47 protein-coding genes (2 of these 47 only partly in view) are annotated in these 57,132 nt (G+C 73.4%); 21 read left to right on the top strand and 26 right to left on the bottom strand.

Annotated elements, in window-relative coordinates; translation table 11 throughout:
• The 5 genes from FRCN3DRAFT_RS58345 to FRCN3DRAFT_RS0236140 all read right to left on the bottom strand — a co-directional run.
• Positions 1-808 carry the 5' portion of a LuxR C-terminal-related transcriptional regulator gene (locus tag FRCN3DRAFT_RS58345; RefSeq protein WP_007514295.1) on the bottom strand. It extends 641 nt beyond the left edge of the window, so only the first 808 of its 1,449 coding nucleotides appear in the window; its start codon is at positions 806-808; its stop codon lies off the left edge, out of view.
• A gap of 18 nt (positions 809-826) precedes the next feature.
• Positions 827-1,453 (bottom strand): GTP-binding protein, encoded by a 627-nt coding sequence (locus FRCN3DRAFT_RS0236125; protein WP_007514296.1) that lies wholly within the window; start codon positions 1,451-1,453, stop codon positions 827-829.
• On the bottom strand, positions 1,434-1,805 hold the full coding sequence (locus tag FRCN3DRAFT_RS0236130; protein WP_007514297.1) for a DUF742 domain-containing protein: 372 nt from the start codon (positions 1,803-1,805) through the stop codon (positions 1,434-1,436). The genes FRCN3DRAFT_RS0236125 and FRCN3DRAFT_RS0236130 overlap by 20 nt, the downstream gene beginning before the upstream one ends.
• A 130-nt stretch (positions 1,806-1,935) precedes the next feature.
• Positions 1,936-2,355 carry a roadblock/LC7 domain-containing protein gene (locus tag FRCN3DRAFT_RS0236135; RefSeq protein WP_007514299.1) on the bottom strand — a complete coding sequence of 140 codons (420 nt, stop codon included), beginning with the start codon at positions 2,353-2,355 and terminating at the stop codon, positions 1,936-1,938.
• Complete coding sequence (locus FRCN3DRAFT_RS0236140; protein ID WP_007514300.1) at positions 2,355-5,339, bottom strand: sensor histidine kinase; 2,985 nt, start codon at positions 5,337-5,339, stop codon at positions 2,355-2,357. The genes FRCN3DRAFT_RS0236135 and FRCN3DRAFT_RS0236140 overlap by 1 nt, the downstream gene beginning before the upstream one ends.
• A gap of 999 nt (positions 5,340-6,338) precedes the next feature.
• Between FRCN3DRAFT_RS0236140 and FRCN3DRAFT_RS50210 the strand changes: the two genes are divergently transcribed.
• From FRCN3DRAFT_RS50210 to FRCN3DRAFT_RS0236170, 5 genes are all read left to right on the top strand, one after another.
• A complete protein-coding gene (locus FRCN3DRAFT_RS50210; RefSeq protein WP_131803480.1) occupies positions 6,339-7,190 on the top strand; it encodes a TetR/AcrR family transcriptional regulator in 852 nt (283 codons plus the stop codon).
• Between the two features lie 383 nt (positions 7,191-7,573).
• Positions 7,574-9,253 (top strand): FadD3 family acyl-CoA ligase, encoded by a 1,680-nt coding sequence (locus tag FRCN3DRAFT_RS0236155; protein WP_007514307.1) that lies wholly within the window; start codon positions 7,574-7,576, stop codon positions 9,251-9,253.
• Positions 9,254-9,415: 162 nt separating this feature from the next.
• Positions 9,416-11,239 carry a methyltransferase domain-containing protein gene (locus FRCN3DRAFT_RS50215; protein WP_007514308.1) on the top strand — a complete coding sequence of 608 codons (1,824 nt, stop codon included), beginning with the start codon at positions 9,416-9,418 and terminating at the stop codon, positions 11,237-11,239.
• An 83-nt stretch (positions 11,240-11,322) separates the two neighbouring features.
• Complete coding sequence (locus FRCN3DRAFT_RS55605) at positions 11,323-12,282, top strand: MarR family transcriptional regulator (protein WP_063630332.1); 960 nt, start codon at positions 11,323-11,325, stop codon at positions 12,280-12,282.
• Between the two features lie 221 nt (positions 12,283-12,503).
• On the top strand, positions 12,504-13,223 hold the full coding sequence (locus tag FRCN3DRAFT_RS0236170; RefSeq protein WP_007514310.1) for an MBL fold metallo-hydrolase: 720 nt from the start codon (positions 12,504-12,506) through the stop codon (positions 13,221-13,223).
• Positions 13,224-13,232: 9 nt separating this feature from the next.
• Here the strand turns inward: FRCN3DRAFT_RS0236170 and FRCN3DRAFT_RS47945 are convergent, their stop codons facing one another.
• Positions 13,233-15,110, bottom strand: a complete 1,878-nt coding sequence (locus FRCN3DRAFT_RS47945; protein WP_051467411.1) for a helix-turn-helix domain-containing protein — start codon at positions 15,108-15,110, stop codon at positions 13,233-13,235.
• Positions 15,111-15,286: 176 nt separating this feature from the next.
• Here FRCN3DRAFT_RS47945 and FRCN3DRAFT_RS0236180 point away from each other — a divergent pair, with 176 nt between their 5' ends.
• Positions 15,287-16,096, top strand: coding sequence for an SDR family NAD(P)-dependent oxidoreductase (locus FRCN3DRAFT_RS0236180; RefSeq protein WP_007516119.1), 810 nt, complete (start codon positions 15,287-15,289; stop codon positions 16,094-16,096).
• An 18-nt stretch (positions 16,097-16,114) separates the two neighbouring features.
• Here the strand turns inward: FRCN3DRAFT_RS0236180 and FRCN3DRAFT_RS0236185 are convergent, their stop codons facing one another.
• Both FRCN3DRAFT_RS0236185 and FRCN3DRAFT_RS0236190 read right to left on the bottom strand, forming a co-directional pair.
• A complete protein-coding gene (locus FRCN3DRAFT_RS0236185; protein ID WP_027141251.1) occupies positions 16,115-17,050 on the bottom strand; it encodes a hypothetical protein in 936 nt (311 codons plus the stop codon).
• A gap of 227 nt (positions 17,051-17,277) precedes the next feature.
• Positions 17,278-18,324: an isopenicillin N synthase family dioxygenase gene (locus FRCN3DRAFT_RS0236190; RefSeq protein WP_007516121.1), complete on the bottom strand. Its 1,047-nt coding sequence runs from the start codon at positions 18,322-18,324 to the stop codon at positions 17,278-17,280.
• 208 nt (positions 18,325-18,532) lie between these two features.
• Between FRCN3DRAFT_RS0236190 and FRCN3DRAFT_RS0236195 the strand changes: the two genes are divergently transcribed.
• Complete coding sequence (locus tag FRCN3DRAFT_RS0236195; protein ID WP_007516122.1) at positions 18,533-18,949, top strand: VOC family protein; 417 nt, start codon at positions 18,533-18,535, stop codon at positions 18,947-18,949.
• 10 nt (positions 18,950-18,959) lie between these two features.
• Here FRCN3DRAFT_RS0236195 and FRCN3DRAFT_RS0236200 read toward each other — a convergent pair whose 3' ends face one another.
• Both FRCN3DRAFT_RS0236200 and FRCN3DRAFT_RS47950 read right to left on the bottom strand, forming a co-directional pair.
• On the bottom strand, positions 18,960-21,455 hold the full coding sequence (locus FRCN3DRAFT_RS0236200; protein ID WP_007516123.1) for a CoA transferase: 2,496 nt from the start codon (positions 21,453-21,455) through the stop codon (positions 18,960-18,962).
• Positions 21,456-21,668: 213 nt separating this feature from the next.
• Entirely contained in the window at positions 21,669-22,166 is a 498-nt protein-coding gene (locus FRCN3DRAFT_RS47950; RefSeq protein WP_035931118.1) for a protein-tyrosine phosphatase family protein, read from the bottom strand.
• Between the two features lie 431 nt (positions 22,167-22,597).
• Between FRCN3DRAFT_RS47950 and FRCN3DRAFT_RS0236210 the strand changes: the two genes are divergently transcribed.
• From FRCN3DRAFT_RS0236210 to FRCN3DRAFT_RS0236220, 3 genes are all read left to right on the top strand, one after another.
• On the top strand, positions 22,598-23,938 hold the full coding sequence (locus FRCN3DRAFT_RS0236210) for a sensor histidine kinase (protein ID WP_007516126.1): 1,341 nt from the start codon (positions 22,598-22,600) through the stop codon (positions 23,936-23,938).
• Between the two features lie 59 nt (positions 23,939-23,997).
• Positions 23,998-24,855 (top strand): DUF4097 family beta strand repeat-containing protein, encoded by an 858-nt coding sequence (locus FRCN3DRAFT_RS0236215; RefSeq protein ID WP_232794357.1) that lies wholly within the window; start codon positions 23,998-24,000, stop codon positions 24,853-24,855.
• A gap of 298 nt (positions 24,856-25,153) precedes the next feature.
• Entirely contained in the window at positions 25,154-25,801 is a 648-nt protein-coding gene (locus tag FRCN3DRAFT_RS0236220) for a hypothetical protein (RefSeq protein WP_007516128.1), read from the top strand.
• Here the strand turns inward: FRCN3DRAFT_RS0236220 and FRCN3DRAFT_RS0236225 are convergent.
• Positions 25,798-26,577, bottom strand: coding sequence for a sporulation protein (locus FRCN3DRAFT_RS0236225; RefSeq protein WP_007516129.1), 780 nt, complete (start codon positions 26,575-26,577; stop codon positions 25,798-25,800). The two genes, FRCN3DRAFT_RS0236220 and FRCN3DRAFT_RS0236225, sit on opposite strands and share 4 nt — an antisense overlap.
• A gap of 158 nt (positions 26,578-26,735) precedes the next feature.
• Positions 26,736-28,358 (bottom strand): hypothetical protein, encoded by a 1,623-nt coding sequence (locus FRCN3DRAFT_RS0236230; RefSeq protein WP_007516130.1) that lies wholly within the window; start codon positions 28,356-28,358, stop codon positions 26,736-26,738.
• A gap of 231 nt (positions 28,359-28,589) precedes the next feature.
• Here FRCN3DRAFT_RS0236230 and FRCN3DRAFT_RS0236235 point away from each other — a divergent pair, with 231 nt between their 5' ends.
• Complete coding sequence (locus tag FRCN3DRAFT_RS0236235; protein WP_007516131.1) at positions 28,590-29,144, top strand: Ntn hydrolase family protein; 555 nt, start codon at positions 28,590-28,592, stop codon at positions 29,142-29,144.
• Positions 29,145-29,172: 28 nt separating this feature from the next.
• Here the strand turns inward: FRCN3DRAFT_RS0236235 and FRCN3DRAFT_RS0236240 are convergent, their stop codons facing one another.
• The gene (locus FRCN3DRAFT_RS0236240; protein ID WP_027141252.1) at positions 29,173-30,180 is read right to left on the bottom strand and encodes an aldo/keto reductase; all 1,008 of its coding nucleotides are present in this window, start codon (positions 30,178-30,180) and stop codon (positions 29,173-29,175) included.
• Positions 30,181-30,366: 186 nt separating this feature from the next.
• On the opposite strand from FRCN3DRAFT_RS0236240, the gene FRCN3DRAFT_RS0236245 reads away from it, so the two are divergent.
• From FRCN3DRAFT_RS0236245 to FRCN3DRAFT_RS0236255, 3 genes are all read left to right on the top strand, one after another.
• Positions 30,367-31,182 (top strand): crotonase/enoyl-CoA hydratase family protein, encoded by an 816-nt coding sequence (locus FRCN3DRAFT_RS0236245; protein WP_007516134.1) that lies wholly within the window; start codon positions 30,367-30,369, stop codon positions 31,180-31,182.
• Positions 31,183-31,287: 105 nt separating this feature from the next.
• Positions 31,288-31,800, top strand: coding sequence for a hypothetical protein (locus FRCN3DRAFT_RS0236250; RefSeq protein ID WP_007516135.1), 513 nt, complete (start codon positions 31,288-31,290; stop codon positions 31,798-31,800).
• Between the two features lie 179 nt (positions 31,801-31,979).
• Positions 31,980-33,164 (top strand): amidohydrolase family protein, encoded by a 1,185-nt coding sequence (locus tag FRCN3DRAFT_RS0236255; RefSeq protein ID WP_007516136.1) that lies wholly within the window; start codon positions 31,980-31,982, stop codon positions 33,162-33,164.
• A gap of 55 nt (positions 33,165-33,219) precedes the next feature.
• Here the strand turns inward: FRCN3DRAFT_RS0236255 and FRCN3DRAFT_RS0236260 are convergent, their stop codons facing one another.
• The 6 genes from FRCN3DRAFT_RS0236260 to FRCN3DRAFT_RS0236285 form a co-directional block, all read right to left on the bottom strand.
• A complete protein-coding gene (locus FRCN3DRAFT_RS0236260) occupies positions 33,220-34,536 on the bottom strand; it encodes a vWA domain-containing protein (RefSeq protein ID WP_007516137.1) in 1,317 nt (438 codons plus the stop codon).
• Entirely contained in the window at positions 34,533-35,846 is a 1,314-nt protein-coding gene (locus FRCN3DRAFT_RS0236265; protein ID WP_007516138.1) for an AAA family ATPase, read from the bottom strand. Before FRCN3DRAFT_RS0236265 ends, FRCN3DRAFT_RS0236260 begins: the two co-directional genes overlap by 4 nt.
• A 79-nt stretch (positions 35,847-35,925) precedes the next feature.
• Positions 35,926-37,284, bottom strand: a complete 1,359-nt coding sequence (locus tag FRCN3DRAFT_RS0236270) for a hypothetical protein (protein ID WP_007516139.1) — start codon at positions 37,282-37,284, stop codon at positions 35,926-35,928.
• Positions 37,285-37,406: 122 nt separating this feature from the next.
• Positions 37,407-37,832, bottom strand: a complete 426-nt coding sequence (locus tag FRCN3DRAFT_RS0236275; RefSeq protein WP_007516140.1) for a GNAT family N-acetyltransferase — start codon at positions 37,830-37,832, stop codon at positions 37,407-37,409.
• Between the two features lie 113 nt (positions 37,833-37,945).
• The gene (locus FRCN3DRAFT_RS0236280; protein WP_007516141.1) at positions 37,946-39,727 is read right to left on the bottom strand and encodes an N-acetylglutaminylglutamine amidotransferase; all 1,782 of its coding nucleotides are present in this window, start codon (positions 39,725-39,727) and stop codon (positions 37,946-37,948) included.
• A gap of 52 nt (positions 39,728-39,779) precedes the next feature.
• Complete coding sequence (locus FRCN3DRAFT_RS0236285; protein WP_007516142.1) at positions 39,780-42,587, bottom strand: carboxylate--amine ligase/circularly permuted type 2 ATP-grasp protein; 2,808 nt, start codon at positions 42,585-42,587, stop codon at positions 39,780-39,782.
• A 433-nt stretch (positions 42,588-43,020) separates the two neighbouring features.
• On the opposite strand from FRCN3DRAFT_RS0236285, the gene FRCN3DRAFT_RS47955 reads away from it, so the two are divergent.
• Positions 43,021-44,415, top strand: coding sequence for a cation diffusion facilitator family transporter (locus FRCN3DRAFT_RS47955; protein WP_007516143.1), 1,395 nt, complete (start codon positions 43,021-43,023; stop codon positions 44,413-44,415).
• Here the strand turns inward: FRCN3DRAFT_RS47955 and FRCN3DRAFT_RS0236295 are convergent.
• Positions 44,395-45,336: a hydrogen peroxide-inducible genes activator gene (locus FRCN3DRAFT_RS0236295; protein WP_007516144.1), complete on the bottom strand. Its 942-nt coding sequence runs from the start codon at positions 45,334-45,336 to the stop codon at positions 44,395-44,397. The two genes, FRCN3DRAFT_RS47955 and FRCN3DRAFT_RS0236295, sit on opposite strands and share 21 nt — an antisense overlap.
• Positions 45,337-45,449: 113 nt before the next feature.
• On the opposite strand from FRCN3DRAFT_RS0236295, the gene FRCN3DRAFT_RS0236300 reads away from it, so the two are divergent.
• The 6 genes from FRCN3DRAFT_RS0236300 (at position 45,450) to FRCN3DRAFT_RS47965 (ending at position 51,279) form a co-directional block, all read left to right on the top strand.
• Positions 45,450-46,028 (top strand): peroxiredoxin, encoded by a 579-nt coding sequence (locus FRCN3DRAFT_RS0236300; protein WP_007516145.1) that lies wholly within the window; start codon positions 45,450-45,452, stop codon positions 46,026-46,028.
• A complete protein-coding gene (gene ahpD / locus FRCN3DRAFT_RS0236305; protein ID WP_007516146.1) occupies positions 46,028-46,567 on the top strand; it encodes an alkylhydroperoxidase, AhpD family in 540 nt (179 codons plus the stop codon). The genes FRCN3DRAFT_RS0236300 and ahpD overlap by 1 nt, the downstream gene beginning before the upstream one ends.
• A gap of 292 nt (positions 46,568-46,859) precedes the next feature.
• Entirely contained in the window at positions 46,860-48,224 is a 1,365-nt protein-coding gene (locus tag FRCN3DRAFT_RS47960) for a PaaI family thioesterase (RefSeq protein WP_007516147.1), read from the top strand.
• A 251-nt stretch (positions 48,225-48,475) separates the two neighbouring features.
• A complete protein-coding gene (locus FRCN3DRAFT_RS0236315; RefSeq protein WP_007516148.1) occupies positions 48,476-49,477 on the top strand; it encodes a FadR/GntR family transcriptional regulator in 1,002 nt (333 codons plus the stop codon).
• 341 nt (positions 49,478-49,818) lie between these two features.
• Entirely contained in the window at positions 49,819-50,460 is a 642-nt protein-coding gene (locus FRCN3DRAFT_RS0236320; protein WP_007516149.1) for a hypothetical protein, read from the top strand.
• Positions 50,461-50,745: 285 nt separating this feature from the next.
• A complete protein-coding gene (locus FRCN3DRAFT_RS47965; RefSeq protein ID WP_007516150.1) occupies positions 50,746-51,279 on the top strand; it encodes a hypothetical protein in 534 nt (177 codons plus the stop codon).
• A gap of 81 nt (positions 51,280-51,360) precedes the next feature.
• Here the strand turns inward: FRCN3DRAFT_RS47965 and FRCN3DRAFT_RS0236330 are convergent, their stop codons facing one another.
• The 6 genes from FRCN3DRAFT_RS0236330 to urtB form a co-directional block, all read right to left on the bottom strand.
• Positions 51,361-52,617, bottom strand: coding sequence for an alpha/beta hydrolase family protein (locus FRCN3DRAFT_RS0236330; RefSeq protein ID WP_232794358.1), 1,257 nt, complete (start codon positions 52,615-52,617; stop codon positions 51,361-51,363).
• 471 nt (positions 52,618-53,088) lie between these two features.
• A complete protein-coding gene (locus FRCN3DRAFT_RS0236335) occupies positions 53,089-53,670 on the bottom strand; it encodes a histidine phosphatase family protein (protein WP_007516152.1) in 582 nt (193 codons plus the stop codon).
• A 123-nt stretch (positions 53,671-53,793) separates the two neighbouring features.
• Positions 53,794-54,501 carry an urea ABC transporter ATP-binding subunit UrtE gene (urtE, locus tag FRCN3DRAFT_RS0236340; RefSeq protein WP_007516153.1) on the bottom strand — a complete coding sequence of 236 codons (708 nt, stop codon included), beginning with the start codon at positions 54,499-54,501 and terminating at the stop codon, positions 53,794-53,796.
• Positions 54,498-55,343 carry an urea ABC transporter ATP-binding protein UrtD gene (gene urtD / locus FRCN3DRAFT_RS0236345; protein ID WP_007516154.1) on the bottom strand — a complete coding sequence of 282 codons (846 nt, stop codon included), beginning with the start codon at positions 55,341-55,343 and terminating at the stop codon, positions 54,498-54,500. The genes urtE and urtD overlap by 4 nt, the downstream gene beginning before the upstream one ends.
• Positions 55,343-56,590 carry an urea ABC transporter permease subunit UrtC gene (gene urtC, locus FRCN3DRAFT_RS0236350; protein ID WP_007516155.1) on the bottom strand — a complete coding sequence of 416 codons (1,248 nt, stop codon included), beginning with the start codon at positions 56,588-56,590 and terminating at the stop codon, positions 55,343-55,345. Before urtC ends, urtD begins: the two co-directional genes overlap by 1 nt.
• Positions 56,587-57,132, bottom strand: the 3' portion of a protein-coding gene (gene urtB, locus FRCN3DRAFT_RS0236355; protein ID WP_007516156.1) for an urea ABC transporter permease subunit UrtB. It continues 333 nt past the right edge of the window; 546 of the gene's 879 nt are visible here — the last part of the coding sequence; its start codon lies beyond the right edge, outside the window; the stop codon is at positions 56,587-56,589. The genes urtC and urtB overlap by 4 nt, the downstream gene beginning before the upstream one ends.

The raw sequence follows: 57,132 nt of genomic DNA on the forward strand, positions 1-57,132 counted from the left end.
CGACCCGGTCGTCGACGATCGTCAGGTCGACCGCCGGGTCGTCGGCGAGCCGGATCTCGGCGCCGGCGGCCACCACCTCGGCGAGATGCTCGACGGCGGTCGACCAGGCCAGCCCGGCCCGCGGCCGGGCGATGACGGCACGTATCCGCACGCCTCGGCGTAGGGCGGCGAGCTCCAGCGGCAGCAGGTCGGCGGCGAGCTCGGCGAGTGTCGCCCTGGTCCGCACCGAGACCACCTCGCGCTGCGCGGCGCCGACCATCCCGACGAGCTCCGTGCGCACCGCGGCGGAGCTCGCGACCCGGTCGAGCCCACCTCCGCCCGGCGTCTCCTGGCGGCTCGCGCGGAACTCCGAGACGAGCGCCGACACCTGTGCCTGCGCTCGGACGAGATGCTCGTGCCTGCGGATCAGCTGCTCGTGCTGGGACTGGATGAGCTGTGCCAGCGGGCCCTCGGGGTGGGCCGCCACCAGGCGGCCCGGCCGGTTCGGCAGCGCGACCAGCAGCGACAGCGCGACAAGCCGGTCACGCGACCGGGTGACCACCGCCACCGGCTGGCGCAGCGCGGCCGCGGCGCCCTCGACGCTGAGGCTCTCATCGCGCAGCCACAGGCGGTAGAGCGCCGCTGTGATGTCATCGAGCCCGAGAAGATCCAACAATGCCCCCTCCCCCCGCCACTCCGCGCCGCCCCCGGCGTATCCCTGCGCGCCGCGCCCCTCGCGCTCCCGGCGCCGGCCGGCAGCGACCGGGTGGACGGCCTGGCCGCGCGGGCCGGGCGACGGGTCGGCAGCCCCGCCGTCCGGCTGTGGCACCGGGCCGTCCACGGCCGGTCAGGTTCCGGCGAGGTCGCGCTCGCGGTTCTCCGCCGAGACCACGTCCAGCGCGTGCCGGACGAGGGACACCAGGGTCTGGCGGACCGACTCGCGCCGCCGGGCGTCGCACAGCACGACCGGCCGGTTCGGCTCGATGTCCAGCGCCTTGCGGACGTCCGCGATCTCGTACCGCTTGGCGCCGTCGAAATGGTTCAGCGCGACCAGGAACGGGATGTCCCGTTCCTCGAAGTAGTCGATCGCCGGGAACGAGTCGGCCAGCCGACGGGTGTCGACCAGCACCACCGCGCCGATCGCGCCCAGCACCAGCTCGTCCCACATGAACCAGAACCGGTCCTGGCCCGGGGTGCCGAACAGATACAGGATCACGCTGTCCAGCAGGCTGATCCGGCCGAAGTCCATGGCCACGGTCGTCGTCGTCTTGCCGCCGATGGCCGACGTGTCGTCGATGCCGATGCTGGCGGCGGTCATCGCGGCCTCCGTCGTCAGCGGGGTTATCTCGCTGACGGAGCCCACGAAGGTCGTCTTGCCCACGCCGAACCCGCCCGCGATGATGATCTTAACTGGACTCGGGGCGGGTGCGGCGTCGGTTCTGGGCGGCCTCGCACTAGAGGGCCTGTAGTCCACTGAGCACCTTCTCGATCAGGGCCTGGTCAGGTCGGTTCGTGGGACGGGCCGGCCGGTGCACCGTGACGAGGCCCGCGTCGAGCATGTCGCCCACGAGAACCCTGATCACTCCGACCGGAATGTTCAACCGGGCAGAGATCTCCACGATGGACTGCAGCCGCAGGCAGAGCGCCGCGATGGCGCGCTGCTCCTGGTCGAGCGACGCGGCCGCCGCCCGTCCATGCGACGTGGTGGTGACCAGCGCAACCAGTTCGAGCGAGCCCTTGCTCGGTCTGGTGCGTCCCCCGGTGACCGCATAGGGACGCACGACCGGACCGGCCTCGTCGTCGAACCACTCCTCTTCTCGCGACACTCCGACTCTCCTCGGGATGTCCGTGCTGATCTTCAGGATGTCCGTGCTAACTGATACTTTTCCGCCGTCACCCGGGCGCCGTGGTGGCTATCTCAGTTCCCAGGTGAGAGGGAAGAGGTTCACTCGCGATTCAGATGGGTAGCGCCGCCTGCATCTCGGCGCGCAGCTCCGGAGTGAGGAACTCGCCCACCCGGGCAACCAGGAGGGCCATTTCGTAGGCGATCAGGCCAATGTCCGCCCCGGGGCTGGACAGGATCGCCAGACACGCACCGTCACCGACGGCCGTGACGAACAGGAAACCCTGCTCCATCTCCACGATGGTCTGCCGGACGCTCCCCCCACCGAAGAACCGCCCCGCGCCCCGGGCCAGGCTGTTGAAGCCCGACGCGACAGCGGCAAGCTGGTCCGCCGTCGCCCGGTCCATTCCCGCCGACGTGGCGAGCAGCAGACCGTCCGAGGAAAGCGCGATCGCGTAGGTGACCTCAGGCACCTTCTTCACGAGGTTGTTGAGCAGCCAGCTCATGTTCTCGGACGGCCCAAGCGGGCTCATCAGGTCACCTTCCTCTGATCGTCACCGTCACTGGAACCCTGCGCGTCCGCCAGTCCTCGGCCGAAGTTGGACTGGAAGGACGACATCATCGACCGGATTTCCTCCGGCGAGCGTGGCCCGGCCACCAGCGGCGGCGGGCTGGACTGCGCCGGACTGTCCCGACGCAGCTCGGGCGCCAGGTTCGCTCGGCGCGTCCGGCGCGGCAGCCCGACCTCGGTGGTCGGCTGCGGCGCGGCCTGGCCGGCCCGAGGCCCGCGGGTCCGGCCAGCTCCGCCCATCCCACCAGCGGGGGTGGCCGGGCCGAGCGAGTCCGCCGGAGCAGGCGGCGCCGGGAACAGCGGGCCACCGGGCTGGAGGTGGCGCGGCGAGGTCCGGTTCGGCAGGGCACCGAAGCGCGGGTCCGGCGCGCCGTCGGCGGGGTGCTGCGTCGGGGTCATGGGCGCCGAGTAGGCGGTGGGGAACGCCGGGCGCACGGTCGGGCCCGTCTCGGGCGCGGTCGGCGCGCCCAGCAGCGGCTCGCCCAGCAGCGGCTCGCCGAGCAGCGGGTCGTCCGGCGGCGGCACGACGGTGGTGACGGTGCGCCGCGGCCGGTCGGCGATGAACCAGCTGGACCGCACGGTGGCGAACACGGGCAGGTCGTCGAGCAGCGGCTCGTCGTCGCCCCGGGCAACCGGCCCGCCGAACATCGCCCGCGGGCCGGACTCGTCGCCCGGCAGCTCCGGCGGCACCGGTGGCATGGGGGTGGTCAGCGGCGGCGGGGCGGGAAGCTCCCCCGGGTCGAGCGTGCCCGCGGGCGCCGGCAGCGCGAGCGCCCCGGACGACACGCCCGCCGGCATGGCCAGCTCCGTGGTCATCGATCCCGGCTCGTCGGCCGCCAGCCCACGGTCGCCCGCCCGGCCGCCCGAGGTGGGACCGGCGTCCGCCGGCGGCAGGGCGAACATCCCGGCGCCGCGCCCGTTGGCGGTGCCGAGCTCCAGCGGCTCGTTGTCGCCCGCGAGCTCGCGGCCGCCCGCGCCGACGGCCGCGAGCTCGCGGCCGTCGACCAGGCCGCCGCCGGCGCCGACGGGAGTGAGGTCGTCCGGGACGGCGTCGTTCGGCCGCAGCAGCGTCCCCGGGATCAGGACGATCGCCATCGTGCCGCCGTAGGGCGAGGTGCGCAGCCGGACCTTGATGCTGTGCCGCTCGGCCAGCCGGCCGACGACGAACAGGCCCAGGCGCTCGGAGGTCGTCAGGTCGAACGGCGGCGGGTTCTCCAGCCGGTCGTTGAGGGACTTGAACTCGACTGGGCTCATGCCCAGGCCACGGTCCTCGATCTCGATGGCGAAGCCGTTGGAGACCTCGTGGCCGGTGACCTGTACCGGGGTGTGCGGCGGCGAGAACGAGGTGGCGTTCTCGATCAGCTCGGCGAGCATGTGGATGACGTCACCGACCGCGTGGCCGCTGATCGCGCCGCTGCCGACCGGCAGGACCTTGACCCGGGTGTAGTCCTCGACCTCGGCGACGGCACCGCGGATGACGTCCTTGATCGGGACCGGCCGGCGCCAGCCACGGGCGGGCTTGGAGCCGGAGAGGACGATGAGGTCCTCGGCGTGGCGGCGCATACGGGTCGCCAGGTGGTCGAGGCGGAACAGCTCCTCGAGCTCGTCCGGGTCGGTCTCCTTGCGCTCCAGCGCGTCGATGATCTTCAGCTGGCGGTGGATCAGCGCCTGGCTGCGGCGGGCGAGGTTGAGGAACGTGTCCCCGATGCTCTTGCGCATCGCGGCCTGCTCGACCGCGGTGCGCACGGCGACCTCGTGCACGGTGCCGAACGCCTCGGCCATCTGCCCGATCTCGTCGCGGGTGGTCGCCGGGACGGGGAACACCTCGTCCGCGAGGTCGACGGGCTCGCCGCGGTGCAGCCGTTCGACGACGTCGGGCAGGCTGTGGTCGGCGACCTCGAGCGCGCCCTCCCGCAGGCGGCGCAGCTGGCGGATCATCGGGCTCGCGACGAGCAGCGCGATGAGCACCGACAGCGCGAGGACGAGCGCGACAGCCAGCGAGTTGATCGCGGCCTGGCGGGTCGCCTGCGTCGAGATCCGGTCGGCGGTGGCGCCGAGGTCCGTGGCGATCCGGCGCTCGACGTCCTCCATCTTGGAGATCTTCTGCGCCGAGACGGTCAGCCAGGTCTCACGCTCGGTCGTCTGCCGCTGGCCGGTCATCAGCGCCTTGAGTACCGAGTCCCGCATGGTCGCGACGTTCCTGGCAAGCGGGGTGACCGTCGTCTCGTAGGCCTGGCGCTCGTCGGGCGTCGCCGTGACCATGAGCTGCGACAGCCAGCCGTCCTCGGTGCCGGCCTGGCCCTGGATCTGCAGGATCAGGTCCGGGTCGGACTGCTGCAGGAAGAAGATCCGGGCGATGTTGCCGCGCACCTGGGCGGCGGCCTCCTTCGCCCGCGAGATCGCCGTCAGCGTGGCTGCGCCCGAGATCAGGTCGGCGTTGCGGCTACCGGACGCGACCCGCGCGTCCAGCTCCAGCAGGTCGGTGATCAGGCCGTCGTAGTAGACGATGTCCTGCTGGAGATTGGCCTGCCTGCGATCCACCGTCTGGCGGTAGGCCGGCAGTTTGGAAAGCCGGTCGTCGATGCTCGCCAGCGTGCCACCCAGGCTGTTGCGCGCGCTCCCCGGCAGCTGCCGCGCGGCGGTGTTGTAGTCGCCGGCTGCTCGGTCGACGAGCGGACGGACATCGGTGAGAATCTGCTTGACGACGGCTGGCGGCGCCCCGTAGCCCGTACCGATGACGGTGTGCGAGCCATTTCGCTCGGTCTGCAGGGCGGCGATCAGGGCGTTCGCCTTGACGGCGAAGCCGGCGAGCGCCTTGGTTCGGTTCGCGGACGCGACGCTCTCGACGTTGCCGCGCACCTGTATAGCGCTGAGCACGGCCAAGGCCACCAAGGGGACGATGAGAATTACCACCAGCTTCGAGCGGATGGGCCAGTTCTGGAGCATCCGGTCCTCTCGTCCGACGCCCGACCTGCAGGGCGCCTTGGGTGCGGGCCACGTGTGGGGCGACTATGGGGGTGAACGGCGGGCCGCGCCGTCCGCGTAACTGTCGACTGGCCTCACCGGACGACGCGAGCGCACAGGTCGACCACGGTTTCGCGGTGGCCTCCCGGCCGCGTCGCATTGCCTGGAAGGTACGGGCAACTGTACTGACCCCCTGCATCCGCGAGATGACGGGGCATCGGCGAACGGCAACCGCGCGCACTGGAACGATCCAAATCGCATCGCTAGAACAACGGGGCACGGACACCGTTTTGCCAGTGGTGACCTGTCGTCACACACGGTAGTCCCCTTCGCCGGTCAACCATCTCACCCCCGACTCCGGCAGGACCGCCCAGGCGGCCACGAGAACGAACAAACCCGCAGGTCGAACAACGGAGTGGAATGGCGCGCCGTGGGTTCACGCCCCGCTCGGCCACCGTCTTCCCGATCGTCGCCGATCCGTACACGGGCTAATGAGCTTGGCCGCCCGCGCCTCCGTGACGGCGCTGGCCGTGATGGTGGTCACCTTCCCGACCCGGGGCTTCCGCCTCGCGCCGGAGGCGGATAAGGCGGACCGGTCGTGACGTGCACCTCCGCCATAGACCGCGTTGGCAGGACCTGAACACACCTCGCCGCGACCCCGGCGGTGCGGCGGACGCCGCTGCCCGGCTCACCGCCGCGAAACGGCCGTGAGCCGTCTCGTCCGATGTTGCGGACCACCCGTCGGTTCGTTGTGGACCAACAGCGAGAACGAAATCATTCCGGTAACGGCCACCCGGTCGCCGCTGGCGCCGAAGGGCTGGCTGGACGTCGGGCGGATCCTGGGCCGACGGCCGACGGCGGGCAGGGAGGCCCGGTGCCGTGGTCAGGTGCCTCGGTCAGGTGCCTCGATCCGGTGGCGGGCGCGCGGGCGCGCTCGGCCTGGCCGAGGCCGCCGGTCGCGTCGGGTGCGACACTGGGGACATGGCCGCCACGTCGCCGGGGAGGACGTCCCGTCCCACCTCGGCCATCCCCACCGAGGGCAGCCCGGCCGCCACCCGCGTCGCCGGTGCCCGTGCCCGCGGCGCGGACGCGGGCACCGGCCCGGCCCGGGACGAACCCAGCGCGGCCGGGAACGGCGCGCGCGAGGCCGAAAACAGCGCGGACAAGGCCGAAAACGGCGCGGGCGGACCCGCCGCCCTCAGCCCGCGCGAGCTACGTCGTCAGGAACGGCTGCGCGTCGGCAGGGAGCAGATTCTGGACGCGGCCGAAGAGCTGTTCGGCCGGCAGGGCTACCGCGGCACCAGCCTGCAGCAGGTCGCGAAACGGTGCGAGTTCTCCATCGGCGCTCTGTACCTGTTCATCGACAGCAAGGAGGAGCTGCTGCGCGCGGTACTCACCCGGCGCACGGCCGAGCTGATGGAGCTGATGGCCGGCTTCCTGACGGCCGAGGGCACCGGTGCAGAGCTACTGGCGCGGCTCGCCCGCACCCAGGTCGATTTCCACCGTCGTTACCCGGAGTTCGGTCGACTCTCGATCCAGATCATGTCCGCGCCCGGCGTGCCCGGAACACCCGGTTTTCGCGAGGGTTTCGCCCGCGGCTATGACGCGGCAATCGAGCTGGAGGCCGAGCTGTTCGTCAGGGGCCAGCGTGACGGCACCTTGCGACCCGGCGACCCCGGCTGCCTCGCCCGGCTGTTCTCGGCCATGGTCACCGCGTATCACGCAATGGACCCCGAGGTCTCCACGGATGGCGTAGCGCTTCCCGACGACATCTTCCTGTCCACCATCGCCGCCGCCTTCGCGCCGCCGCCGGACGGCCCGTCGACGCGTTAACCGGTCCGACGTTTTCTGTCCTCGCCGCCGGGATGCGGGACCCGGTCCACGCACGTGGCCGGCGATCTCCGCCCGGTGCCTCGACAGTCCTCGGATGACCATAGACCTAATATGTATAAGATAGACAAATCCGGGCACGGAGCGTTGCCGCGTTACCACGGTGAGCGCCAGCCGACGCCTCCCGGCCGCCCGCCAAACGATTGGCCTGCGGTCGCGGAGCGCATATCGTCATGTGCCGCGCGCGGGAGTCCAGGCACGGGGGCCCACGCCAGCCTCCTCTGGTCATCACCGTGGCAGCCAGCAACGGCCCGCGAGCGGGCGCCCCGGCAGAGCGGCCCCGCGCCCGCCAGCGAGCCATCGAGCCACCAGGAGTGGAGCGTCGGATGACCACCGCTGAGAGCGTCGACGACTTAGGCCAGAACCCAAGCGACAAGGACGAGACCCGCGCGGGCGGCGCCGCGGGGGCGCCCGGCGCCGGGGACGGTCCGCCGGCCACGATCCCGGCCGTGTTGGAGCGGGCCGCCCGGCTGTGGCCGGGTGACGAGGCGGTCGTCGACGGCGACGTCCGGCTGACGTTCTCCGAGCTCGCGGCCGCCGCCGACGAGGTGGCCCGGGCGCTGGTCGGCAGCGGTGTCGCGGCCGGCGACAGGGTCTCGATCTGGGCGCCGAACGGCTACCGCTGGATGGTCACCGCGCTCGGGATCTACCGGGCCGGCGCCGTCCTCGTCCCGGTGAACAGCCGGTTCAAGGGAGGCGAGGCGGCGGGGCTCCTGCGCGCGACCCGGGCGAGGATCCTGTTCACCGTCACCGACTTCCTCGAGACGGACTACGCGGCCGCGATCCTCGCCGAGCCGGACCTGCCGGACCTCGCCGAGGTCGTCGTGCTCGATGGACCGGCGAGCCCCCGCACCACCCGCTGGGACGACTTCGCCGCCCGCGCCGCCGCCGTTCCCGCCGAGGCCACCGCCGCCCGCGCGGCCGCGCTCACCGGCGACAGCCTCAGCGACATCATCTTCACCTCTGGCACCACCGGGAAGCCGAAGGGCGCGATGCTCGCCCACGGGCCGTCGACCCGGCTCTATACGGCCTGGGCGGACGTCATCGGTCTCGGCCACGGTGACCGCTACCTGCTCGTCTACCCGTTCTTCCACACCGCCGGCCTCAAGGCGGGCCTGCTCGCGACCATCCTGGTCGGCACGACGCTCGTCCCGTACCCGGTCTTCGACGTGCCCGCCGTGATGCGGCTGGTCGGCGAGGAGAGGATCACCATGCTGCCCGGCCCGCCGGCCGTGTACGAGACGATCCTCAACAGCGACCTGACCGGTTACGACCTGTCGAGCTGGCGGCTCGCCGTCACCGGTGCCGCCCCGGTGTCGGTCGAGCTGGTCCGCCGGCTGCGCGCCGACCTGGGCCTGCGCACCGTCGTCACCGGCTATGGCCTGACCGAGACCACGGGAACTGTCGCCATGTGCAGGCACACCGATGACCCGGAACTGGTCGCGCGCACCTCCGGCCGTGCGCTCGAGGGCGTGGAGATCCGCGTCGTCGACGACGCCGGCAAGGAGGTGCCGCGGGGCGAGCCCGGCGAGATCCTGGCCCGCGGGTTCAACATCATGAAGGGTTACCTCGACAACCCCGGGACGACCGCCGAGACCATCGACGCCGACGGCTGGCTGCGGACCGGTGACATCGGGGTGATGGACGACGGTGGCAACATCGCCATCACCGACCGGAAGAAGGACATGTTCATCGTCGGCGGCTTCAACGCCTACCCGGCGGAGATCGAGGGCATGTTGGCGGAGCACCCGGCGATCGCCCAGGTCGCCGTCGTCGGCGTCCCCGACGAGCGGCTCGGCGAGGTCGGCATGGCCTACGTCGTCTCACGGGCCGGCGAGCCGGTGCCGGAGCCCGCGGAGATCATCTCCTGGGCCCGGCGGAAGATGGCCAACTACAAGGCGCCGCGCTACGTCGAGATCGTCGACGCGCTCCCGCTCAACGCCACCGGGAAGGTCGTCCGCTACGAGCTGCGCGCCCGCGCCGCCACCACCGTCCGCCGCTCCTGAGCGCTCCTTCTGAGCACCCGGCCCACCCGTCCGGAACACCCGTCCCGAACTCCCGTCCGGAATTCCCGTCCCGAACACCCGTCGTGAGCCGGCCGCCCTCCAGGTGGCGGGCCGCCGGCTCCCGCGCGCACGATGGGATGCGAGGGTCCGGGGGGTGACCACATGGCGGACCAGGCTCACCACGACGGCAACGCCGGCGGCGCGCGACCCAGCGACACCCGGTCCGACGACAGGCGGTCCAACGACTGGCTGTCCGACGACCGGAGGGCCGACGACACGCGCCGCCCTGGTCTGACCGAGCCCGGCCAGGCCCCGGTGTCCTCGGTCTGTCCGCCGGCCGCCGAGCACCGACCGGACCCCCTGACCGACCCGCTCCCCGAACTCCCCACACCTGGCGACGATGGCGACCCCGGAGCCTGGCCGTGTCCGGACGAGTCCCCGCCCGGACACGGCCAGAGCGCCGGTGACCGGGCCGCGCACCATACCGGCGCCGCGGGGCAGACCGGCGAGGGCTGGCGGCTCGCCGGTACTGGCACCGCGGCCACCCGGCTCGCCTGGCCCGCGGCCGGTCCGGGGCCATACGGCTCCGGCCTGTCCAGCCCATACGGTCGCGACCCCTACGCCCAGTTCGGCGCCCGGCACTGGGACGAGCCTTCCCGCGGGGACAGCGGCATCGCCGACCAGGACGCCGATGACCACGACGCCCACGACGCCGACGCCCACGACGCCGCGGCCGGCGTGCACGCGGAGCATCCGCACCTGGCCGAATGGGCGGAACGGGCCGACCGCGCGGCCGAACGCGCCTGGTCCTGGTTCGGCAGGCTCGCCGACCAGGCCGCGGCCAGGCTGCCCGCCCACTCGCCGGAGACGACCGGCCCGCGGGAGATGCCGGCGCCGGCACCCGGGATACCGGCGGGCAGCCCGCAGGAGTCCCCGGCCACCGCGCGGTCCGGCGCCACCCCTTTGCCCGGCGCCACCCCACCCGGCGCACCCTCTGGCCGCCCCGCGAGCCAACACGTCGGTCCGGACCAGCCCGGCGACCAGGCCGGCGAGATCACCGTCGACCGTTTCGCGCCGCCTGCGCCATCGGTGCTCCCGCCCAGCGAGGTCCCGCCCAGCGAGGCGACCGTCGGCGCCCGGACCGTGCGACCGACGGTCGGCTACGCGCTGCACGGTGGCGAGGCGGACGCGCATCGGCTGGCCACGCAGTCCCGGGCGCTGGAGCCGGGCACGGAGGCGTTCCTGACCGGGCTGGGCCTGGGGCCGGGCTGGCGCTGCCTGGACGTGGGGTGCGGGCATGGCCAGGTCAGCGTGCTGCTGGCGGGCCGGGTCCGGCCCGGCGGGCGGATCGTGGGCGTCGACGGTGACCCGGCGTCGCTGCGGGTCGCCCGCCACAACGCGGCCCAGGTGGGTGCACGGGTCGCGTTCCTGAACGCGGACGCCGGCGGGCTGCCGGCCGCGCGCGGCCGATTCGACCTGGCCTACTGCCGGCTGCTGCTGGGGCACCTCGCGGACCCGATGGAGACGCTGCGCGCCATGGCCACGGCTGTCCGTCCCGGTGGTGTGGTCGCCGTCGAGGACGTCTACTTCACCGTCCCGACGACGCCGCCGCCCGACGACGCGCCGCCGGAGGTCCTGACCGAGCTCATCGAGCTTCTGACCATGACGATCCGCGCCCAGGGCGGCGACCCACAGATCGGCCCGCGGCTGCCCGCCCTCTTCAGCGCCGTCGGCCTGACCGACATCTCGGCCGGCCTCAGCGCCGCTCCGTTGCCGTTGGACTCGCCACTCCTGCTGGCCGAGGCTCTGGACGCGACCCGGGACGCGACCCTCGACGCGGGCCTCGCCTCCGCCGCCCATCTGGACGACCTGCGCGCCGCGCTGCTAGCCCTCCCCCGGCCGGTCCTCACCGCCACGGCCGGGACCGCCCGCCTCTACCAGGTCTCCGGCCGCCGCCCGCCCCGCACCTCGGCCCGGGCCGCCTGACACCTGTCCTCACGGCTACTCCTTCGAACGCTCCTCAGATAGTTGCCATGGACATTATTGCCATGTACTTTTTTTGTGTGAGCATGATCGAGCGGGCGACGACCGGCTTCCTGCTGTGGCGGGTGACGATGAAGTTCCGCGCCGGGGTGGACCGGGTGCTCGCCGACCTCGGCCTGACCCACGCGCAGTACTCGCTGCTCGCGTCACTCCGTGGCATGACCGGGGACTCGGGCGCGCGGCCCAGCCAGCGGGAGCTGGCGGATCACACCGGTCTCGAGCCGATCTTCGTGTCCAAGCTCGCCCGGGCGCTGGAGCAGGCCGGCCTGCTCACCCGCGCCACCAGCGACCGCGACTCCCGGGCCGTCGAGCTCGCGCTGACCCCCCAGGGCGTCGAGACCGCCACCGCCGCGGTCGAGCGGGTCCAGGGGCTGCACCGAGAGCTGCTGGCGCCCATCGGCGGCCCGGGAGGCGCCACCGATCACCAGCTCGCGGACACCCTGCGGACGCTCCTGGGCGCGCCGCCGCCCGCCGCCCGCACCGATCCCGAACGAGAACCATCACGACAGGTAGGGAGCAGGAACATGACCACACCAGCGGGGCCGCCGCCCCTGACCGGCCAGGACCTCGGCGAGGCCGAGGGCGCGGTGCACGGCCTTCTGGAAACGATCGTCGCCGGCACCGAGGTCAGCGCCGAGGAGTACGTCGTGCTGCGTGTCGTCACACTGCGCCCGCCGATGACGTTCCCCGAGCTGCGGGCGTTCCTGACGAGCCAGCGCCAGCTGCGCCGCGACGAGGACCAGGTCGACGCGCTGCTGCGCCGCCTCGATGGCGCGGGCCTGCTCACCGGACTCGACGGCGCCGGCCCGGTGAGCGTGACCGCGCGCGGGGCGAACCTGCACGCGGCCGTGTTCGCCTCGGTGCAACGGGTCGGCGGGCAGGTCTTCGGCGGTTTCGACCCCGCCGAGCTGGCGGTCACCAAGCGTGTCCTCGCCGAGGTCACCCGGCGGGCGCTGCGGCTGCGGACCGAGCTCGCGGCGGCCTGAGGCCCGCGGGGCGCGGGGCGCGGGACGCCGCCACCAGACCGGCCCGGGCCTCACACGCCGGCGTCAGAAACCTAGGGGGCCGGATAGGGGATCCACCCGACGCCTGACGGGCGCGGTCGGCGAGACAGTCACGGTGGCACACGGCGGACGTTCCGGGAGGGGGGGCGCCGCGAGCCAGCCGCGGGCACGAGACCCGCTGCCGCCGACAAGGAGGTCGCGCCATGGAAACCACGATCGACGAGATCGCACCGGACACGTTCCGGCTTTCGACCTGGGTCCCCGACGTCACGCCCGCCGGGTTCACGTTCAACCAGTTCCTGATCCGCGACGAGCAGCCGTTCCTGTTCCACACCGGGATGCGCGGGCTGTTCCCCCTGGTACACGCCGCGGTGACGAAGCTGGTGAAGCCGACAGACCTGCGCTGGGTCGGCTTCGGGCACGTCGAGGCCGACGAGTGCGGCGCGATGAACCACTGGCTCGCCGCCGCGCCGGACGCTCAGGTCGCGCACGGGGAGCTGGCCGTCATGGTGTCCGTCGACGACCTGGCCGACCGGCCGGCGCGGGCGTTCGCCGCCGACGAGGTGCTCGACACCGGCGGCCACCGGCTGCGGTTCCTGCCCACCCCGCACGTCCCGCACAACTGGGAGGCGGCGCTCTGGTACGACGAGACAACCCGGACGCTGCTCGCCGGCGACCTGTTCACCCATGTCGGCGACGGTCCGGCGCTGCTCGAGGACAGCGTGGTCGGCCCGGCGATGGAAGCCGAGGCCATCTTCCACTCCACCGCCGGCGGGCCAGGGCTGGTCCCGACGCTGCACCGGCTGGCCGATCTCGAGCCGACCACCCTCGCGCTGATGCACGGCTCCTCGTTCCGTGGCGACGGCGGCGCCGAGCTGCGCGCCCTCGCCACCGCCTACGCCGACGCCCTCGCCGCGGCCTGACGGAGGAGGTCAGGTCGAGGCGCCAGGAGGCGGGCCGTGGCGGGCCGCTTCCGCGAAGGCGGCGGCCTCGGCGCGGCCGCGCACACCCAGCTTGCCGAGGATCCGGCCCACGTGGTGCTCGGCGGTCTTGGGTGTGATGTAGAGCCGGGCGCCGATGTCGGCGTTGCTCAGACCCTGGCGGACGAGTTCCAGCACCTCACGCTCGCGCGCCGTCAGCGCCGCGAGCGCCGTCAGCAGCGAGTCCGGACGCCGCGCCGGGCCGCCGGCGGCCCGGCGGCCGGCCTGCCCAGCGGGACCGAGCGAGCGCAGCAGGGCGAGCGCCCGGTCCCTGCCGGGCGCGGCGCCTAGCCGTTCGAGGACGGCGAGCGCGAGCCCCGCGTCCACCGCCGCGTCGTCCGCCCGCCCGGCGGCGGCGTACGCGAGCGCGCACTCCAGGCCGGCGGTCGCCGCCAGCAGTGGCCGCTCGCCGCCGGCCAGCCGGGCCCGGGCGTCCTCGAACGCGGCGACGGCGCCGCCGTGGTCGCCTCGGCCGGCGAGCACCCGGCCGCGAGCGAGCGCCGCCCGAGCGGCGAGCACGCCGCCGTCCGCGGCGTGGGCCAGCTCGGCGAGCCGGCGCGCCGCGTCGTCCGCCGCGGCCAGGTCGCCGCGGGCCAGCTCGGCGCTCACCAGCAGGTCCAGCAACTCGCCGCCACGTACCCGGTCGCCGACGAACTCGCGCAGCCCGCGCCGCACGACGGCGGCGGCGACGTCGGCCTCGCCTCGGGCGAGGTGCACGGCGGCGCTCGGAGCCCGGGTCGTCGGCCGGTCGAGGTAGGGGACGATGAGCTCAGCGGCCTCGTCGACACGGCCCTGGGCGACCCGCATCGTCGCGAGCGCGGCGGCGGTGTCCGCGCGGTGGCCGTAGCCGGCCCACGCGCCGGCCGGCCCGAGGACCGCCAGCATCGCCTCCTCGGCCTCGGCCCAGCGGCCCGCGCCGCAGAGCAGCGAGCCGTAGGCCGCCTGGCAGTGGGCGTGCAGCACCCGCGGCCGGCCGCCGAAGCGGTCGAGCAGCGCGGTCCGGACCAGCTCGATCCACTCCTCGGCGCGAGCGAGGTCGCCGGCACGGTCGCAGGAGGACAGCAGCGAGCAGAAGCTGCGGCCGATCACGCCCGCGTCGCGCACCTCGCCGGCCGTGATCGCGACGAGCGCCTCGTCGAGGCGCGCGAAGCCATCCCGCGCCCGGCCGCGGCTGACGAGGGCCAGGCCGCTGTCAGCGAGCGCCCTCGTGTGCAGGTCGGGGTCGGCGAACTCGGCGGCGATCGCGAGGGCGCGCTCGGTGCCGCGCAGCAGGTCGTCGATGTCGGGCCGGTCGCAGGCTATCCGCGCGAGCTCCAGGTAGCCCCACTCCACGCACGGCCCGACCTGTTCGAGCACCCGCCGAGCGCGCGCTGCCCAGCCGTTGCCGACGGCCGGCTGGCCGAGCAGCCCGGCATACAGGTCGACGAGCTCGGTCGCGACCCGAGCCGCCGCGCGCGGCTCGCCGGCGTCGCGCAGCCCGCGGAAGGCGAGCTCCCACGCCCCGCGCGCCTCGTCGAGCCGGCCGTCGAGGTAGGCGAGCTGGCCCAGCAAGAGGTGCCCGGCCGGGTCGCCGACAAGCCTGGCGCGCCGGCGCGCCAGTTCCTCCGCCTCGGCGAAGGCGCCCCGCTCCAACGCGGCATACGCGTCACTTACGGCTGGCACGTCAGCCGATGCCGCCACCGCCCGGGCAACCGGTTGGACCTCGCCGGTCCGCGAGGCCGGGTCGACCGCGGTGGCTTCCTCGATCGTTACGCCCCGGGTGGCCCGGCTGGCGCCCTGGCCCATCACGGCCGGGTTGGCGCTTTGGCCCGTCGGCGAAGCCTTGACCACAATCCGATCATAGGACCGCCCGCCACGTCCGGCCGAGCCTCGCGACCCCCCGCCGGTTGGCGGCGGCCCGGCGATCCGGAGCACGGGCCGCAATGAGTGCGGGCGGCCGCGATCCGTGCTGGTATGAGGACGCTCGCGGCGGGGGTCAAGGGGCGTTCACAGAGACGAGGTTCGGCGTGGACACGGGTCTTCTGGGGCGGACGGCTGTCGTCACGGGCGGGAACTCCAACATCGGCCGGGGCATCGTGCTGGCGCTGGCTGCCGAAGGCGCGAACGTCGTGATCGCCGCGAGAGACGCGGCCGCGGGCGAGCGGGTGCGCGAGCAGGCCCTGGCCGCGGGCGCGAAGAACGCCGTGTTCCACTCCGTCGACGTCGTCGACCGCGCGCAGGTCGGCCGGATGGTGGTCGCGGTCGAGGAACGGTTCGGCGCGGTCGACCTGCTGGTGAACAACGTCGGCGGCAATGTCGCCTTCGCCTACTTCGTGGAGTCCGACCCGGACACCTGGCGCCGCGACATCGACCTGAACTTCACCAGCACCCTCAACTGCGCGCACGCCGTGCTGCCCGGCATGATCAACCGAGCCTCCGGGCGCATCATCAACATCGGGTCGACGGCGGGGCTGATCGGCGACCCGACGCTGGCCGTGTACTCGGCGATGAAGGGCGCGGTACACACGTTCACCAAGATCCTCGCCAAGGAGGTCGGGCCGCACGGGATCACCGTCAACGCCGTCGCCCCCTACGGCACGCTTCCCGACGACTGGGCGAACGACGTGAGCGCGGGCAGCCGCTGGCATGCCGACGGGGTCATCGCGAAACGGGCGAACGGCGGCGACTCGCCCAGCATCGGGCGCCGTACGGTCCTCGAACGGCAGACCGCGACACCCCGGGAGATCGCCGCCGCGGTCGTCTACCTGGCCTCCGACGCGGCCGCCTTCGTCACCGGCCAGATCCTCGCCGTCGAGGGCGGCACCCTCCTGGCCTGACAGGCGCAGGTCCGTACGTCAGGCGCATTCCTGTCGTCGAGCGCGTCCGGGCTGTTCGCGGATGACGTCGTCGATGGTGGTGGCGGTGATCGCGCGGCGGAACCACGTGTCAAGCTGGTCCAGGTCCGTACAGGAGTGGACCCGCCCGCGGACATCGTCGGGGACATTTATCCCGCGCTCCTCGAGCACGGTCAGGAGCATTCGCCCCGCGCCGAGAGCCTCACCCTCGGCCCTGCCTTCTGATTTGCCCTCGGCGTGAGCGCGAGCGGCGGTCTCGCCGAGCAGCTTGCTGCGGTACGGGCGACCAAGGGCGCTGTTCACATACATCTCCCACCGATCCCAGAGCGTCGCTGGCAGCCCAGCCAGAACGATCTCATGATACAAGGGCCTCTTCTTCGGGCCGAGCGCCCGCAGCGCCTCCGCGAGAGCGGGAAAGGCCGCCTCGATGTCGGCGTCCCCGCCGTGGCAGAGAACGGAGAACAGAGCCAGCGCCGGCTCGGCTCGCGCTCGCTCGATCTCGACCACCAACGGCACATCGCCCGGCGTGAACAGAAGCGGGCGCAGGTGCAGGCTTACACCGTCCGACTCGAACAGGTCCCGGTAACGGCGGGCCACCGTCGGGCCGGGGCAGTAGACCAGCAGCGCGGCATTGATCTCCAGCTCTGCCTCCAGGTGCGCCACGTAGGTCTTCCAGGTCCAGCGCTTGCCCGGGTCCCAGTCACGCTGGACCTCCAGCACCACCGACAGCAGTGACCTGTCGGTGGCATCGCACAGCAGCGTCATCCCGTCGGCGCGATAGGTGCTGGGAACCAGCTTCCGGACCTCGGTCGGCTGCGATCGGGCGTGGTGATAGTCCACCACCTTGACGTCGAAGAGCTTCTCCAGCAGCCAGACGAGGACCTCCGGATTCCGCTCGGCCAGCTCCAGCGGCGACTCATGTTCCCCACTCGGCATGCCGCCAACCATAAAGAGTATCGACAGGAAACGGCAAACACGGGATATGCCGCCTAAATCAATTCCGCCTTCTGCGGCGACTTACGCTCACCTATTCTTTCCCTGGCGAGAAAACAGCGCGACGAGCCTCCAACGAGCTTTCCCCGCGGAGGATTCAGGTTGGTGGTTCTCTGCGACGTCGCGTCGTCAAGGAAGCGGAAAGCCGCTGCTTGCGACCGGAAACCGGGTCACGGGGTTACCGCGTCGGTTCGGTCGCCCAGCGTCGAGGTGGCTGTGGTCGGGCGGTGCAGCCGCGGCGCGACGAGCTTCGCGGTCAGGTGCTCGCCCGCGACGACCGGCGGGTAACGCGGCGGGTCGTCCGGCCCGGTACACGTGGGCAGGCACTCGACGACGGCGTCGTGGTTGCCGTCGTGGAAGAACGCGATCGAACGGCGCCGGGTCGCGCGGCCGGCCACCGGCGCGGGCAGCACCACCCGGTGCACAGTCGAGCGCCAGCGGTCGTTGGTCCACTGGGCGAGCAGGTCGCCCAGGTTCACCAGCAGCCCGCCCGGCCCCGGGACGACCGAGTGCCAGACGCCGTCGGGGCCGACGATCTCCAGGCCGGGCACCCGGTCGCCGTAGAGGACGGTGAGGATTCCGTAGTCGGTGTGCGCGCCCATCCGGGCCGGCTCCCCGGGTTCGCCGGCGTCCGGGCGGGCGGCGGTCACGTAGCTCAGCGCGCGCAGGGTCTCGGTCGAGTGGTCGGTGAACGGGGCGAAGTAGCCCTCGGGAAGCCCGAGCGCGACGGCGAAGATCTCGGCGAGCCGGCGGGCGAGCCGGGCGACGGCGCCGAAGTAGGCGGTCAGTGCCGGGCGCAGCGCCGGAACCTCGTCCGGCCACAGGTTCGCGGCGAAGACGCCGTCGCGCTCGCGCTCGTAGACCGGGTCGCCGGCGGGCCAGCCCTCCGGGCCGGTGTTGAACGCCTCGAACGTGTCCGGACCGGCGTCGACGCCGAGGCTGTAGGCCAGCGACTCGGCGCGCGGCGGGCTGTAACCCCGGTTCGTCATGACGTCGGCGGGGACATAGCGCAGTTTCAGGCTCGCGGGCAGCGCCCAGAAGGTGTCGAGCGCGGCCAGCGCCGCCTCGATCGTCGCCGGCTCGATGCCGTGCCCGACGATCTCGAGGAAGCCGACCCGCCGACAGCCGTCGTCGACCTCGGCGGCGATCTCCCGGCGGCGGTCGGCGCCGCCGGCACGCCATCCGGACAGGTCGACCAGCGGGACCAGACCGGCCATCCGCACACCTCCGTCGTCCGGTCACCATCGCCTGCCGACGAAGGCGAATATAGGCAGGAAGACGCGGTCAGGCCTGGAGAAGTGGCCACCGTCGCGGTGGGTGACAGCCGTCCGAAGGCATGGCACGGGCAGGGCGCGGACCGGACACGGACGGGGCGACGAACCTAGGCTGGGGCCGCGGGGACAGGGCGTTCAGGGAGGCAGCCGCGTGACCAGCAGCGCCAGTACGGCCACCGCCGTCGACGAACCGTTCACGGGCCTCGTCGGTCTCCATCACCTGCAGCTGGCGATCCCCGCCGGCGCGGAGGATGCCTGCCGGGCGTTCTGGGCCGGGCTCCTCGGCCTCTCCGAGGTGCCGAAGCCACCGCCGCTGGCCGCCCGCGGTGGTGCCTGGTTCCGCGGCACGGGCTTCGAGCTGCACGTCGGCGTCGACCCGGCCTTCACCCCCGCGACCAAGGGCCACCCGGCGATCCTCGTCGGCGACCTCGACGCGCTCGCCGAGCGGCTGGCCGCCGCGGGCGTCGCGGTGACCTGGTCGCACGACTTCCCCGGTCACCGCCACTTCTACAGCCCCGACCCGGTCGGCAACCGGATCGAGTTCATCTCCCCCGACCCGGCGTCCTAGCCGCGGCCGGTCAGCCGCCGCCCGCGCGGGACGACGGCGGGGCCGGTGGACCGTAGGGGGAGCCCTCGGGGACGTCACGCAGGTCGATGTCCGCGACCGTCCTCGCCGCGAACAGGGCCTCGACCTCGGCGGGCGGGCAGCCGAGCTCGGCGAGGATCTCGCGGGTGTCGTGGCCGACGAGCACGGAACGCGACGGCGGGCGGCCCGCGTCGCGGCTCCAGGTGCCATAGCCGCGGACGACGTGGAACCGGCCGAACCGGGGGTCGTCGATGAGATGGGTGAAGCCGTTCGCGCCGAGGTGCTCGTCGGTCACGTGGTCATCCCCCATGACGGCGCGGACGGCGGGAACGCCACGCGCCGCGAGCTCGGCCGCGGCCGTCCGGACCGTCCGCGCCGCGAACGCCGCGGCGACGGCGTCGACGAGCTCGTCGGCCTCGAGGACCCCGTCGCCGCCGAGGGCCCCGAGGGCGGCGAGCAGGTCGCGGGTCCGCGCCGCGGTCACCGCGGCGACGGCGATCCAACCGTCGGCGCACCGGTAGTAGCGGTGCCCGCCGGTGGGGCCGGGGAAGTTGGTGGCGCCGCGGGCCGGCTCGGGGCGGCTGGCGAACTCGGTGAGCTCGGGCGCCTGCAGGTAGGTCGCCGTGTTCGCCAGGCTCAGGCTGAGCCGCTGGCCCGCGCCGTCGCGGTCGCGGGCGTAGAGCGCGGCGAGCACCCCGAGGGCGCCGAGCACGCCGGTGCCGGTGTCGTTGAGCGGGATCGGGGTGAGCACCGGGTCACCGTCCCCGCCCTGCGCGTCGGCGAGGCCGGACAGGCCCTGGAACACCGGGTCGAAGCCGGGCGCGCTGGCATAGGCGCTGGCGTGGCCGTACGCGGAGACGCTGCAGCGCACCAGGTCGGGCCGCGCCGCTGCGATCCGCTCGGGTGGGAGGCCGAGCTTCTCCAGCCGCCCGGGCCGCATGTTCTCGACGAGGACATCCGCGCTGGCGAGCAGCCGCAGCAGCAGGTCCGCGCCGCCGGGGCGGGCGATGTCGAGCGCCAGGTCGCGCTTGTGCTGGCTCGCGACCAGCACCGACATCGGGAACGCGCGGAACGGGTCGCCGTCCGGTGGCTCGACCTTGATGACGTCCGCGCCCCAGTCGGCCAGGACCTCCCCGATCAGGGGTCCCGCGAGGTAGGAGGACAGGTCGACGATGGTGACGCCGCGCAGCGGCAGGTCCGCGCCGTCGCCGGCGGCCGGCTCGCCCCCGCGGGTGCCGGTGGCACCACCGGCGGCAGGCGTCTCGGCGGCGGACGTCTCGGCGGCGGACGTCTCGGCGGCGGACGTCTCAGGGGCCCGCCAGAGCTCGTCGTCGGGGCCGAGATCCAGGCCGGTGACGGCGAAGGCGCCGGGGGTCGCGGGGGTGCCGCCCAGGTCGACCGGGAAGCCGGGCATCCTGACGGTGCCCAGCGCGGGGTGCTGGCGCTGGACGAAGCTCCGGTTGGCCTCGGTGATGTCGCGGTCGGCCCATTCGGCGCGGGTCGCGATCGGCGCGCAGGGCACGTCGGCGGACGCGAACAGGTCGAGCCACTCACGCAGCGGCCGCTTGCGGAACTCCTTCTCCAGCTCGTCGGCGACCAGCTGGCCGCCCTCGTCGTACACGAGGACCTTGTTCCAGTCGCCGTCGACGCCTGGGAGCACGAGGACGTCCATCCGGTCCATGGCGTCCAGGGCACGGAAGAAGATCTCCGGTACGAGCGCGGCCAGGTAGAGCCAGCGGCCGTCGCCGGCCTGGTAGATACGCCAGAACGGAACGCCCCGGCCCGAGCGGTTGCCCTTGACAACCGGCTGGTCGAGGCCGACCTGCGTCATCATGCCCAGCTGGGCGGCGGCGGCGTGCAGCCCGCTGACGGTGACGGCATGCCCGCGGCCGCCCTCCCGGCGCCGGCCGAGCAGCGCGGCGACGGCCGCGGCGGCGGCGAGGGCGCCGTGCAGCTGGACGATCGTCGCGGCGACGGGAGCGACGGGGCAGTCGCGCGTCGCGGGGTTGCGGGCCGCGGCCCCGCCGAGGCCGGCGAGCAGCAGCGGGTCCTCGGCGACCTCGCGCCATTCGCCGTGCTCGCCGTAGGGCGGCAGCCACACCTGGTTCAGCCCCGGGTGCCGCTCGGCGAGGGTCGCGGCGTCAAGTCCCAGCTCGGCCAGCCGGCCGGGGGTGTGGTCGACGATCAGCACGTCCGCCCCGCCGGCCAGCCGGGCGACGTCCTCGGCGGTCATCCGGGCGACGCGCTTGCCCCGGTCCCACAGCAGCCCCGCGGCCAGCTCGTCGGGCTCGGCCGGCTTGTCGGCCAGCGTCGAGCCGGGTGGAGCCGCGAACCGTGCCCTGACCACGTCGGCCCCAAGGTCCGCGAGCAGCATCCCCGCGACCCGGCCGGCCCGGGTCACCGAGGCCTCGAGGACCCGGACCCCGGCTAACGCGGGAAGCCGATCACCCGCCTGTGCCTCGCCGGCCGCCCCAGCTCCAGCCGCCATGCGCCCCACCGCCTCACGACTCGTGCCCACCCGGAGCGGCGCCGGCTCCACCAGGCACGGCCGCCGGCACCCGCGTCGTCCCCTGTCGTATCAGCGAACCGCCTGACCGGCATCAAAAGGCGTCGCCCGTCCCCCGCTCCGGGCCATCCGACCCCAACGCGCGCGCCCACGAGCCGCCGCGAGTTCGCCGCCGCGACGCGGCCTCCGGGCCGCTCAGGACTGGCCTTCGTCGGACTGGCCTTCGTCGCCTTCCAGGGCGGCGAACCAGCCGACCCAGCGGCGCTGGCCCGGGGTCTCGACAGCGCGAGGGCGGTAGTGACGCCGGGTCCAGGCCACGGCGTCGGTCGCCGGGTGGCCGGCGAGGATCGCCATGCAGGCCAGCACGGTGCCGGTCCGGCCGGTGCCGCCGCCGCAGGCGACCTCCACCCGCTGCCCAGCGCGGGCGAGCGCGTACGCCTGCCTGATCGCCACGGCCGCCGCCCGGGGGTCGCGCGGCGTCCGGAAGTCCGGCCAGTCGAGCCACGCCGCCGCCCACGCCGGCTCCTGCTCGACGGCTCGGCGCGCCGACGCCCGCCGCGGCAGCCCCCGCGACCGTCCGAGATAGAGCCCGAACTCGGGGAGTGGCCCGCCCGGCAGTCCCTCCCTGCGCCCGCGGCCTCGGATGTACGTGCCATCCGGGAGTTGGATGGCTCCGGTCAGTCGCGAGGTCACACCCGTAGTGTGCCTGCCGGTCACGCACCGCCGTCGCGGGGTGGTCAGTATGCGGGCTAACCGGGTCACTTCCGCCACGTCTCCGGGCCCACACCGCGCCCGCCGCCCTGCTGACCGGACAGGCATCGTCTCCGCTCCGCGTCCGGGGAAGCGGGCGGGACGGCGGTGACCCGGAGGCTCGTGGGTGAGGTTTTCCCCAGTACGGATTGGTGGGTCTGCGCGGTCGTGCGGCCGGGCACGGCGATCTACGGTCGAGACGACGTTCCGGCTGACGGGACGGACGGCGCGCGCTGGACGCGCGCCGGCGACGACAGATAGCGGGACGCGAACGATATGACGACGCGACGACTCCCCCGGCGGGCGCAGCCCCGCGCGGGCACGGACAGGCCGGCCTCGGCGGCCTCCGAGCCGGGGACCGGCGGGTGGGCCCGATGACCGGCCCGGCCGGCGGCGGCCTCGAGGCCGGGCCACGCCCCCCGGGGGCTCCCGTGCATGCCCTGGCCGCCGCGCTGCGCGCGACCTACTCGCGGCGCAACTGGCTGGCGACGGTGTTCACCGCGCAGACGTTGCTCTTCGGGACGGTCACGTTCGCCGTGACGCTCGCGTTCGGCATCGCCGGCGTGTCGTCCTCGTTCTTCATCGTCATCGGGCTGCCGCTGCTGTGGGTGGCGCTGGCCGCCGCCCACCAGTTCGCGCGGTTCGAGTCGTGGCGGTACCAGGCCTACCTGGGCGAACGGCTGCGCCTGCGGGCGAAGCCGGTGCCCGCGGGAACGCCGGCCGGGAGGATCGGGCGGGCCTGGTCGCGGATGTGGGCCCGGATGTCGGCCGGCGGCAGCTGGCTGGAGCTCCTGTGGGCGCTGATCGTGCTGCCGGTGCTCGGCTGGGCTGGCGGCTGGATCGTCGCTACCGCCTGGGGCGGAGGTCTCGCGTTCCTGCTGTTCCCGGCCTACGGGCACCTCCTCGGCAACGGCGGACGGCTGGTCGGGCTGGACCTCGGCTACGGCGGTTCCGTCGCCGTGCACGTGGTGGTCGGCGTCGTCGCGCTCCTCGCCGCGCCGTGGCTCGCCCGCGGGCTCGCCGCCCTGCAGCTGGCGATCGGGCGCAGGATGCTCTCGCCCAGTGAGACCGCCGCGCTGACCCAGCGGGTGGCGGACCTGGAGTCCAGCCGCGCCGGCATCGTCTCGGCCACGGCCGCCGAGCGCCGCCGGATCGAGCGCGACCTGCACGACGGCGCGCAGCAGCGGCTGGTGAGCGTCGCGATGACGCTCGGCCGGGCGCAGGAAAGGTTCACCGAGGACCCTCAGGGAGCGCACGAGCTCGTCACCGAGGCGCACGCCGAGACCAAGCGCGCCCTCGTCGAGTTGCGTGACCTCGCCCGCGGCCTGCACCCGGCGGTGCTCACCGACCGGGGCCTGGACGCCGCGCTCGCCGGCCTCGCCGCCCGCTGCCCGATTCCGGTGACGCTCGAGGTCGACGTGACGCCGCGGCCGTCGGCCGAGGTGGAGGCGGTCGCCTACTTCTTCGTCGCCGAGGCGCTGACGAACGTGGCCCGCCACGCGGACGCCGCGTCCGCGCGGATCACGGCGCGCCGGGTCGACGGCCGACTGGCGGTCGAGGTCAGCGACGACGGCCACGGCGGGGCGAACGAGCGCGGCGGCACCGGCCTGTCGGGGCTGCGCGACCGGGCCCTCGCGGTCGACGGCACCCTCTCGGTACGCAGCTCCCCCGGCGAAGGCACGACCCTGCGACTGGACCTGCCATGCCAGAACTGAACCAGCCCGAGCCAGTCCCCACGCCGGCCACCCGGCCCGCCTCCGAGGGAGACCGCACGATGGCCGCCACGGCCGACCCGACGTCCACCGCCACGGCCACCCCCACGCCAGCGCCAGCGCCAGCGGCCTCGCACCGCGGCGCCCGCGGCACGCTGCTCGTCGTCGGGGCGCTGCTCGCCGTCGCGCTGGCGATCGGCGCCGGTCTGCAGGCCGTCAACCTGACCACCGGGCAGGAACGGCGCGACGAGCACGTCACCCTGCCTGCGTCGGTCGACCGGCTGGAGGTGCGGGCGTCGTCCGGCAACCTCACCCTCACCGCCGCCGCGGGCGACCAGGCGGTCGTCGACGCCAGGCTCTCCGGCACGGTCCACCCGCCCGCCCTGAAGGTCGACATCGACGGGCACACGGCTCGGGTGCACACCGACTGCTCCTGGCAACTGCTGCTCAGCTGCGACGCCACGCTGCGGCTGGCCGTCCCGGCGGGGGTGACCGTCGTGGCGCGATCCTCGTCCGGCGACGTCCGGGCGGTCGGCCTGACCGGTTCGATCGATCTGCACACCTCGTCGGGCAACGTGGTTGCCGACGGCTGTTCCGGCACGGCCAGGCTGACCACGTCGTCCGGCGACGTGCGCGCCACCCGCCTGCGCGCCCAGACCGTGTACGCGCACTCGTCGTCGGGGGACGTGACCGTCAACCTCACCGTCGCGCCGACGGACGTGGAGGCCGCGACGTCGTCCGGCGACGTCCGGGTAACCGTGCCATCCGGTTCGGAGACGTATGACGCGACCGCGCACACCTCGTCCGGGAGCGACTCGGTCCGGGTCGCCGCCGACCCGCGGTCATCCCGCCGGATCGAGGTGAGATCCAGCTCCGGCGACGTCTCCATCCGCTACGCGGGCGCCGATGAGGCGTCGTAGCGGGTGCGGATCAGACCCAAAGGCCCGAGGTGTCGTACAGCGGACACCGCGGCGGTGATCGGGCCCGGTGAGCAGGGGCACTACGATCGCCGGTATCGCACGGCGGTCGCCGATGCCGAGCCGAAATACGCAATAACCGCTGCCACAGCTCTGTGGAAGCGCGAAAATATACTTTTCGCACCCCTGATGGCCCAAGGATTGCGTGGGTGGTCCCATGCCTCACGACCGTGGTCCGCACCACCAGGAAGACCCAGACCATAGACACGACGCGCTCCATCAGGGCGACGAGGCGCCCCACGTGACTCGGTCCGTCGTGGGCCGGCGGTTCTTTCTCGCCGACCCACGTTCGCAGACCGCGCCCGGACGCGTCCGGCTCAGCGAGATCGCGGACGAGCTGGCCGACCCGGCCGCCGCCGTCCGCTGGTACCGCAGGCTCGACCTCGGGCCGCTGACCGAGGTCGCCGCGCCGCACGCCCGGCTCGCGGCGCTGCTGTCAGGCGACCCGCCGGGGGATGACGCCGACGCGGCCGGCCGGTGGGTGCGGGCCGAGCTGGAGGCGCGCGGCCTCGGCTGGCTGCGCGACACCGACCAGCGGTTCGCGCACGCCAGGCGGGCCTGGGACGCTCTCTACGCCGCGCATCATGGCGTCGCCGAGGCCGTCGCCCAGGTCGAGCCGATGGGCAACGCGCTGCGGGTGTGCCGACTCGGGGAGCTCGCCTACTCGGCGTCCGAGCCGGGCTGGCGCGAGCTCGCCGACGCGGCGGCCGCCAGGCCGATGGTCCCCGCGGAGATCTACCGCTCCCAGCGGGAACGCCGGCTGCGCCCGCCCGACCAGGTGGTCCAGACGGTCGCGGTCCCGCTGGCCGGCGGTGAGCTCGACCGGGCCGCGCTCAGCCCGGCCGCGCTCACCGCCGGCGCCGGTGCTGGCACCGGCGAGGACAGCTAGAACCAGCCGCGGCGGGCGCCGAGGTGCTGGAGCTGCTCCTGGATCTGGTGGGTGAGGCGGCCGCGGTCGAGGTCGCCGTGGCCGACCCGCAGGCGGCTGAGCGCGTCGCCACCGGAGTGGAGCAGCCCGCCGCGGCGGTCGGCCTCCAGGACGATGTCCATGCCGTGGTCGTCTACCAGGAAGGTGACCTCCAGCTCCTTGATCCGGCGGCTGTACTCGCCGGACGGCTTGAGCTCGATCTCCTGGTAGAACGGCAGCGACGAGCCGCCGACGTGGCCCTTCTCGACGTCCGCCGAATGGAAGTGGAAGCCTAGGTCGCCTAGCGCGGCGAGCACCGCCTCCTGGATCGGCAGCGGGTGGATGGAGACCGGGTCGAGGTCACCGGGGTCGATCGCGCCGGGGATCGCCAGCCTGGTGCGGACGCCGACCTTCATGCCCTTCAGGTGCCAGCCACCGACGTCGGTGATCGGCGTCTGCCACGGGACCGGCAGCTGGAACCGGCCGTTGACCTGCTGGCCGGGCGCGATCGTCAGGTTGCCGCCGATCTGCTGGGTGCCGAACGGGACCTGTTCGTAGTAGGTGCTGTCGTCGCGCTCGATCTCGACGGTCGCCTCGAGCGCGACCGTGATCGACTCGATGCGCTGCTCGACCTTGCCGCCGGTCACCGTCGTCGTGCCGGTGACGACCGCCCCCGGCCTCGTCTGGTCGTGGTCCAGCACGGTCTCCACCTCGGCGGCCCCGACGCCGAGCCGAGACATGAACCGCTTCATTCCCATCGCGCAAACCTTCCGACCGAGCGGAGTACCACCCTGAACTTCTATTCGGCACTCGTTGTACCGGGCGGCGTCCATGGGCCGCCAGCGGGGGTCGGTCAGGCGACAGCGGCCAGGTGGATCAGGCGCGCGGCGCGGGTTGGGTCGGCCCGCCGTCACCGTCAGGCGGGCAGGACCCCGGCGGCGCCGGCGAGCAGGGCGTGGCCGGCCGCGGGGTCGCCGCTGACGGTGGTCACGCACGCGGCGGTCTCCGCCGGGGTGCGCCGGCCGGCCGCGAGCAGGCAGAAGTCGACGACGTCCAGCCGCAGCTCGGCCACCGGTGGCGGATGGCCGGCGGCCGGGTCCGGCGCCACCAGCGGCGGACGGCCAGGGCCGACCAGCCAGCGGCCGACCACGACCGGGTCGTCCCCGGGCCGCTCGCGGTCGGCGCGGTCGCGGTCGCGGTCGGCACCGGCGTCGCGGTCGTCCGGGCCCTGGTCTCGCCCCGCCGGGCGGCCGGTGGTCAGCGTCAGCGCCAGCGGGCCGTCCGCGAGGCCGGCTCCGCGGTTCGGTCGCCAGCGAATCCGGTGGAGCGCGAGCGTGGTCGCGGCGCGCAGCTCGGCCGCGTCGAGCGCGGGGAGCCGGACTCCGGCCACCGCCGCGAGCGCGTCCCCGTCGAGCCAGGTGGCGAGCATGCGGGAGGTCAGGTGGTCCTCGACGGGCGCCGTCCAGCCGAGCGCGTCGACCAGGATGCTCGCCGACTCCGGCTCCCGTCCCGCGAGCCACGCGCACAGACCGCGCGCGCCCTCGTGCCAGGTCTGCCACAGCAGCACCGGCGGCCAGAACACCGGGGGCCAGAACACCGCCGGCCAGTAGGAGGCCGACCGGCCCGGCCCCGTCCGGGTCGCCTGGCCGCCCGCGCGTGCCGCACCGACCCCGTCGGCGGTCGCGCCGGCGCCACCGCCGGCGGTGGCGCCCGGCTCGGCCTGGTCCGTCGACCCGGTTTCGCCGTCCGGCACCGTTGCGCCGCCGAGGCCGGTGCCGGCACGGGGGATGCCCTGCTCCCGGTCGTCGGCGGCCGGGTGGGCGAGGACGCCGGCGACCGGGATGCCGATCGCGCCGGCCAGCGCGGCGTCCAGCCCGGCGAGGCGGGCGACCACCTCGCGGGGCGTGCGGCCGTCGCCGTCCGTCGGGCGGTCCCAGTCGCCGGGGGTGAGCTCCGCGAGCACCCGGTCGACGGCCGCGATCCAGGCGGCGAACGGGGCGGCGTACGAGGGCGCGGCCGCGACGGCTGGCCGCCGCGCGAGCGCCGCGGCCAGCAGCGCCGTCCGTGGGTCGGCCTGGACCTCGCCCATCGGGCCGGTCGACGGCCGGGCCGGGCGAGAGCGGGCCCCAGACCTGCCCGATCGGATTCGCCAATCCGGCAGGAACCCTGGCACGGCCTCGGGCCCACCCGGTCGCGCCGGCTCGTCGGCTGCCCGCGACCGCTCGGTGGCGAGCCGGCCGACCTCGGCGGCCAGTGCCTGGGCGAGCGCGTCGTCGTCGGCCGGGAAACGCAGCGGATGCTCCCAGACCTCGACAAGCGCGGCGCGCGCGACGGCCGCGGCGGCCAGCGGCGGCTGGCCGCCGGCGGCGGCGATGGCGAGCAGTCGGTCGCCGTGGCGGGTGTAGGCGTCGGCGAGCGCTGTCGGGTCGCCGACGACCAGCTGGTGCCGCGGCGAGACGCCGACCGCGGCCGGTCCCACGCCGAGATTCGCCGGCGGGTCCGCCGGGCGCTCGGGGCGTTGGGAGCCGGTCGTCGCCACCGGCGCAGTGTCGCATGCAACAACGCCCCGATCGCCATACGATCGCGATCTGCCCGACCAGAGCAACGCGGAGCCACAGCTCCACCCCGCCAACACGCTCTCCCAACCCCTCGCGGCGTCGAAACGCCGCAAGGGCCACCGCGACACCGACCGGTCGAAGGCAGGAGGACCGCCTGCAGCGGCGCGAAATCCGCGGACATCCCCGGACGTAACCCGATAGAGTTCGCCTTCGTGACCTGCATCGTCGGGGTGGAGAACAACGGGCGGGTCGTGATCGGCGGTGACAGCGCCGGCATCGCCGGCTGGTCGGTGACCGTCCGCGCGGACACCAAGGTCTTCCGCAACGGGCCGTACGTCATGGGATTCACCGACTCGTTCCGAATGGGCCAGCTGCTGCGCTACAGCCTGGTCCCACCGGTGCCGCACACCTGGGACGTCGACCGTTTCATGGCGACCGACTTCGTCGCCGCGGTCCGCGACTGCCTGCGCGACGGCGGCTACGCGCGCAACGACTCGGGCAACGAGAGCGGCGGTTGTTTCCTGGTCGGCATCCAGGGCCGGCTCTACCGGATCGACTCGGACTTCCAGATCGGCCGCAGCGTCGACGACTACTTCGCCGTCGGCGCCGGCGAGGACTTCGCCCGCGGCTCGCTGCACGGCAGCGCCGACCTGCCGCCCGACGAGCGGGTCCGCAGGGCGCTGGCCGCGGCCGTGCACCACTCCACCGACGTCCGCGGGCCATTCCACCTGGTCTGGGACCCGGAGGAGTCCCCGAACCAGAGCTGACGGCGCGCCCCGCGGGCTGACCGCCCCGTCAGCGGTTGCCGCGGCCGAGGCGTTCGGCGGCCAGGGCGGCCCAGGCGGACGGGCCGGTGAGCGGGGTGAACCTGGCCGCGGCGTCGGTGAGGGCGGCGTACTGGTCGTCGGTGAGCTCGAGATCGGCGGCGGCCGCGTTGGCCTCCACCTGGGCGACGCTGGACGCACCGGGAATGGCGATCACACACGGCTGGTGGATGGCCCAGGCGAGCGCGACCTGGGCGCAGGTCGCGTCGTGTGCCGCGGCGACCTCGCGCAGCACGTCGAGCAGCGGGGCGAGCCGGGCCAGGTTCTCGGTCAGGAACAGCGAGTTGGTCGCCCGGATGCCGCCGGACGGGCGATTGGTGACGTCGTAGCGGCCGGAGAGCAGGCCCTGCGCGAGCGGGCTGTATGCGATGATCAACCGGCCGGTGCGCTGCGCGTACGGGATCAGCGCGTCGTCGGCGGCGCGCCGGACGAGGCTGTACTCGACCTGGTTGGACAGCACCGGCGAGCCGAGCGCCGCCTCGGCGGCCTGCCACCGGGCCAGCGAGTAGTTCGAGACGCCGACCTCGCCGACCAGCCCGACGTCGAGCAGCCGGCGCATCCCGCGCATCGTCACGGAGTCGGCGACGATCGGGTTCGGCTGGTGCACCTGGTAGAGGTCGATCGTGCGGACGCCGAGGCGCCGCGCGCTCGCGACGCCGCGCTGCTCGACGACCGCCGGCGCCGGCACCAGCGGGAGGAGCTTCGTCGCGAGGAACACGCCCTCGGTCGCCTCCTCGCCGGCCTCGCGTAGTGCCTCGCCGACGATGCGCTCGCTGCGGCCGAACGCGTAGATCTCGGCGGTGTCGATCACGGTGATCCCGAGCTCAAGCGCCCGGCGCAGGATCAGGCGGGCCTCCCGGTCCGCGTAGTCGGCGCCGTAGCCCCATTCCCGCGACCCGAACTGCCAGGTCCCCAGCCCGATCTTCGAGAGCTTCTTCCCGCTCCTGACGGCGTCCCCGAGCCCCGTGACGTAGCGCATGCCCCAAGTCAACGCCAAAACCCGGCCGGCCGTCCCCCGACCGGCGAACCATTCCGGACCGGGCGGCCTCAACCACCTCAATCGCCCGAGCACCACGGCTTCCCCGGTCCGCTTGTGGGTGGCCGGAGGGTCGCATATCGTCCGGGCCTGTCACTGAAACGCGTTCTAGTTTGCTGGGAGGACCCGTTGTCTGAGCCCGGGACGGAGCCGGTGGTTCTCGTCGAGGCCGACGGGCCGGTGCTGACGGTGACGCTCAACCGGCCCGAGAAGCGCAACGCGACGAACGCGGAGGTGCTCTGCCGCCTGTACGACGCCTGGCGGCGCCTCGACGAGGACGACACCCTGCGGGTGGCGATCCTGACCGGGCGGGGCGGCACGTTCTGCGCGGGCATGGACCTGGCCGAGATCGGCCGGTTGCGCGCCGGGGTGCGGGACAACGAGTGGATCATCCGGCTGCAGGACGACCCGGGCATCTCGCTGAAGGCTTACCTGAAGAGGTACCGCCCCACCAAGCCGGTCATCCTGGCCGCCGAGGGGTATGCCCGCGCCGGCGGCACCGAGATCCTGCAGGGAACGGACATCCGTGTCGCCGGCGAGAGCGCCGTGTTCGGGGTGACCGAGGTGCAGCGCGGACTCTTCCCGATGGCCGGGTCGGCGGTCCGGCTGCGACGGCAACTGGGCTACGCCGTCGCCGCGGAGATGCTCCTCACCGGCGAGGACCTGCCCGCCCGGCGCGCCCACGAGCTCGGCCTCGTCAACCATGTCGTGCCGGACGGGCAGGCGCTGGCGAAGGCCCGCGACGTCGCTGACCGGATCGCCCGCAACGGCCCGCTCGCCGTGCGGGCGATCCTCGCCACCCTCCGCGAGACCGAATGCCTGCCAGAGGCCGAGGCCTTCCCCATCGAGGAGCGCCACGGCAACGCCGTGATGCGGTCGAAGGATGCCGTCGAGGGCCCGACGGCCTTCCTCCAGAAGCGCGAACCCGCCTTCACCGGCTCCTGACCCGCGTCTCCCCGATGCCCGACCGCGACCTGCCGCGCCGACCGTACACGGGTCGACATTCACGCGCCGGCGGGTGACGCTGGCGAGGCGAAAAGGAGGTCGGAGATGCTCAGCGTTTTCTGTTTCGACCGGCTGGCGGTGACGGTTCGGGACATGTACTTCGTCGACCCTGACCCGGCCCCGGGTCAGGACGGGCCGGAGCGGGGGGTGCGCCTCGAGCTGCGGCTCGTCGAGCCACAGCCGTGGCGCGGGACGATCTACGCGTCGCAGCGGATCGTCGTCGACACGTCGCTGCTGCGCGTCGACCTGTTCGAGTCCGTCGAGCGCGGGCCGGGCAGCCGCGACCGGGTGCACCACCACCCGACGATGACCGACAACGAGCCCGGCGGCCGCGTCTTCGACCGCGGCCTCACCGCCGACCCGATCAGTTGGCTGCGCCAGCGCCTGGCCGACCCGATGGGGCTGCTCGCGGCGGCCGGCGTCGAGGACCTGGCCGAGTATCAGGAGTCCGCCGACGAGCTGGCCGCTGGCGTGCCCCACGTCGTCGACGCGGTCGCGGCGAACCTCGAGAAGGTGCGCGCCGGCGAGCTGGCCCTCACCCGGACCCGCGGCACCTGAACGGCCTCGGCGGGCAGGCGCTCCGGCGCTCCGGCGGGCTGAGGCTCCGGCGGGCTGAGGCTCCGGCGACCGAACGACCGGACACTCCGACGACTGGACCCACCGGCAACCGAACTCTCGGGTGCGACTTCCCCGCGAAGTACGGGCGCATCAAATAGAACGCGTTCTAAGATTCGAGGGTGGACCAGCTCGGGCACCCGGTGTGGGACGCGGACAACCACTACTACGAGGCCGTCGACGCCTTCACCCGCCACCTCGACCCGCGGGACGGGCCAAGGTGCGTGCAGTGGGCGACCATCAACGGCCGGCAGTACCACGTGCTGGGCGGCCGGGTCAGCCGTGCGGTGTCCAACGCGACGTTCGACCCGATCTCCAGGCCCGGCTGCCTGTCCGAGTACTTCCGCGGCAACCCGAACAAGGTGAACCCGCTGGACCTGATCCGCGACAGCGAGCCGATCCGCGCGGAGTACCGCGACCCGGCCGCGCGGCTGCGGGTCCTCGACGAGCAGGGCCTCGCGGGCTGCTTCCTCTTCCCGACCCTCGGGATGATCTACGAGGAGCCGCTGCGGCACGACCCGGTCGCGGTCACGAAGACCTTCCGCGCCTTCAACCGGTGGCTCGCCGAGGACTGGACCTTCGACTACCAGGGCCGGATCATCGCCGCGCCGTACCTCTCGCTCGCCGACGTCGACTGGGCCGTCGAGGAGCTGGAGTGGGCGATCGGCCAGGGCGCCCGCATGATCGTGATGCGCGCCGCGGCGCCGACGACCGCGACCGGCCTGCACAGCCCCTTCGACGAGATGTTCGCGCCCTTCTGGGCGCGGCTCAACGAGAGCGGGCTGACGCTGGTGGTGCATGCCGGCGACAGCGGCGTCTCGACCGACGGGTACGCCGGCGGCGGGCACAGCTTCAGCTTCTCGGGCACCAGCTACGGGCCGACGATCGCGAGCTTCGCCATCGAGAAGGCGGTGCACGACTACCTGCTCTCGATGCTGCTCGCGAACCAGTTCGCGAGGTACCCGAACCTGCGGGTCGCCTCGGTCGAGAACGGCGCCGAGTTCCTCCCCGACCTGTTCCGAAAGGCGCGCTCGCAGGCGAAGAAACTGCCGGGCTGGTTCACGGAGGACCCGGTCGAGATCTTCCGGCGCCACGTCTGGGTCAACCCGTTCTGGGAGGACGACCTGGAGTCCGTCGTGCGCTGGGTCGGCGCCGACCGCGTCGTCTTCGGCTCCGACTGGCCGCACATCGAGGCGCTCCCGCACCCCCTCGACTACCTCCCCGAGACCAAGCCCCTCTCCCCCGCCGACCGCCGCCTGGTTCTTCACGGCAACGCCCTCGACCTGGCGACGCCCCGCCCCGCCTGATCGCGGGGCGGGGCGTCCCAGACCCGCGGGGGGCGGAGCATCGCGCGGGAACCGCTCACGTACCGGCGCCGATGGTGACCACCGTCGCCCAGGCGGGCGGCAGATCCCACCTGGAGGACTCCCGCCCCGGCGACGGCCGCCGGTCGAAAAGGCCGATGACGGTGCGACACGACGGGCTCAGCCGCGGCCAGGGGGTCTGCCCGTCGGTCAGGACGACGAGAACGTCCGGGCGCGGCCGGGCCCGCAGCGCCGCGTCGAGACCGGCGCACAGGTTCGTCCCCCCGCCGCCGATCAGGGGTATGCCCTCGGCGTGGCACAGCGAGCGCACCGCCTGGGCGGCCGCGTCGCACGGCACGACGGTCACCAGGTCGCCACGTCCGCCGACGGCGCGGCCGATCGCGGTGACCTCGAGCAGGGCGCTGCCCAGCTCGGCGTCACTCACCGACCCGGACGTGTCGATGACGACGCCGACCCGGGGAGGCATGCGACGCAGGCTTGGCAGGACCGCGCCGGGAACGGCCGCGCCGCGCCGGGCCGGGCGGCCGTAGGTGTAGTCGTCGCCGGCACCGGAGGCGGACAGCGCGGCCCGGACGGCCGCGCCGAGCAGGTCCCGCCATGCCCGCGGCGGGTGGAACGCGTCCTCGGCCCATCGCCGCCAGCCGGCCGGGACACTGCCCGGGCTGCCGGTGATGCCCTGCGCGACTCGGAAGCGGACCGCGTCCCGTTCCTGTGGGCTCAGGGCGTGCGCGCCGACGGACCCAAGGTCCCAGTCCCGTTCCAGGCCGTCGGCGCCGCTGCCGCAGTCCAGCCAGGCGAGGCTCTCGGTATACGGGTTCAGCCGGAACATGCCCAGGTACTCCTCCATGAGCTTCCCCTCGGGCAGCCGGAGAAGGTCGGGCCGGACGGCGCCGACGGGACGGGCGAGGCCGTCACCGTAGACGTCGTCGTTGATCTCGCAGTCGGCCGCGATGTTCATCCGCAGCCGCTCCCCCGGCCCGTCGACGCCGTGCTCGCGCGCGTACCGGTCGCCACGGCCGGGATGGTCGCGCAGCAGGTGCGACACCTCGTGCACCCACACACCGGCGAGCTCCTCCAACGACATCCGGTTTACGAACGTCGGCGAGACGTAGCAGCGCCAGTGCCGGTCGACGGCCATCGTCGGCACCCGGCGTGACTCGACCGGGTGCAGCGCGAACAGCGCGGTCGCCAGATAGGGACGCGCCTGGACGGCGAGCAGCCGCGCGGCGAGCAGCTTCTCCCGGTCCAGGGTGATTCGCCCGCTCACCGCCGCCGTCGCGCCTGCCGGCACCCACGCGCCCGGCTTGGCGCGCGGGCCCGCCGCGGCCGGCACCCCCGGCGTCGCCGGCGTCATCGGGCAGTCCCGGCGGCGTCCGCCCGCCGGGCCAGGGAGACCACGCCGGCGAGCCGTTCGATCGCCTCGGGGACCTCCCAGTCCGGCTGGCGCAGCGCGGCGAGCGTGGTCGCCGGGACGACCACGAGGTCCGGCTCGCCGGTGTCCAGCGCCCGGACGAGCAGCGCCCAGGCCGCGTCCCAGCGGTCCTTGCCCGGGCGGCGGCGGACCGCGTCGACGACGCCGTCCAGGACGGCCTGCCGCAGGTCGCCCCGTTCGGGCAGCTCGGCCCCCGCCGGGTCGGCGAGCAGCGTCTCGGGATCGGGCAGGTCCAGCCGGTCCAGGCTGGCGAGAAGCTCCAGCCCCGGGCCATCTCCGACAGTCCCCCGGGCCAGCGTCGACAGGACCTCCCGCGACGTGCCAGCGGCCGTCGCGAAGGCGACCAGCCGCAGCGTCATGTCCCAGCTACGGGGCGACGGCCAGGCGCCGCCTCGGCGGGCCTCCCTGTCCGGCAGCCGGTGCACGAGCCCGGGACGGGCTGCGAGCAGCCCGCACACGGCCCGCCGGGCGAACGCCACGGCCTCGGGCAGTCGCGCCTGGTCGAGCAGCGGCAGCGTCGCCGCCGGCCAGGTACCGCCGAGGCCGCGCACGACGACGTCCGGTTCGTGCACCCAGGGAAGGTGCACGAACCGGTTGGCGAGCGGCGGGCTGAGCTCCCAGCCGTCGGCCGCTGAGGACCGGGGATTGGCTGCGGCGACGATCCGCACCCCGGCCGGCAGCCGCAGTGCGCCGACGCGCCGCTCCAGGACCAGGCGCAGCAGGGCGGCCTGGACCGCCGGCGGCGCGGTCGACAGCTCGTCGAGGAAGAGCAGCCCTCGGCCCGCCTGGACCAGGCGCACGGCCCAGTCCGGCGGTGCCATCGGGACGCCCTGGACGGCCGGGTCGTCGCCGACGACGGGCAGGCCGGCGAAGTCGGACGGCTCGTGCACGCTCGCGATCACGGTCGTCAGCGGCAGGTCGAGGGAGTGGGCGAGCTGGGTCAGCGCGGAGGTCTTGCCGATTCCCGGCTCGCCCCAGAGCAGCACCGGCAGGTCGGCCGCCACCGCGAGCATCAGGGCCTCCAGCTGTGGGTCCTGGCGCGGTTCGCTCGCGGTGGTGGTCAGCAGGGCGAGCAGGTCGTCCGCGACGGCGAGCTGGTCGGTACGCCCGCGGGATGAGGCGGCCAGGGTCGACATGGGCGGTGGGGTCGTGGGCCGCGCGGTCCCGACCGGCATGGACGTGGCCAGCGTCGGAGTGGGCAGCGTCGATGTGGACAGCGTTGGTACGGGCATGAGTGATCACCTGTTGGGGTGGGCGCGGCGGGCGCGCGAAAGGCGAGTGCGTCAGGGGACGGACGGCCGAGGCCGGCCGTCAGTGGTGCTGCGCGTGCCGGGGGTGACGCCGGCGGTCGCGGGGCTTCGGGGCGCGCTGCGCCCGGCGGTCGGACAGCCCCGACCGGTACAGCCCGTAGGCGACGCGCCCGCGCGCGGCCGCCACCAGCTCGTCGCGCAGGGGGCCGTCCCGCAGGACCGCCGCCGGCCCGAGGAGCGTCTCCACCGCTGCCAGGGCTCCGGCGATGTCGCCGTGGTCCAGCCGGGCACGAATGTCGTCGAGGTTCGCCGGGCGCCGATGAACGTCGTCGATCATCTGGAGGCACGGTGCCGGCGGGCCGGTCAGCGCGGTGAGCAGCTCCTCACGGCGGATCTCGGCCGGGTCGTGGTCCAGCGGGACGAGCACCCCGTCGACCAGGCCGATCCGGTGCCGCTGGCCGCGGCAGTCCACGAACCGGGTCACGAAGCCGCCGTCGGTCGCGAAGCCGCCGTCGGCGGCCGGACTCGGCCGTGGCTGGGTCGGTACCAGTGCTTCGGCCACCAGCGGGTGCAGCTGGTCGGGGGCGATCAGCCCCGCCCGCAGTAGCAGCAGATCGGGGGGAACCCACGTCGAGGCGTCGGGAAGCACCGGCAGGTCCGGCGGCCACGACGAGCCCCGCGAGGCGCCGGCGAGCCGAGGCCCGGACCTGGCGAGCCGCAGCGCCAGCAGCCGCCGGGCGCCGAGCCGGACCGACACGGCGTCCTCGGCCCGGCGGTCCGCGCGCAGCAGGATCTCCGCCTCCGCCGGCCAGCGGTCCACGGCGCATTCCGGCGGCAGCGCGCGGTCCGGCCACAGGTCGTCCCGCGCCTGGGTGATCGCATGGTCCGCGCCGGCTCTGGTACGCAGCTCACCGGCGCGGCGGGCGTCCCACAGGTGCCGGTGCAGGTCCAGGCGGAAGCGCCGATGCGGGCGAGGGCGCGGATGCCCTCCGGCACCCACCGACGACCCGTCCCACAGCCCGAGGCTGAACCGCTGACCGCCGCTCGCCGGCGCCGGTGGTGTGCGGGCGACGAGGTGCAACGGCGCGCCGTCGCCCGTCGGGTAGCGGGCCAGCGAGATGGTCAGGCCCGGGCGCACCAGCCCGTCCGGCACCGCCCGCGGCAGATGCCAGCGAAGCAGGTCGGGCGCGAGATGGCGTAGGTCGTCCCGAAGCCGGGTCGCGATCTCCTGGCCGTGGGTACGGGCCACGGACCGTGGATGTAGATCGACGTCGATGTGGGCCGCGGCGCACGCGCCGGCCCAGTCGCCGACCACCCGGCGGGCGGCCGACCGTTCGATCATGGGCGGCGGCACCGCGAACGCGCGCACCCGCCGCCAACAGGAAAGACGGGGATCCTCGGTCACGTCCGATGAGCGCATCAGCACTCACCTTCGATGAACCAAGCCCCCAATCCGCCAGAGAAACCGCCAGAGAAGGTACTCATCGGACATAGCGTACAGCGCCCCGGCCGACGCTCCCAGCCCTCGACCGTCCCCGCGGCTCACAGCTGGCGCATCAGGCGGAAGGACTTGATGGCGAAGCCGTGGCGCAGGTAGAGGCGGTGCGCGTCGTAGCGGTGGGTGCCGGCGTCGAGGTGGACCTGGGCGCAGTACTGGTTGCGGGCCTCTCGCTCGAGCCAGGCGAGCAGGCGGGAGGCGTGACCCTGTCCACGGGCCGACGGAACGGTCGAGAGGTCGTCGACGACCAGGACGCGACCGTGCGCCAGCATGTGCAGGACGCGGAAGCCAGCGGCGGCGACGACCCTGCCCGACGTCGGCTCCCAGGAGCCGACCAGCCGGTAGCCCTGCGGGCGCTGCACCTCGTTGACGAGCCGGACGAAGCCGGCCGAGGTCAGGTGCGGGCGCAGCTGGCGCATGGCGTCGTATGCCTGCTCGGTCCCGTCCGCACCCAACTCCTCGATCTTCACAGTTGGTATTTTGTCAGTTGCGGGCCGTGATACCTGGTATCCGGCCACACGGGACTGTCAACACCTGTTGCCAGACAGTCACCCAGAGGAGACCATCGCGCGGGATCGTCCGGCTAGATGCCGTGGTTCTGGAGCCACATCTCCAGGAGGGCGGCCTGCCAGAGGGCATTGGCGCCGAGCCGGGTGCGGTTGTCGTTGGGAGCCGCGAGCATGGTCTGCACCCAGTCGGGGCGGAACAGCCCGCGGCGCTGGGCGGCCGGGTCGGACAGCGCCGAGGTGACCCGGTCGAGGAACGGGCCGGACAGGTGGCGGATCGCCGGCACCGGGAAGTAGCCCTTCGGACGGTCGATGACCTCGGCGGGCAGCAGCGAGCGGCTGATGTCCTTGAGCACGCCCTTGCCCCCGCCGGCGAGCTTGCGCTCCGGCGGGCAGGCGGCGGCGAGCTCGACCAGCTCGTGGTCGAGGAACGGCGTCCGCGCCTCCAGGCCCGCGGCCATCGTCATGTTGTCGACCCGCTTCACCGGGTCGTCGACAAGCATGATCGTGGAGTCGATCCGCAGCGCCGCGTCGACGACGGTCTGGGCACCGGGGGCGGCGAAATGTCCCTGGACGAAGGCCCGGCTGGCGTCCGCGTCGAGCGCGTAGGCCGGCGCGAGGATCGCGGTGACGTCGGCGTGCGAGCGGTCGGAGAACACCCCCAGGTAGGCGTCGACGGCCTCGTCACGCGGGACGCCCGCCAGCGGCGGGTACCAGGAGTAGCCGGCGAACACCTCGTCGGCGCCCTGGCCGGACTGCACCACGGTGACGTGCCGGCTGACCTCCTGGGAGAGCAGGTAGAACGCGACGCAGTCGTGGCTGACCATCGGCTCGCTCATCGCGTCGACCGCCGCGTCGACGGCCGGCAGCAGCGCCTCGCCCGGGACCATGATCTGGTGGTGGTCGGTGCCGAAGTGCTTGGCCACGATGTCCGAGTACTGGAACTCGTCGCCGGACTCGCCGGCGGCCGCCTCGAAGCCGACGCTGAAGGTCGCCAGGTCCGTCTGGCCGGCCTCGGCGAGCAGCGCGACGATCATGCTGGAGTCGAGGCCGCCGGACAGCAGCACGCCGACCGGGACGTCGGCGACCATGCGCCGGCGCACCGCCGTACGCAGCCGCTCGCCGACGGCGTCGCGCCAGTCGGCCGGGCTCCAGCTGGACTGCTCGGACTGGCGGGTGAAGTCGGGCCGCCAGTAGACCTCGTCGGTGCTGGTGCCGTCGGGCTCGATGACCCGGATGGTCGCCTGCGGCAGCTTGCGCACGCCGGTGAGGATCGTGCGCGGCGGCGGCACGACGGCGTGGAACGACAGGTAGTGATGCAGCGCGACGAGGTCGATGTCGGTGTCCACCCCGCCGCCGGCGAGCAGCGCCGGCAGTGTCGAGGCGAACCGGATCCGGTGCGCGTCCGCGGTGACGTAGAGCGGCTTGATGCCGAGCCGGTCGCGGGCGAGCACCACCCGGCCGGAGTCCCGCTCGTGCACGGCGAAGGCGAACATGCCCGCGAAGTGGTCGACGCAGCGGGTGCCCCAGCGGTGGTAGGCCTTGAGCACGACCTCGGTGTCCGACGTCGAGAAGAACCGGTAGCCGGCGGCCACCAGCTCGTCGCGCAGGTCACGGTAGTTGTAGATGCAGCCGTTGAAGACGACGGTGAGGCCCAGCTCGGCGTCGGTCATCGGCTGGGCGCCGCGCTCCGAGAGATCAATGATCTTCAGCCGGCGGTGGCCGAGGGCCACCGGTCCCGCCGCGTGGATCCCGACGCCGTCCGGCCCGCGCCGTTGCATCGCGGCGGTCATCCGCGCGACCGCCGCCACGTCGGCCGGCCGCCCGTCGAGTCGTAGTTCACCGCTCAGCCCGCACATGTCCGCTCCTGTCGGATTTCCCCGAATCGACCTTGAAGGGTGTACGCCGCCGTCAGGCGCGCAGCAGCCAGGTGTCCTTGCAGCCGCCTCCGCGCGAGGAGTTGACGACGAGGCTGCCGGCGGGGGCGACCCGGCTGAGCGCCGCCGGGGCCACCACGGTCTGCTCGCCCTCGTAGACGAAGGCCCGCAGATCGACCGCGCGCGGCTCGAGCCGGCTCGCGTTCCCGTTGGCCCGGCCATTGGCGGCCGCGGCCGCCGTGGCGCCGGGTACCGCTTCGTCGCCCGGCGGGTCGATGCCGGGCCAGGTCGGATGGGTGGACAGGGAGACGACCTCCTGCGCGATCCAGTGGCGCGGCTCGGCCAGCAGGCGCTCGCGGGCGGCCGTCAGCTCGTACGGCTCGGCCGCCGGGCCGATCAGCACGCCGGCGCCGCCGTAGCCGTCGGTGGGCTTGACGACCAGCTCGTCGAGGTGTCGCAGCACGTGGTCGAGCTGCTCGGGGTCGCCGCAGAGATAGGTCTGGACGTCGTCGAGCAGGGGGCGTTCACCGAGGTAATAGTTGATCATCCGGGGGACGTACGCATAGACGACCTTGTCGTCGGCGACGCCGTTGCCAGGGGCGTTGGCCAGGGAAAGCGTGCCGGCGGCGAGCGCGCTGACGAGCGCGGGACCCAGCGGCACGCCATCCGCGCCGACGGCGGCGAACAGCTCGTCCTCGTCGATCCGGCGGTAGAGCACGTCGACCCGCCGGCGCCTGCCGCCCGGCACCCGATGGCTGACGACGTCGTCCTCGATGAGGAGGTCCGCCGGCTGTACCAGCGGAACGCCCATGCGGTCCGCGAGGAAGGCGTGCTCGAAGTAGGCCGAGTCATGGGGGCCGGAGGTGAGCACCGCGAGCGCCGGTTCACCCAGCCCGTCCCGGCCGCCGGCGGCGGCCGGGGCGGCGGCCAGGAGCGCGGTGCGCAGCAGCGCCGGCACCCCTTCGAGGCCGAGAATGCCCGACGGCGAGGACAGCTCCGGCAGCGTCGCACGGGTAAGCCGGCGGACCGCGACCGCGTAGCCGGCGCCGGACGGGACCCGCAGGTTGTCCTCGAGCACCAGCCACCGACCGTCCTGGTCGTGGACCAGGTCGATGCCGCTCACGGTCGCGCGGATCGTCCCCGCGGGGACGGCGTGGCCCCAGTGGCGCAGGCCGGGCGAGGCGGTGACGATCCAGTCGGGGACGATCCCGTCGGCGATGGCGAACCGGTCGGAGTAGACGTCGCGCAGGAACGCCTCCAGCGCCCGGACGCGCTGGACGAGGCCGGCGCTGATCGTCGCCCAGTCGGCGGCGTCAACGATGCGCGGGACGAGGTCGAACGGCAGCGGACGGCCCTCGGCCTCGCCGGCGACCCGGAACACCATCCCCCGGGACTCCTGCTCGGCGACCAGGGCGGCGCAGCGCGCGGTGAGGACGTCCGGGCCGAGCCGCTCCAGGGCCCGCAGCACCCCCCGGTACGGCGAGCGGACCGGGCCCCGGGCGTCGACCGCCTCGTCGACGCCGCCGGCGTGGAAACCGGGATGGGCCAGGTAACCGGCGAGCAGCGTCGGCGCGACCCGCTCGGCGCGCGCCAGCCCCGTGGAACCCTCGGCTGCCGCCGCGCCGTCCGCTTCAGCCTGGTCGGCACCCCCGCCGGTGCCGGCGATGGCTCCGCCGCCGGCGGGAACGCGGGCGGTGACGGGCACGCCGACGGGAGCGTGCCGGGCGGTGGTGGCGGGTTCGGCCTGACGGGTCCGCGCCAGCACGAGGTCGGCGACGTCGGTGAGCAGGCCGCGCCGGTGGAACGCGCGCCTGGCCGCGGCCGCCGCGCTACCCCGGTCGACGGCCTGCTCCGCGAGGCCGCCGACCAGCTCCCAGTCCCCCGCCGCCGCGAGCTGCGGGCGGATCTGGGCCAGCAGCCGGACCAGCAGGTCCTCGGCCGGCACCGGCCCGGCACCGACGCCGGACAGCTCGATCAGGTCACCTTCCAGCCCGGAGCGGGCCGCGCGCCAGGTGGCCGCTCGCAGCAGCTCGGGACGGGGGGCGCTGAACGGCGCGTCGGCCTCGATCGCCTCGATGGCGTGGCTGACCAGGCCGCGGAACAGGCCGGCGACGAGCACCACGGTGTCCACGTCCGGGCAGGCGTCGCAGACGCGCATCTCGAGGGTGGGCAGATGGGCCGACGGGCGGATGTCGAAGTAGACCATGCCCGGGTCACTGATCACGCCCGACTTCACCAGGTCCGCGACCAGGTGCTCGTACTCGGCGGCCGTCTGGAACATCCCGGCGACACCGGCGGTCGGCCAGCGCCCCCAGACCATGGTCCGCATGCTCGCGTACCCGCTGTCGGCGCCCTGCCAGAACGGTGAGCTGGCCGAGACGGCGAGCAGCAGCGGCAGCCATGGGGCGACGCGGGCGATCACCGCCATCGCGGTCTCCCGGTCGGGGATGTCGACGTGCACGTGGGCGCCGCAGATCACCTGCTCGCGGGCGAGGATCTGGTACTCCTCGGTCATCTGCAGGTAGCGCGGGTCGCTGTTTATCTCAAGGATCGTCGGGTCGACGATCGGGACGGTGCCGGCCGCGGCCGGGCCGAGGCCGAGCGGCTCGGCGGCGGCGGCGAGGCGCTGCCGCAGGTCGACGAGGTCGGCCCGCAGCGCGGCCAGATCCCGCGTCGGAGCGCTGTTCGTCTCGACCACGGAGTTCAGCAGCTCGGGGGCGAAGGGGCCAGCTGGCAGCTGTTCCAGGATCTCGCCTGCGCGGGGCACGAGCTGCCGGGTCGCCAGATCGAGGATGTGGAACTCCTCCTCGACGCCGACGGCTGGAATGGGCGCGCCGCTCATGTTCTCCCACGCTACGTCGAGGCCGTTACAACGGCATGTCCACTGATCGGGACCTTCCCGGTGTTCCCACCGTTAAACGTACATTCTCGGCGTCACGATAGGTGACAATGTTAACAGTTTGCCACTTTGTCTGGTGCCCCGGCACCGCCGGGCAGGGCCGCACGGAGGCGTCGAGACGGAGGCGTCGAGCAGGCCTCCACCCGGCGGCCGGCAGACCCGCGCAGGGCTTGGCGGCCGTCACGAGCAGCGGTAGCCACCGCGAACGGTCCGGCTCCGCGCGCCCGCGGCGTAGTGTTGCGAGCATGCCCGCGAATACCGGTCCGAATGCAATGAAAATGGTTTCGGAAACCGAATCGGCGCGCATTCCGACGGAGGTCCGGGAAATTGCGGCGCGCACGGCCGGCCGGCGCGTTCCCGCGAGGCCCGCGCACCCGTGAGCATCCAGGACGGGACGGGAGCCGACGGCGCCCGCGCGCTCGCGGGCCAGCGAGGCGGCACTCCCCGCGACGACCGTCCCCGCACGGACGACCCGATCGCGGACCCGGCGGGCGGGCGAGGAACCACGGGGCCCCGCACCGGCGCTCACGCAGGCCATCCACCCCGCGACGGCTACGCGACCCCCGACCGGTACGAGCACCACGAGGACGAGCACCACGATCACGAGAACCACCAGTACGAGGGCCGTCAGGACGGGCGCCCCGAGCCCGAGCACCGCGATCACGGATCCGGTGATCACGGGCACGGTGATCACGGGCACGGTGGGCACGGGCACGGTGGGCACGGGCACGGTGGGCACGGGCACGGCGCGCATGTGCACCGACCGTCGGCGACGGCGGACGCGCGGCTGCTGTGGGCGGCGCTCGCGCTGATCGGCGGCTTCCTGCTGGTGGAGGTCGTCGTCGGCATCATCGCCGGCTCGGTCGCGCTGCTCTCCGACGCGGCGCACATGCTCACCGACGCCGGCGCGCTGGTGCTGGCGCTGGTCGCGATGCGGCTGGCGGCCCGGCCGGCCGGCGGGCGCCTCACCTACGGGTGGCGGCGGGTGGAGATCCTGTCGGCACAGGCGAACGGCTTCGCGCTGCTGGCGCTCGCCGCGGTGCTCGCCGTCCAGGCCGGCCAGCGCCTGGCGCACCCGAACGAGGTGTCCGGCGTCCCGGTGCTCGTCACGGCGCTGGTGGGCGTCGTGGTCAACGTCGCCGCGACGGCGCTGCTGGCCCGTGCCGACCGGCGCAGCCTGAACGTCGAGGGCGCCTTCCAGCACGTGCTCACCGACCTGTTCGCGTTCATCGCGACGGCCGCCGCCGGGCTGGTGATCATACTGACCGGCTTCACCCGGGCCGACCCGCTGGCGGCGCTGGTCGTCGCCGGCCTGATGGTCCGCGCCGGGGCCGGGCTGATCCGCGACACCGGCCGGGTGTTCATGGAGGCGGCGCCGGTCGGCGTCGACCCGGCCGAGATCGGCCAGGCGCTCGCCTCGATCGACGAGGTGGCCGACGTGCACGACCTGCACGTCTGGGAGGTCACGTCCGGCCTGCCGGCGCTGTCCGCGCACCTGCTGGTGGACGAGGGCGGTGACTGCCACCGGGTCCAGAACACGGCGCGGCTGCTGCTGCGGGAACGCTGGCACATCGACCACGTCACGCTCCAGGTCGACCACGCCGAGCCGACCGTCCTCACGATCACGTTGGGCCCCCGCTGGCAGTGCGCCGTCACCCCGGTCACCTTGACGCCGCCCCCCGCGCGGCCCGCGCCGCCGCGGGGGCCCTCACCGACCTCACCCGTGGCTCCGCCCCCTGTGGCTCCGCCGTCAGGCGGCGACCGAGGCTAGCGGTAGGGCGGTGCCGGGCAGCGAGGCCCGAACGTCGGCGGCGAGCAGGGACCAGTCCCGGGCGCGGGCCGAGGTCTCGCGGTAGGCGAGGCCGATCCGCCGCCGCGGCGCCGGGGTGCGGAAGGTGGCCACGGCGAGCCCCCTGCCCCGGCCCTCGCCGACCTCGACGGTGACGGCGGAGGCGGGCAGCAGCGTGACGCCGAGGTTGCCGGCGACCATCTGCACGACGGTCGACAGGCTCGCCGCCCGCAGCGAGGAGCGCTCGCGCGCGCCGGCCTCCTGGCAGACCTCGAGCGCCTGCGCCCGGAAGCAGTGGCCGTCCTCGAGCAGCAGCAGGTCCTGGCCGCCGAGTGCCGCGACCGGTACGGCCCCGGCGCCGGCCAGCGGGTGGCCGTCGGGGGTCACGAGCACGAAGTCCTCGTCGTAGATGGGGATCTCGGCGATCCCCCGCTCCTCGATCGGCAGGGCCAGCAGCGCGACGTCGGTCGCGCCGGCGCGCAGGCTGGCCAGCAGCGGGGCGGTCTGCTCCTCCCGCAGCGCGAATCTGGCGTCCGGCCGCAGGCCGCGCAGCATCGGCATGAGCCGCGGCAACAGGTACGGCGCGACCGTCGGGATGACACCGAGCGTGATGTCGCCGGTGAGCGGGGCCTGGGCACGCAGCGCCACCGTCACGATGTCGTCGACGGCGGTGAGCACGTCGCCGACGCGGCGGACGACCTCGTCTCCGACGGGGGTCAGCAGCACGCTGCGGGTGGTGCGCTCCACGAGCTGGACGCCCATCGTCTTCTCCAGCGCGGCGACGGCGCTGGACAGCGTCGGCTGGCTGACGTGCAGGGCGGCGGCGGCTCGGCCGAAGTGGCGGTGCTCGGCCACGGCGACGAGCGCGCGCAGCTGAGCCAGCGTGGGCTGAGGCTTGGCCATAGGGAAACACTATCAGTTCTTCGGAATCTTTCGATTTCTCTTCTAGGTCGGGACGATCCACAGTGGACTGACGACCTCTTGTGGATCAGCCGAGAGACAGGACACCCACTACCGTGCTTACCGTCGGTGACGCTTTCCCCACATACGACCTGACCGCCGTCGTCTCCAACGACGCCGACACCGCGTTCGTCCAGGAGACCTCCGCCAGCCGTTCCGGCCAGTGGCGCGTCGTCTTCTTCTGGCCGAAGGACTTCACCTTCGTCTGTCCGACCGAGATCGCCGCGTTCGGGCGACTCAACGAGGAGTTCGCCGACCGGGACGCCCAGATCCTCGGCGTCTCCACCGACAGCGAGTTCGTCCACCTGGCATGGCGCCAGAACCACGAGGACCTGCGCGACCTGCCGTTCCCGATGCTCGCCGACATCAAGAAGGAGCTCACGGCGGCGGCCGGCGTCCTCGGTGATGACGGCGTCGCGCAGCGGGCGACCTTCGTCATCGACCCGGACGGCGTGATCCAGTTCACCATGGTCACCGCCGGCAGCGTCGGCCGTAACCCGAACGAGGTCCTGCGGGTGCTCGACGCGCTCCAGACCGACGAGCTGTGCCCCTGCAACTGGCAGAAGGGCCAGAACACCCTGTCGGTCGGCGGCAAGATCGTTCCCGAGCAGGGCAAGGTGGAGGTGGCCGCCTGATGAGCGTCGAGACGCTGCGCGCCGCGCTGCCCGAGTACGCCAAGGACCTGCGGCTCAACCTGGGCTCGGTCACCAGCCAGACCCAGCTCACCGAGCGGCAGCTGTGGGGCACGGTGCTGACCGCCGCGCTCGCCAGCCGAGGCCGTACCGTCATCGCCGAGCTCGACGCACAGGTACGCGAGCACCTGTCGCCGGAGGCCTACCGCGCGGCCAGGACCGCCGCCGCGCTGATGGCGATGAACAACGTGTACTACCGGTCGCTGCACCTCCTCGAGGACGAGGAGTACGACCGGATGCGGGCCGGGCTGCGGATGAACGCGATCGCCAACCCGGGCGTCGACAAGGTCGACTTCGAGCTGTGGTCGCTCGCGGCCTCCGCGGTCAACGGCTGTGGCCGCTGCCTGCAGGCACACGAGCACGAGCTGCGCGGCCGGGGGGTGACCCGCGAGGTCGTCCAGGACGCGCTCCGGATCGCCTCCGTGGTCCACGCCGTCGCCGTGACCCTCGAGGCCGAGGAGTTCACGCCCGTCGCCGCGTGACTCCGTCCGCCGCCAGCTCGCCCTCCCGCGTCTCGTCGCCCCGCCGGTTCCGCCTGAAGGACGGGATCGGCGGGGACGGGCCGCGGAACCGGCCCCCTCGGCCGGTTCCGCCACTCCGTCCGTCCGGAGCCGGGATCGCGAGCCCGGCTATTCCGGCTAATCAGACATAAAGCAGAAATAGCTACGACATTGGCGGCACTCTAGGTATCCGAAGAGTTCTCAAACGTGATACCGGTCACCCGGGCAAGGGCGGTCGTTCTGGTGACGGCTCGATCCTGCTAGACAGAACCCCGTGATCGGGGACGAGGCGGGCATCCTGGCCGCCGACGACGCGCCAGCAGCCGACGCCCGCTCGCTTTCCGACGAGCTCCCCAGCGCCGACGGCCTCGCCGTGGCCGGCGGCGCCGAGCGGCTGGAGAGCCTGCGGCGGCTGGGCAACTGGTCGCGTCATCTCTCCGGAGCGGCCGATCACCCCGCCAGCCCCCCGCCGCCGGCCGATCCGGTGCCAGCCGAGGTGGAGCGCGGCCGGGCGGAGCTCGCCGAGACAGAGACAGAGTTGACCGAGGAGATGGGCGCGCCGCCCGGCGACCCGTTCGGGGACGCGGCCGGCACCCGGGTGCTCACGGCCGCGGAGGGGCTCGCCAGCCTCACGATGACCGTCCCCGCGTGGCTGACCGGCCCGACGCCCGGCCCGCGGCTCAGCACCACCGCCGTCGCCGCCCTCGCCGAGATGGCGCTCGCCTCCGCCGCCGGAACCTCCCTGCGCCCCGGCGACCTGACCGTGACCACCGCCCTGCAGCTGCGTACCCAGGGTCCGGTCGCCGGCTGGCCCGACGCGGACGACGCCGACGAGGCGCGCCCGCCGGCGTCGATGTTCGTCCCCGACCCGGTGGCAGCCCGCCAGCGCGAACGGCCGGTCCGGCTGCGCGCCGAGGCCTCGGTCGCCGCTGGCGACGGCGACGAGCCGGAGGCTCGGCTGCGGCGCGCGACCGCGACGATCAGTACGCCCGACGGCCGCCCGCTGGCCGAGGCGTCCGCGATCTGCGCGATCGTCCGCCCGGCCGACTCGTCACCGTCGGCGTCGGCGTCACCAGCGCCGTCGGCGTCGGCGTCGGCGTCGGATGCTGGCACCTCCGCGGCCAGCCACTCGGCCGAGCCCGTCGGCAGTGGCCAGGATCATCCGGCGGACCCGGTGCCCGTGGGGGGCGTCACCGCCGGGAGCGCGGTGCCGGGCGGGCCAGTCGGCCGCGCGTCGGTCAGCCACCTGCCCCCGTCGCACCCACTGCTCGGCGCGCTCGGCGCGGAGGTCCACGGCGACGGCGACCGGCTGCTGCTGCGCCTGCCACCGGCCGGCTGGCTCGCGAACCGGCTCGGCCGGTTCCACGCGGCCGCCTGCTGCGCGCTCGCGGACGCGGCGGTCAGCACCGCGCTCACCCGCCGGCTGCCGACCGGGTCCGCCGTCCACGTCCTGTCGCTGGACCTGACGGTGATCCGGTCACTGCCACTGGAGGACGACGTGGCGGCCGTGGCCACGGTCCGACATGTCGGGCGGCGACTGGCTGTGGTCGACGTGGAACTCGGACCCGCCGATGCGCCACCGAGCGTGCTCGCCCGGACCATGGTCGCCCTGAGCGCCCATCACCGTTCGCAGCCATAGAATCGCAGGTCGTCAGCCATCGGCAAGGGCCGCCAGCCTGGGACCGTCGACGGTCAGCGCTCCATCGATATACACAGATAGTAATCAGGTATCTTCACAGTGTGTTACATTATTCGTATCACACCGTGGTATTACCTAACCCGTAACCGGGCGACTACAACACCCCCTGTAAGACTCGCGGCGACATCGCGTCAGCGATCCACGCGGTCTGGCGACAGGCCGGCCGCCGCCACCTACAGGGGGACGACGTCATGGCGTTACTGCAACCGGCCACGAACCTGGACACCGCCCGGCGGTCCGTGCACCCGGTCCGCGTGACCCGGGTGGCTGGCGGCCTCGGCACGGCCGGCGCCGCGCGCCCGACCCCGACCAGCGCGCTCGACGACGGGCGTGTCGGGCGGCACGTGCGGGTACCCAAGACCGCCGAGCTCGTGGCAGCGCACCTTCGCCGTCAGATCGTGCGCGGCGAGCTGGTCGAAGGCGACGCGCTGCCACCTGAGGCCGTGCTGATGGAACAGTTCGGGGTCTCCAGACCGACCCTGCGCGAGGCGTTCCGGGTACTGGAGTCCGAGGCGCTCATCTCGGTCCGCCGGGGGGCCCACGGAGGCGCCCGGGTCCACCGGCCGGACGGCCACGTCGCCGCGCGCTACGCGGGCCTGGTCCTCGAGCACCGCCGCACCACCGTCGCCGACGTCCAGCGCGCCCGGGCCTCCCTGGAGGCGCCGGCGGTCCGGATGCTCGCCGAGGCGCCGGCACAGCCGGTGCTGAGCCGGCTGCGGGCAGCGCTGTCCGAGTCGGCGTCGGCGATCGACGGCGGCGGCGGCGGCGGTCGGGACGGTCAGGCGAGCCCCGGCGGTCCCGGCCGGTACGACGCGGGCCAACAGGGCGCCGCTGGCGCCGGCGTGGACGGCGCCGTGCCCGACCCAAGGGTCTCCCTGAACGGCTTCCACCACCTGCTCGTCGAGCTGGGGGGAAACCAGACCCTCACGGTGATCGACAACATGCTCCGGCACATCCTGCACACCGCGACCAGCCACCAGCCGGCCGCGGGCGACCATCCGGATGCCGCCGGGTCCGCCGTCACCGCGGGCACGCATGGCTCGCTGGCCGATCACCATGATGTCCACAGCCGTCTCGTCGAGCTGATCGAGCGAGGCGAGGCGGACGCCGCCGAGGCACTCTGGCGCCGCCATCTGGCCGAGTCGGCCGACGAGCTCCCCTCGACGGCCGTCCTCGACCTCCTCGGCGGCTGACGCCCGGGCCGCCAGGCCCGCGTCGTCCGGGCACGCACGACTCGCGCCGCCCGGGTGACACCGAGGGCGTCCGGGCCACCGACCCCGCTTCGGCGGGGTAACCCGGCCGCACGAGGCCTCGCCCCCGCCACGGACAGGGCCCCCGACGACCCGCTGACGTGGGTCGTCGGGGGCCCTGCCGGCGTGCCGCCACCGATACCGGCCCAGGCGGCCACTCGGCGTCCGCGGCCCCGACGCTCGGGTCATGGTCGGGTCACGGGCTGTGGGGAATCGCCCGTCGGCGCGCCGAATCGTTTGGCCATATGGTGAAAGGGGGGTGACGGGGACTAGCGTGTGTCGGCATGGCGCCAGCGGGTCTTGCCTGGCAGACACTTCCTGAGCCAGGCGCGCTGGCACTCGTGGACACGATCTCCCGACGGGCCGCGGCTCTGGCTCGTCCGCACCCCGGGGACCTGCCGATCGAGGAGATCGTCACGGTCGAGCGCGAGGTCCTGCGCTGGCTCGACCCGGCGACCCGGGCCGAGGCCGAGAGCGTCCTGGTCGACCGGCTCGGCGGCGACCCGATGCCCACGCTGCGCGCGGTGTGCTGGCTGACCGCCTCCTGGGCGGTCGTGCTGCACCTGCGCACCGGCTATGCCCCGACCGAGGTGCTGCGCCAGCTGTCGTTCGGTGGCGTCTGGCGTGGGCCCCAGGCACCGGAGACCGAACGGGTCTGGGAGTTCCTGACCGCGCAGGTACGCGCGGGCGCGCTCGCCGCCCTCACCGACGACGCCGCGGCCGCCCAGGCCTTCTACGCCGCGGCCACCACCCAGATCCCCGGCTATCCCGAGTGCCTGCTGCACCACTGCCTCATGCTCATGTCCGGTCTCTGGCTTACCCTCGCCGCCCACGGCGTGGAGCCTCACGACCTCGCCGCGACGCTCGCCGTCTACACCCACGACGCCTTCGACCGCCCGACCGGCTCCTTCCGCCCACTCACGTGACCTTGGCGGGGATCCCGGGTGGCGCGCCGGCTGTGGTCCCAGCCCGCCCGGCCCGCCATGCTGACCTGCGCGTGGCCGACGGCCGCGCGCGACGATGGTGGCCGTAAGACGCAAAGGGATGACCTGGACGGGCCTGAGCCGCTACCGTGTGCCGACCGGTCTGGGACTGGCCGTCCCGGATCGTCAGTCCGGCCGTGAGGCCGGTACCGTGCCAGTCCTACGGTCATCGCGACCGGTCGGGCGGCGCGGGGACGCTCGTGCTCCACGAGGAGGTCATCCCAGGCGATGTCCGCGCGACAGGTGCGCAGGTTCCAGCTCGAGCGGGACGTGGACGTGTCCGGGGTCTCCGGCACTGGCGCCGTCGCGTTCGGCGCCCAGGCACCGGACGGTACCTGCGTGCTCTGGTGGGCCTCCGGGCTGGAGTCGACCACGATCTACCCGAACATGGAGACCCTGCTCGCCATCCACGGGCACGGCGGGATGACGCGGGCCATCTACATCGACCCGGAGATCTGGGACGGCGCCGCCGGGGCGAACGGCGACGGGGGCGGCGGCGAGGCCGGCCACCAGCTCGGCGGCCTCGGCGCCCACGGCAACGCGAACGGCAACGGGACCCACGCGGGCGGCGCCCACGGCTTCATGGCCGGCGGAGAGCCGCGCGAGGTCGAGGACGCCGAGGAGGCCGCGGCCGACCCGGACGAGGAACCGGCCCGCTCGACGACCCGGGCCGCCACCCGGGGCACGCCGCGGGCAGCCACCCACCAGCCCGCCCTCCGTTCGGTGGGCCACGCCCAGCGCCCACCCGCCCGGTCGGCCTGAGGCCGGCGTCGCCCGGTTCGTCGTCGCTCAGGGCACTGAAGAACGGATCGGCGCACTGAACGGATCGGGGCGCTGAACAGATCAGCGCGCTGAACGGACCGTCACCGGAAGCGGGAGCGCCCTGGCCGCCGCTGGCGTGAGGTAGCGGTCAAACCGGGTGTCGCCGCGCAGGTGGCGCTCCAGATAGGCGACGGTGTACCAGCGGGTCACCCGCTGGACGAGCGTCGCGTCGGCCAGCGGCGGCAGGCAGGTCAGCAGCGCTCCCAGCTGCATACGCAGGCGGATGCCGGCGGGGACCCGTCCGTCCGCCGTCAGATAGACCTGGTCACACAGGTCGCCGAACGAGTTGTGCGTGGCACCCGTGACGACCACCTCCGCCCGGCCGGGCGACGCGGTGAGCTCACGGAAAGTCTGATCCGCACCCGGCCCGGGCGGCGTGACGCCGTCAGCGGTGCCGGCGATCAGCAGCGTGGGGATCCGCACCCGCGCCAGCAGGTTCGCGGGCAGTGCCTCCGTGGCCGGCGAGATCCCCACCGACACCCGGACCCGGGGGTCGGCGGGCGCGCGCAGCAGCCCCACGGACGACGCGACCGCCGTCAGGCCGCCGAAGGAGAAGCCGACGACCGCGACCTTGTCCGCCGCCAGGATCGGCGCGAAGGGCCGCCCGGGGCAGAGCATCCAGTCGAGAACCACGCTGACGTCCATCGGGCGGTCGCTGGCCAGATCGACGAGCGACTCGCTCGGGCCCGCGGCGACGTCGGCCATCGTGTCGCCCGGGTGGTCCGGGGCGGCCACGACGTACCCGTGGCTGGCGAGGGTCTCGGCGAGCGAGGCGAACTGGACCCGGTTGCCGGCGCTGCCGTGCGAGAACACCACCAGCGGGAACGGCCCCCGCTCAGGCGACGCGTCGGCGACCGCCACCCGCGACAGGTAGCTCACCTCCGGCGCGATCTCGTACCGCGCGGGCTGCACCCCGTCGCCCACCGGTGGGCGACCGTCGGCCGGCGGCGCGGGCAGCCGCGCATGCGTCGGATACCAGACGGACGTGACCAGCGTGCGGTGCCGGCCCGCGTCGGCGATCGTCACCGTGCGATGCCCGACGCCGTGGCTGCCCGGCTGATCCGGCGCCGGCGCCGCGTCCTCGTGACGCGGCCGCGGGGACGAGGGGTCCACGGCCACGGCCGCCGGCCGCGCCTCTGGCACGACCGCCGACTGGCTGCCCGCCGCCACGGCCAGCGCGGCGACCAGCAGGCCGCCGGTCCGGGCCGCGCGCCGGTGGGTTTGGGCGAGACGCATGCCCCGTGTGCCCAGCCCGCGACGACCCGCCGACACACCCACGCTACGAACGGTAACCGAACGAGCGGATCCGCGTATCCGTGCCCTCGGGTCCTCCCGACCTGCCGCCGTCCCAGTGAGGACGGTTCCGCGGAACGCGAAGATCAACGGTTCCGCGGAACGCGAAGATCAACGGTTCCGCGGAACGCGAAGATCAACGGTTCCGCGGAACGCGAAGATCAACGGTTCCGCGGAACGCGAAGATCAACGGTTCCGCGGAACGCGAAGATCAACGGTTCCGCGGAACGCGAAGATCAACGGTTCCGCGGAACGCGAAGATCAACGGTTCCGCGGAACGCGAAGATCAACGGTTCCGCGGAACGCCTGCGGGCGCAGGACGCCCTTGGCTGTTCGGGTGGCGTCGATCGCGGCGTTTCGGTCGGCTGGCGCAGGGCTATTGATCATTTTCTGCCACCAGCCACGGGTACGTCGTCGCCGCGCCCGACGTCAGAGGACTGGATCAAGCGCTGTTGCTCACGGCCCGACGTTCTCGAGACCCGGGCCGAGAATCCGCCGTAGGTCGGGGCCGTCGAAGTTGAGCGTGTAGATCGCGGGCATCGGCATCGACAACCAGAAGGCGCAGTTGATCGACAGCCCAAGGCCGAGAAACACACGGGCGATCCACATGCCGTGCGTGGCTGCCAGGATCGTCGTGCGGGGGGCAGCCGACGCCACCAGGTTACGAGCCGCGCTCACCGCCCGAGCGGTGAGCGCGGTGAGTGACTCGCCCGCGTCGATGGCTATATCGGGATGAGCCCAGCTCCACTCGTAGTGAGCCTGCCAATCGCGAGTCGGAGCCAGACCTGACCGCCACTCTCGGAGTTCCCCGTGGCGACGCACGGGCAGTCCCAGAGCCCTCGCGGTCGGTTCGATGGTCTGGACCGCACGAAGGTACGGACTGGATACGACTCGCGAAACACCGCAGCCCGCGAGGACCATGACAAGGGCGCCAGCCTGGTCACGGCCCGTCTCGGTGAGCGGACGCTGGTACTCGTCCGGACCGTCGCGGATTGGTGGGACCGAGACGGCGTGGCGGACCAGTACCAGATCAACCATGATGAAGATCCTGCCTCGCGAGCAATCATGCCTCGCGAGCAATGGGCGCTACTCGACCCGCCACGACGATCAGCCCATCATCGCCCCGGTTGCGGGCGCGGAGCGTCCGGCAACGAGAGCGCCTCAGACTGCCAGGAGACGGACCAGGTCCGCGTCGTGCAGGTCGGCGGCGGTGCCGGCGTGGGCGACGAGGCCGGCGTCGAGGACGATGAAGCTGTCGGCGAGCTTGATCGCGGTGTCGATGTACTGCTCGACGAGGAGGACCGCGAGGCCGACCTCGGTGTGCAGCCGCTCGATGACCTCCTCGATCTCGGCGACGATGGACGGCTGGATGCCCTCCGTCGGCTCGTCGAGGATCAGCATCGTCGGCCCGGTCACCAGCGCCCTGGCCATGGCCAGCATCTGCTGCTGGCCGCCGGAGAGGAAGCCCGCGCGGCGCTTCAGGAACGGCCGCAGGCGCGGGAACACGTCCAGCGCCTCGTCGATCGCGCCCTTCTTGCCCTTGGCCGCCTCCCAGGTGACCTGGAGGTTCTCGTAGACGGTCAGCTGCGGGAAGGTCTCGTGACCCTGTGGGCAGTAGCCCATCCCCCGCCGCACCCGGTCGTAGGTCGCGATCCGGGTGATGTTCTGGCCCTGGAACTCGATGGTGCCGGCGGAGGGAGGCAGGATGCCCATGATGGCGTTGAGCAGCGTGGTCTTGCCGACGCCGTTGCGGCCCATGACGCAGACCAGAGCCCCCGCGGGCACCTCCAGGTTCACGCCGAAGAGGACCTGTGCCCGACCGTAGCCGACGTCCAGCGAGGTGACCTTCAGCATCAGCTCGTCACTCATGGGGTGACCTCCAGCCCAAGCGCGGCCGCGGCCGCCCCACCAGACTCGTCGTCTTCCTTCTTGCGGCCCAGGTAGACCTCCTGGACCCGCGGGTCCGCCTGCACCTCGGCGACCGTGCCCTCCGTCAGGACCTTGCCCTCGTGCAGGACGGTGACGACGCTGGCGAACCGACGAAGGAACTCCATGTCGTGCTCGATGACCACGACGGTGCGTTCCTCGGCGATCTGCTGAAGCAGCACGCCGGTGCGTTCGCGCTCGTCCTTCGTCATACCGGCGACCGGCTCGTCGAGGAGCAGCAGCTGGGGGTCCTGGGCGAGCAGCATGCCGATCTCCAGCCACTGCCGCTGGCCGTGCGAGAGGATCCCCGCCTTCCGGTCCGCCAGCTCGGCGAGCTGCGTCGTCTCCAGCACCTGCGCCACCGGGTCGCTGATGCCCTTGCGCCGCAGGAACAGCTTCGGGACGGGGATGCGGAAGCTCGCCGCCAGGTCTATGTTCTCCAGGACCGTCAGGTCCTCGAACACCGTCGCCGTCTGGAACGTCCGGCCGATCCCGAGCTTCACGATCCGGTATTCGCGCCGGCCGACCAGCTCCGTCCCGGCGAAGCGCACCGAGCCGGCGGCGGGCTTCGTCAGCCCGGTGATGACGTCGACGAGCGTGGTCTTGCCGGCGCCGTTGGGACCGATGAGGAACCGCAGCTCGCCGCGCTTCACGGTGAAGTCGATACCGCTGATGGCGACGAACCCGTCGAACACGACCCGCAGCCCGCGTACCTCCAGCAGCGCCTCGCCGACGCCGTCGGCACGCTGGGCCGGAATGGTGGTGGTCTCCTCGGACGTCGTCATCACACCGCCTCCTGCCTGGTCGCGCCCTGCTCGGGCACGACCACCGCGTGGTCGCCGGCCAGCGCGACGGCCGGTGGGCCGGCGGGTGGGCCGGGCCGGGCCGGGGGCTTGATGCCCAGCCGTCCCATCAGCACCGGCGCGCCCTCGCGCACCTGCTTCAGGAGCCCTGCGAGGCCCCTGGGCAGGAAGGCGATGACGCCGATGAACAGTGCGCCCTGGAAGTAGGTCCAGGCCGACGGGTAGTCCTCGGAGAACGTCGACCGTGCCCAGTTCACGACGACCGCGCCGATGATGGCGCCGGCGAGCGAGTAGCGGCCGCCGACGGCGACGGCGATCACCAGCTCGATCGACGGGACGATGTCGAGCATGCCGGGGTTGACGATGCCGACCACCGGCACGATCAGCGCGCCGCCGACCGAGGCGGTGACCGCCGAGATCGCGAACGCGATGGTCTTGATGACGGTCGGGTCGTAGCCGAGGAAACGGACGCGGTCCTCACCGTCCCGGATCGCCAGCAGCAGCCGGCCGAACCGGCTCGCGACCACCAGGCGCAGCAGCAGGAAGACGACCAGCAGCACGCCGGCGGTGATGAAGTACAGCGTCCGGTGGCCCTGGTCGGCGTAGGTGTCGATGCCGAAGAACCCGCTGAAGTTCGTCAGGCCGTTCGTGCCGCCCGTGTAGCCCTGCTGACCGATCAGCAGGATCACGAAGGCAGCGGCGAGCGCCTGCGTGAGGATCGCGAAGTAGGCGCCGCGCACCCGCTGGCGGAACACCAGCAGACCCAGCAGCGTCGCCACCACGATCGGCAGGATGATCACTGCGGCGATCGCGACGACCGGGCTTCGGAAAGGCTCCCAGAACGCCGGCAGCTTCTCGACGCCGCTCCAGTCCATGAAGTCGGGGACGTGGCCGGGACCGGCGTCGTGCAGCTTGAGGTACATGCCCATCGAGTAGCCGCCGAGGCCGACGAACAGGCCCTGACCGAGGGTGAGCATGCCGCCGTGGCCCCAGGCGAGGCCGATGCCGATGCCGACGATGGCGTAACACAGGTACTTCGTGAACAGCGGCAGGCGGAACGCCGGGTCCAGCACGTACGGCGCGATCACGCCGACCACGATGACCGCGACGAAGACGAGCCGCCAGGGCAGCTGGGGCGTCACCAGCCGGGCCCGCCACCCGCCTTTCGCGGCGGCCGTCTCGTTCTCCGGTGCCGCGGTCGGCTCCGTGGCCGTCAGCGGGGCGCTCATGTGAGCGCCCGGCTGCGAAGGACGAACATGCCCTGGGGGCGAGCCTGCAGGAAGGCGACGATCGCGACGAACACGACCACCTTCGCCAGGCTCGCGTTCGACCAGAACTCGACGTAGCTGTTGAGCAGGCCGAGCGCGAACGCCGCGATCAGCGCGCCGCGCAGCTGGCCGAGACCGCCGACGACGACCACGAGGAACGCGTCGACGATGTACTTGGTGCCGAGGGTGGGGCTGACCGTGCCGACCAGGGTCAGTGCGACCCCGGCGACACCGGCCAGCCCGGAGCCGATGAAGAACGTGATCTGGTCGACCCGGTCGGTGCGGACCGCGCTACAGGCCGCGAGCTCACGGTTCTGCATCACGGCCCGCATCCGCCGGCCGGCCGGGGTCTTGCTCATGTACAGCCCGATTCCCACCAGGCACACCGCCGCGAGGCAGAAGATGTACACCCGGTTGTAGGGAATCCGGATACCGCCCACGTCGGCGCCCCCGATGAGCCAGTCGGGGGCGACGACCTGGACGCCGCGGTTGTCGATCAGGTC

Origin of the sequence: Pseudofrankia saprophytica, assembly GCF_000235425.2 — a bacterium.
Lineage (GTDB): Bacteria > Actinomycetota > Actinomycetes > Frankiales > Frankiaceae > Pseudofrankia > Pseudofrankia saprophytica.

Coding starts and splice junctions, on each gene's coding strand:
- FRCN3DRAFT_RS0236135 (WP_007514299.1), bottom strand. CDS start 2,355: ATGAGCCCGCTTGGGCCGTCCGAGAACATGAGCTGGCTGCTCAACAAC.
- FRCN3DRAFT_RS0236140 (WP_007514300.1), bottom strand. CDS start 5,339: ATGCTCCAGAACTGGCCCATCCGCTCGAAGCTGGTGGTAATTCTCATC.
- FRCN3DRAFT_RS50210 (WP_131803480.1), top strand. CDS start 6,339: ATGGCCGCCACGTCGCCGGGGAGGACGTCCCGTCCCACCTCGGCCATC.
- FRCN3DRAFT_RS0236155 (WP_007514307.1), top strand. CDS start 7,574: ATGACCACCGCTGAGAGCGTCGACGACTTAGGCCAGAACCCAAGCGAC.
- FRCN3DRAFT_RS50215 (WP_007514308.1), top strand. CDS start 9,416: ATGGCGGACCAGGCTCACCACGACGGCAACGCCGGCGGCGCGCGACCC.
- FRCN3DRAFT_RS55605 (WP_063630332.1), top strand. CDS start 11,323: ATGATCGAGCGGGCGACGACCGGCTTCCTGCTGTGGCGGGTGACGATG.
- FRCN3DRAFT_RS0236170 (WP_007514310.1), top strand. CDS start 12,504: ATGGAAACCACGATCGACGAGATCGCACCGGACACGTTCCGGCTTTCG.
- FRCN3DRAFT_RS0236185 (WP_027141251.1), bottom strand. CDS start 17,050: ATGCCGAGTGGGGAACATGAGTCGCCGCTGGAGCTGGCCGAGCGGAAT.
- FRCN3DRAFT_RS0236190 (WP_007516121.1), bottom strand. CDS start 18,324: ATGGCCGGTCTGGTCCCGCTGGTCGACCTGTCCGGATGGCGTGCCGGC.
- FRCN3DRAFT_RS0236200 (WP_007516123.1), bottom strand. CDS start 21,455: ATGGCGGCTGGAGCTGGGGCGGCCGGCGAGGCACAGGCGGGTGATCGG.
- FRCN3DRAFT_RS0236210 (WP_007516126.1), top strand. CDS start 22,598: ATGACCGGCCCGGCCGGCGGCGGCCTCGAGGCCGGGCCACGCCCCCCG.
- FRCN3DRAFT_RS0236215 (WP_232794357.1), top strand. CDS start 23,998: ATGGCCGCCACGGCCGACCCGACGTCCACCGCCACGGCCACCCCCACG.
- FRCN3DRAFT_RS0236225 (WP_007516129.1), bottom strand. CDS start 26,577: ATGGGAATGAAGCGGTTCATGTCTCGGCTCGGCGTCGGGGCCGCCGAG.
- FRCN3DRAFT_RS0236240 (WP_027141252.1), bottom strand. CDS start 30,180: ATGCGCTACGTCACGGGGCTCGGGGACGCCGTCAGGAGCGGGAAGAAG.
- FRCN3DRAFT_RS0236250 (WP_007516135.1), top strand. CDS start 31,288: ATGCTCAGCGTTTTCTGTTTCGACCGGCTGGCGGTGACGGTTCGGGAC.
- FRCN3DRAFT_RS0236260 (WP_007516137.1), bottom strand. CDS start 34,536: ATGACGCCGGCGACGCCGGGGGTGCCGGCCGCGGCGGGCCCGCGCGCC.
- FRCN3DRAFT_RS0236265 (WP_007516138.1), bottom strand. CDS start 35,846: ATGCCCGTACCAACGCTGTCCACATCGACGCTGCCCACTCCGACGCTG.
- FRCN3DRAFT_RS0236270 (WP_007516139.1), bottom strand. CDS start 37,284: ATGCGCTCATCGGACGTGACCGAGGATCCCCGTCTTTCCTGTTGGCGG.
- FRCN3DRAFT_RS0236280 (WP_007516141.1), bottom strand. CDS start 39,727: ATGTGCGGGCTGAGCGGTGAACTACGACTCGACGGGCGGCCGGCCGAC.
- FRCN3DRAFT_RS0236285 (WP_007516142.1), bottom strand. CDS start 42,587: ATGAGCGGCGCGCCCATTCCAGCCGTCGGCGTCGAGGAGGAGTTCCAC.
- FRCN3DRAFT_RS0236295 (WP_007516144.1), bottom strand. CDS start 45,336: ATGGCCAAGCCTCAGCCCACGCTGGCTCAGCTGCGCGCGCTCGTCGCC.
- ahpD (WP_007516146.1), top strand. CDS start 46,028: ATGAGCGTCGAGACGCTGCGCGCCGCGCTGCCCGAGTACGCCAAGGAC.
- FRCN3DRAFT_RS0236315 (WP_007516148.1), top strand. CDS start 48,476: ATGGCGTTACTGCAACCGGCCACGAACCTGGACACCGCCCGGCGGTCC.
- FRCN3DRAFT_RS0236320 (WP_007516149.1), top strand. CDS start 49,819: ATGGCGCCAGCGGGTCTTGCCTGGCAGACACTTCCTGAGCCAGGCGCG.
- FRCN3DRAFT_RS47965 (WP_007516150.1), top strand. CDS start 50,746: ATGTCCGCGCGACAGGTGCGCAGGTTCCAGCTCGAGCGGGACGTGGAC.
- FRCN3DRAFT_RS0236335 (WP_007516152.1), bottom strand. CDS start 53,670: ATGGTTGATCTGGTACTGGTCCGCCACGCCGTCTCGGTCCCACCAATC.
- urtE (WP_007516153.1), bottom strand. CDS start 54,501: ATGAGTGACGAGCTGATGCTGAAGGTCACCTCGCTGGACGTCGGCTAC.
- urtD (WP_007516154.1), bottom strand. CDS start 55,343: ATGACGACGTCCGAGGAGACCACCACCATTCCGGCCCAGCGTGCCGAC.
- urtC (WP_007516155.1), bottom strand. CDS start 56,590: ATGAGCGCCCCGCTGACGGCCACGGAGCCGACCGCGGCACCGGAGAAC.